Here is a 57,377-nt window from a genome sequence, read left to right on the forward strand (position 1 = left end):
TACTGGGATGAATTACTCCACCAAGAACCTGATGGAGATTCAATCCTCTACGATCTGTCGCTGATATTCAAGATGGGTTTACCGGACGCTTACCATTCAACAGCAATTGGTAGGCATCCTTCATGCCTTGACCGCCTCGAATCGTTACAATATATGATTCAAAAGAGGATGATACATGCAGCGTAACGCGGGAACAGATGGCCTGAAGATAGCATTGGCAATGATGGTGGTCGCTCTGCACGCATCGTTGTTTACCGAGACTGCCGAGTATCTTAATTACATCTTCGTGAACGGGCTGCTTCGCATTGCGGTGCCGACCTTCTTTATCATCAATGGTTTTTACTTCTATCCGTTGATAGCCCGAAATCGTTCCTTTACCAATTGGGCCAAACGCCTGGCTGTGTTGTACGGTATCTGGATGTTGCTGTATTTGCCGTTCTATTGGCCGGTACACTGGGAGCTGGCCCGTGATCAGATTGGCCTGCTGGAAAAGCTGGTATTTGGTTATCATCATTTATGGTACCTGGTGGGTACCCTTGGCGCCGGGGCGGTATTGTATGTAGTGCGCAGGCGCAGTGACAAGTACATTCTTATCTCTGCGGTAGCGTTGTTCGTTGTGGGCTATGTGTTGCAGGCACTTGGCAATTATGCGCCGATCGAAGAAGGGGTGCCGGGGTACCTGTTGAATTCCGGCTGGATTTTCCGCAACTTTCTTTTCTTTGGCTTTCCCCTGTTTGCGATCGGGTACCTGATCGCCAAACACCGCCTGCATAAACTGCCTCGGCGTGATCCGCAATTGCTGTGCGCCATATTCGCGTCAGTCATGCTGCTGGTAGCGGAAAGCTCCGTGCACTATTTTCTGCATCCTGCCAAAGCCGGTGTGGATATGTACCTTTCTCTGCTGGTGCTATGTCCGCTGCTGTTCCTTTTCTTTCACAGCCGCTCAGCAAGACTGAATACAGACTTTCTCTCCAAGCTTTCTACAGCCATTTATCTGACGCACGTATTCTTTATCAATATTTTGCTAAACACAGGCTGGATGGAGCAGGGCACGCCACTGTTTGTCATGGTGATGTTTGCCAGTACGATTGTGTCTGCACTGCTGGTCTGGTCTGATCGCAGGTGGAATATTCTGTTCTGATAGCCACCTTTCACATGGAACGCATCGCGCGTGGCAGCCTGTCGGTTGCTACGTATAGCCACAGTCCGGCAGGATAATTGCTTGCGCAGATATGGATGCACGGCAGCAGGCAGCTATTTTCTACATAGCCGCAACAAGACGCAATATAAGCGAGCAGGCAGGATTCAGAAGCGCGTGGTAATGTAGGACCGCGCCTGGCCGTTGTCGTCAATAACAGGCATCCATTTCCATTTATCGAATGTGGTGCAGGGATGAGAGATACCCAGAATAATCCTGTCACCCACAACCGGAGCAGGGCCGGCAGCGTCAAAATGTAAATAGGCGTGCTGGTCATTGAGGCCCGTGATCTGCCAGGTTGCGCCTGGCGCGCTGCGAACCCGTTCACCGACCGGCGCGTACCCTGTGACAAATGGCAGCGTCAGGTCATAGGAAATGTCCCGTTTGCCGCAGGTAAGCAGGGCCAGCCCGGGTTCCGGCACTGACTGCACCATGGTCCATACCTCCAGGGCAGGGCGCAAGCTTTCCTGCAGGTGCTCGCGCTCCTGCACTTTGGCCAGATGGCGCTGGTAGACACCATGATCGTGGGTGATATAGCATCCCGAGCGCAGTACGCCTCGTACGGGTCGGTTCAGGCTGATTTTCAGACCGGGGACGACCAGATCGAAAATGGCTGAGCCGCCAGCCGAGATAATGATTTCATCGCTATCGAACAACTGCTGTTGCTCGCAGGCCCGCGCGACCGCCTCGCAGCGGCTCATGAGTGCATCAACGGCCGGCTTGTCTTTTTCTGTATCGGTCGCCAGGTTCCCTTCATAGCATTCGATGCCGCCCAGCGCGAGTACGGGTGATTGGTGTACGCAGCGGGCCAGCGCCAGGGCCTGCTCAAATTCACGGCAGCCTGTGCGCTGGCCTGCAATACCGATTTCCAGCAGGCAGTCAAAGCGTACAGGTCGCTGCGGGTTGCTATCGCCGTAACGCTTCGCCCAGGCTTCGATATAACCGACCTGTTCCATTGAATCGACGAGAAACCACACTTGCAGGTCGGGATGCATTTGCAAAAGCGACTGTAACTGGCGCAAGTCGGCGTCGCAAATTACCTGATTGGCAATAATAATGCGCCTGGCGCCGGCCCGGATGCCGGTCTGGGCCTGAAACAGGGTAGCAAAGGTCAGGCCCCAGGCGCCGGCGGCAAGCTGCTGGTCAAACAGTTCGGGCGACATCGTGGTTTTGCCATGCGGAGCTAGGCTAACACCCTTGTCGCGGGCAAAACGCTGCATCCATTGCAAGTTATGTTCCAGCGCCGGCTGGTTCAGCACCGCCAACGGGAAGGCAAAGGCATTGTCATAAACGTTAAGCCGGGCGGCGGCAAAGGCCTCAGGTGCCGTCGTGCCAAGTTCTGCTGGAAAATGCTTTAGCGTGCACGCCTGTATTGAAAGGGGATCACTCATCTCTTTGTCCTGCTTAATGCGCTGCAACGGTTGGTGTCGATTTCTATTCTGATTTTTTGCTGTCGATATCGCCATCCGACGCTGAACCTGGTTCATTGGCAGCGTCGTCAGGTAGTTCGATCTGGCTCAGTTTTTGCCAGAGCGCGCCCATTTCATCGAAATATTGGTAAATATCAACCAGCGTGAGTTCGTCGGTTTCGAACGATCCGCCCAGCACTGGCGGTGTGGCAAGTGCAAAAACGGCATTTTCAGGTAACGGAGTTTCCAGCAACGGCGCCATCAGCAGCAGCGAAAAATAATCGGTAATGAATTCGGGATCGGCAAGCACCGTGCGAAACTCATCAAAGTCCGAGGCAATGTGCTCCAGTTCACCGTCGTTGGTGTCCAGAAACAGAATATGACCGGTTTCAGGTTCAAGCAAAAAGCAGTCTGCCGTTTTGGTGACAAGCAGCACTTCGACCTGATCTGGCAGCAGCCATTGCCAGTGATTCAGCAGCCTCGGCTGATCAAGATTGTCCGTGGCAATGGTCAGGTCGTTCAGATTCACGTGCGCTCCTTGCGTCGTTGGCGTGGCAGAAGTGTCGGGCCGCCTGCGTCCCTGCCGCGTGGTTATTATGACGATTGAATGCGCAGACGGTATTCTTCGTCATTCATGAAAATATATCTTACCGCATCGATCAGGCTCAGAAATACTGTGAGAGGCAACCAGATGAAACTGATAATCAGATACAGCAGCCCCATACCTATCTGGCCGTTATAAAAACGATGTGCGCCCAGCCAACCCAGGAAAATCGCCAGAAAAATGGCTATTTTACGGGAGCTTGCCTGGCGGGTCAGTTCTTCATCCTTGTTCTTGTATATCCAGATGCACACGATCGCCGTCACCACCAGGGCGACAAGTATCTTGACGGGATGGCGGGAGACGTATTCGGAAACGGTGTAATACAGGTCGGAAAAGTTATAGATGACCAGACCAGTGATGTCATGCAGCCACACAGCCAGCGCGGTGAACACGCCTTCGCCGAAGGTCAGGCCGATCAGGACAATGATAAAGACGATAATGGGCAGGAGAATTTTCTGGAGCATGGCAGCGGGTCTCGGTGGGCACTAAACGACCGTTTGGGATTTGCATTGCGAAATCGCATGACGGACGCGGGTTAATGAGGCAGTAAATCTGAGTCAGTAAACGTTAGATAAGCGAATGTTAGATAAGGATATATTCGCATAAAAACAAGGTTAGGCCAGGATGGTTGGGTGCATGGATGCTTCATTGCGTTTCGGGTACAAATACTGCATGCGCCCTGGACTGGCATCCTTAACCTGACTGGAACCATCACTGGCCAGCCAGCGGTATATTGCCAAGGCCATGGGCGTTCGCTGTGGCAGGCCGGGCGCCAGTGAGCACAATGGGCAGGTACATGGCCAAGTCGTTCTTTATACCGTCTGCGTCTGGCGCTTACGCATCGGCCAGTGTAAATACGTTTTTGCCAAAGGGCAGCGCCTGGCCGCGCAGCAAATGGCTGAGCACGCTTGCAGACCCCGGCGCCAGGGTAAAGCCCAGGGCTCCCTGGCCAATATTGAGCCACAGGTTACCATAACGGGTTGCATCAATAATGGGTTTGCCTTTTGGCGTAGCCGGGCGCAGCCCGGTCCAAAGCGTGGCCAGATCATAATTGCCCGCGTCGGGAAACAAATTGCGGGCTTCCTGCTTGAGCGCTTCAATACGCGAGGTATCGATGCGGCGGTTTAAGCCCACCATGTCGGCCATGCCGGCGATGCGCAGGCGCTCTCCCAGTCTTGCATAGACGACCTTGCGTTCATAATCGGTAATGCTGACCATCGGCGCGTCGGCAGCTCGCTCAATAGGCACGGTCAGGCTGTACCCTTTGAGTGGACTGACCGGTACCGCAATGCCCAGCGGTTTGAGCAGCGCTGTGCTGTCGCATGCCAGTGCCACCACAATATGATCCGGAGTCAGGTGTTCTCCGGCCGTTGTCTGCACGCTCACCTTGCGATTGCTGTCTGCCGCAAGTCGGCTGACGGTGGTATTGAACCGGAAGGTGACGCCGCGCTGCTGCAAAATATTTTTCAAGGCTACGGCAAGCTGGAAGCAGTCTGCACTTTCTTCGCTTTCGGTAAAGATGCCGCCGCTCAGGTGATCCCGCATACGCAGCAGGGCCGGCTCCAGCGATAGGCATTCTTCGACAGACATGGCGCGTTGCTCGCAGCCCAATGAACGTTGAAAGTCCAGTTGTTCGACGGCATGCTCGAAAGAATCGCGGCTGCGATGCACGACCAGCTTGCCCGCCCGCTTATGGTCAAAGGAGATGGCCTCCTGTTGCATCATTTGGTGATACAGGTCGCGGCTGAGAAATGACAGCGCAAGCAGTTCGCGCGTCGTCTGGTTACTTTGAGCCGCATTGCAGGCTTTGACGAAACGCACGTTCCAGCACAGGGTGGCAGGATCCAGGCTGGGACGAAAACGCAGGGGCGAGTTGCGATCCAGCAGCCATTTGGGTACATGACTCATGACGCCCGGACCAGCCAGTGGCGCAACATAACTGTATGACAGTTGCGCCCCGTTGGCAAAGCTGGTCTCCAGCGCAACATCGTTGTTTCTCTCAATCACAGTGACGTTAAAGCCGTCCCGGTTGAGATAGTAAGCAGTTGTCAGCCCGATGATGCCGGCCCCGAGTACCAGAACGTCCATAATTTTTCCGTCAGTATGAAAAGGCATTGGTTCTATTGCCAAGGCCCGGATCAGGCCGGCCAGTGAAGACCAATAATGCAATTATAAGGAATTCAGCCAGTCAATATCGGCCTGGGTGAATCCGGCCGCCATTCTAGCCTGGACATTAAAGGGCCCGCGAGGCTTGCCAACGCGATAGGTATCGATCAGTGCTGCATAAGCGGCAACGGGCTCCTTGTTTTGCTGCTCGCAGCAGTACAGATACCAGCGATTGCCGGTTTTGACATGGCCGATTTCATCGCGCAGGATAATATCCAGAATATCAACGCCGCGGTTGTCGTTGACGGCCCGCAACTTGTTCTGAATAGCCGGGGATACATCCAGGCCGCGCGCCTCCAGGGTGCGGGGCACCAATGCAAGCCTGGCCAGAATGTCGTCGGCGGTTTTTTCGGCCATGTCCCATAAACCATTATGGGCCGCAAAATCGCCATACTGATAGCCCGACGAGGCCAGGTGCCCCCGCACGAGTGAAAAGTGATAGGCCTCTTCCCGGGCGACCTGCAGCCAGTCGTAGTAGAAATCATCGGGCATGCCGGGAAAGCGCCAGATGATATCCAGCGCCAGGTTGATCGCATTAAATTCAATATGGGCAATGGAATGCATGAGCGCCGCTTTTCCCTGTTGCGTCTGCGTCGAGCGTATCGATACCTCGCGCGGGTCCACCAATTGCGGCCGTTGCGGACGACCCGGCAGTGGCCGCGTCGGTTGCAGGATCAGATCGGCGCACACGGGCAGGGTGGATACCAACTGGTCAACAGCGGTGATTTTTTTGCAGGGGTCGGGCTCGGCCAGGGCATCCAGTGCGGCCTGACGAAGCGATGGGTACACAGCAGACGTGACAGCAGAGCACGTGACAGGAGAGGGCATGTCGGTTTACAAACAACGGGTTTACCAAAACCTCTATTTTAGTCAATGGCAGGCAATGGTATAGTCTTGTTTTGACTTTCACAGGAAAACTCATGTCTTCTTCTGCTCGCATTGTCTTTCTGGATCGGGCCACGTTGCCCGATTTTATCGCGCTCAAGGCGTTTGAGTTCGAGCATGAAGTGACCGCCTACGACCAGACCGCGCCGGCCGACGTTGCCCAGCGGATTCGGAACGCGCAAATCGTGATTACCAACAAGGTGCCGGTTTCGGCGCAAGACGTGGCGCAGGCCAGCGAGCTCAAACTGGTGGCAGTGGCAGCCACCGGGACCAATATCGTTGACATTGAAGCATGCCGCAGCAAGGGTATTGTTGTGACCAATATTCGCAACTATGCGGTCAATACCGTGCCCGAGCATACACTCGCATTGATTTTCGCACTGCGGCGCAGTTTGCTTGCCTATCACCGTTCGGTCGGTCAGGGACGCTGGGCGCAAAGCGGCCAGTTTTGCTATTTTGATTATCCGGTCAGCGATCTGGCCGATAGCACTATCGGTATTTTCGGTTCCGGCGCGCTTGGCAGTGCGGTTGCCAGCCGTGCCCAGGCATTGGGCATGAAGGTGCTGTTTGCCGCTCGCAAGGGAGAGACAGACGTAAAGCAAACGCATACTCCCTTTGAAGAGGTAATCGCACAGGCTGATATCCTCTCCCTGCACCTGCCGCTGACCCCGGCAACCCGTCATATGATTGGCGCGGCAGAGTTGGCGAAAATGAAACCGACCGCTATTTTGATCAACACGGCCAGAGGTGGCCTGGTGGACGAAGCCGCACTGGCAGACGCCCTGGAAAACAACAGTATCGGCGGCGCGGGTTTTGATGTCGTGACCCAGGAACCCATGCCCGATACGCATCCATTCATGCGCCTGATGAACCGACCGGATTTTATCCTGACACCGCATGTCGCTTGGGCCAGCCGCCAGGCGATTCAATCGCTGGCGGACCAGTTGGTGGACAACATCAATGCGTTCGTCCGTAACGATATCCGCAATCAGGTTTGATTCGGATACATCAGTCGCGTGTGCTTACAGCTTATACCTTTAATAGGTAGAAATACGCGTTGTCATAACGCTGAATATTTTCAATAATGATCAGGATACGGAACTATCCGTACAGCAAATAATAATAAGCAGAGTGGGAGCATGGCAGAAACAACAACGCTATATGGCGACTTTGACTACATCATTGCAGGTGCCGGTTCGGCCGGCTGCCTGCTGGCCAACCGCTTGTCTGCAGACCCTTCCTGCAAAGTGCTGCTGCTGGAGGCCGGCGGTGACGATAAATGGCGCTGGTTGCATATTCCTGTCGGCTATCTCTATTGCATCGGCAACCCTAATACCGATTGGTGCTTTACCACGCATCCCGACGCCGGGCTCAACGGCCGCAGTATTGCCTATCCGCGAGGCCGCGTGCTTGGTGGCAGTTCCGCCATCAATGGCATGATCTACATGCGTGGGCAAAAAGAGGATTACGATGGCTGGCGCGACGCCGGCAACCCGGGCTGGGGCTGGGACGACGTGCTGCCGCTATTTAAAAAATTCGAACATCATTACCTGGGCGATACGGCGTTCCATGGTGGCCGGGGCGAGCTGCGTGTCGAGCAGCAGCGTTTACGCTGGGATATCCTGGATGCCTTTCGCCAGGCAGCCGAACAGGCGGGCATTGCCCAAATAGATGATTTCAATCGTGGCGATAATGAAGGCTCTTCTTATTTTCACGTTACCCAGAAAAAAGGTGTGCGTTTCAGTGCGTCCACGGCATTCCTGAAGCCGATCAAGGAGCGCAGCAACCTTACCGTTATCACAAATGCAATGATCGACCGGGTCAACTTTACAGACCGCACGGCCCAGGGCTTGCGCTTTCGCCATAACGATCATTTTTTCCATGCCAATGCCCGCCGTGAAGTCATTCTCAGCGCCGGTGCCATCGGCTCGGTGCAAATTCTCCAGCGCTCCGGTGTGGGGGCAGGCGATCTCATGAAGTCGCTGGGCATCCCGCTGGTTCATCATTTGCCGGGGGTGGGACGCAACCTGCAGGATCATCTGCAGTTGCGCATGATATACAAGGTAAACAAGGTGCGCACGCTCAATACGATGATGCAGTCACCGCTAGCCAAAGCCTACATGGGCCTGCAGTATGCCTTTATGAAAAAGGGGCCGTTGACGATGGCGCCGTCACAACTGGGTATTTTCGCGCGTTCTTCTCCCAGGCAACAACGCGCCAATGTCGAATATCATGTACAGCCGCTATCGCTGGAAAAATTCGGCGACGGCCTGCATCCGTTTCCTGCCTTTACTGCCTCTGTATGCAACATCCGGCCAACCAGCCGCGGTATGGTGAGCATTGTGTCTCCGTCGCTTGAAGACCGGCCTGATATTCTGTGCAATTATCTGAGCACCGACGAAGATGTCCAGGTTGCCCTGGAGAGCATCCGACTGACACGGCGTATCGCCGATCAGGCTGCGCTAGAAAAATATACGCCTCAGGAGTTCCGGCCGGGCCCGCTGGCCAAGACCGACGACGATCTTATAAGGGCGGCCAGCGATATCGGCACGACCATTTTTCACCCGGTGGGCACCTGCAAGATGGGCGCCGATGACATGTCTGTGGTCGACGCCAATTTGTGCGTGCATGGGGTCAACAGGCTGCGTGTGATCGATGCTTCTGTCATGCCAACCATCACTTCGGGAAATACGAACGCGCCGGCCATGCTGATTGCCGAAAAAGGCGCCCAGCTGATATTGGCCGCTCGCTGACGGCGCGTCCGTCTGGGCGGGGTGCCAAACAACCGGGTTTTGTTCAGACCGCAGCAAATCGTGGCGTCCGATAGGCGCACCTGGGTATATCAATAATCATTAATCAATAATAATTAATAATCAATAAACAGGTCCAGGTATATTGTCACTTACCGGCTATCGTCTGACTGCCTTTGTGCAGTCACTTATATTATTTGCCTATATGAACATGCCTGTCTGAAATAACAGGCACTGCCGATCCCCGACCATGCACATGCCAGGCCTTCGGGCGCAGCGGGCATGCGCGCCATCGTTACAACCACAGCACCGCTTTTGCATCCGGGTTTATATCCACGATCTATAAATAAAGACATATTTATTCGTTCTGAATCCTGAGACGAGCCGATAAGATAAAGCCTCATCGAAGTAGGCTGGCCCGCATATCGGGTGCAGCACTACACCTTGGACGGATAAATTATGGCTTTTCACTCTGCGCAAACGCAAGCATCGGTTTTTGAACGCCCGATCCTGTGGGCGCCGCCAAAGCGTGCTATTGATTCGGCTGCACTGGACGAAAAATACCGGCAGTTGCGGGAACGCCTGCTTGATATCGCGCGAACCCACCAGCACACGCGCCTGGCCTCCAGTCTGTCGGCGGAAGATATGGTTATTACAGACGTGATATTACGTGAGGCAGGACAAAGCGAACAATATCAGGATATCGCCGCGCATATCGATATATTCACACTGGAGACCGGCCGTCTGCCGGCAGAAACGCTTACGCTGCTGGACCAGATCCAGACCCGTTACGGTACACGACTGGCTATTTATACACCCGATCAATCGGCCGTGCAGGCGTATGTCGATCAGTTCGGTATGAATGGTTTTTACGAAAGTTTGCAGGCGCGTCGCCAGTGCTGTGACATTCGCAAAGTAGTGCCGCTGGCGGCTGCACTGGCCAATGCCGACGCCTGGATCACCGGCCAGCGTCGTGAACAATCAGTCACGCGCAGTGATCTGCATTTGCATGAACAGGACGAGGCCCGAGGGATCAGCAAATACAACCCACTATTTGACTGGTCCGAGCAGGAAATCTGGGCGTATGTGGAGCAATATTCGGTGCCGGTAAACGCATTGCATTACCAGGGGTATCCAAGTATCGGCTGCGATCCCTGTACCAAGGCGATCCGTGTGGGAGAAGACCCGCGTGCCGGTCGCTGGTGGTGGGAAAACCAGGACAGCCGCGAATGCGGTCTGCACGTTCACAATTGACATTGCTGCAGCGGCAATGAGACAAACACATTATCAGGGAAACACATTGGCTATGGATACATTATCCGGTTCGATCAATCATCACCCGGCTCATCTGCATACCGGGCATTTGAAGCGCCTTGAAGCCGAGTCCATTTATATTATTCGGGAAGTCTATGCGCAAAGCCGGTCACCCGCCTTGCTGTTTTCGGGCGGCAAAGACTCGGTGGTCATGCTGCACCTGGCCCGCAAGGCGTTTCGCCTCGGAAAGCGGCCTTCATCATTGCCTTTTTCGCTGGTCCATATTGATACCGGCCATAATTTTCCGGAAGTCATCCGCTTTCGGGATGAGTTGGTCGCACAGCACGGATTCACGCTGGTAGTGGGGCACGTGGAAGACTCCATTCGCAAGGGAACCGTCAAGCTGCGTCGTGTCACGGATTCGCGCAATGCCGCGCAGGCCGTGACGCTGCTCGAAACGATTGAAGCGCATGGCTTTGATGCGCTCATGGGCGGGGCGCGGCGTGACGAAGAAAAAGCCCGGGCCAAGGAACGTATTTTCTCCTTTCGCGATGAGTTCGGCCAATGGGATCCCAAGGCGCAGCGCCCGGAGTTGTGGGAACTGTATAACGCCCGTGTTCATCCAGGCGAGCAGATTCGCGTGTTCCCCATTTCGAACTGGACTGAGCTGGACATCTGGCAATACATCGAACAGGAAAATCTGGCCCTGCCCGATATTTATTACGCACACGATCGGGAGATCGTACGTCGCAATGACATGCTGGTCCCTGTTACGCCGCTGACGCCAAAGCAGGAAACCGAGCGCAGCGAAGTGGTCAGTGTCCGCTTCAGAACGGTCGGCGATATCAGTTGCACCTGCCCGGTCGCCAGCACGGCTGCTACACCGGCAGATATTATCCGGGAAACGGCCATCGCCGAGATTACCGAAAGAGGGGCTACGCGCATGGATGATCAGCTTAGCGAAGCATCCATGGAAAAACGCAAAAAAGAAGGCTATTTCTGAATAGCCAGGAATCACATATATGACAAATGAAAATACAAACGGACTGTTGCGCTTTATTACCGCAGGTTCGGTCGATGATGGGAAAAGTACGCTTATCGGACGGTTGCTGTTTGACAGCAAAGCGGTGTTAAGCGATCAGTTGCTGGCTGTGCGCAATGCCAAACACAAGCGTACGATTGGCGAGCAGATTGATTTTTCACTGCTGACCGACGGGCTGGAAGCAGAACGGGAGCAGGGTATTACGATTGATGTTGCCTATCGCTACTTTTCGACAGCAAAGCGCAAGTTCATTATTGCCGATACGCCAGGCCACGAACAATACACGCGTAATATGGTAACCGGTGCTTCGACAGCCGATGCTGCCGTGGTGCTGATTGACCCGGTGCGTGCCCTGGATGCGCAGGACAATGTGACTTTGCTGGCGCAAACCCGCCGGCACAGTGCTTTGTTGCGGTTGCTTGGCATCAGGCATATCGTGGTGGCCGTCAACAAAATGGATCTGATCGGTTTCGATCAACAACGGTTTGAGAAAATCTGTGATGCCTATGCACAATTGGCCACTCAACTTGGCCTGACTGACGTGCATTACATCCCGGTGTCGGCACTGGGAGGCGACAATGTCGTCACGCGCAGCGAAAACATGCCTTGGTATCAAGGGCAACCGCTGCTGTCGATACTGGAGTCGCTAGAGCTGGCCCAGCCAGGCGAGAGTAACCCTGCGGCTCTGCGGTTTCCGGTGCAACTGGTCGTGCGCCAGGATGGTAGCCAGGCAGATGATTTTCGCGGCTATATGGGCAAAGTTGCCGGCGGGCGGATCTCTGTCGGACAGACGCTCAGGGTGCTGCCTGGCAACCAGACGGGTATCGTCAAGGAAATACTGAGCCCGGACGGCGAAGTATCCACTGCGGTGTCGGGCGACGTTCTGACAATCAGCCTGGACCGGGATATCGATGTGTCGCGGGGTGATATCTTTGTTTCTGCTGACGCGCAGATCGAGGCGACGCGTGATATCCATGCAGATCTCTGCTGGTTTGATGCCGACCCGCTGGAACTCAAACGCAAGTACCTGTTGCGTCATACATTTGCCAGCATTCCGGTCAGGATCAACCGCATCAATAAAGTGCTGGATGTAAAAACACTGCTCAGCGAAACCGGCAGCGATCAATTGCGCCTGAACGATATTGGTGAGGTCCAGCTCACGCTGCAAAAGCCGCTGGTGAGCGACAGCTATGATGACAACGCCGTCACCGGATCCTTTATTCTGATTGACGAGGTCAGCAACAACACGGTTGCGGCCGGCATCATCAAGGCAGTGGCGGCACCGGCCTGATAGCGCTTTGGGCCGGGGTTTATCCTGCAGGGCGCATGATTAACGCATCTGCAGCGTGCATGACAGACACGCTGCCGCTCGGGTATGGTAGCACCAGTACATTGTAAAAAATGGCTTGAAAAAACCGGTTCTATTTTGAACGGCACCCCAGACGTTGGACTCAATAGTCAACCTTTGGCGGTGCTTTTTTTGCCCAGGTCCCTATTGGTCCCAGATGAGTGCTCATAAGGCGTGACAAATACTATAGCCAGTATCAAACGCGGGCGTAGCAATCTGGAATTGACCTCAGGACTCAGAGCGCATAGCTGCAAGCGGGCACCAGGGTGATAACAGTATAAAACCGCTACGAGCTTGGCCCGGCCACGGTAATGTATTCAAAGAATCTATTTTGCTTTATAAGCAAGAACACCAATTGCTCAGACCCTGCGGCGCTGTTGTCGGCTTGCCCAGGTTTGTTGTCTCAATTTGTGCCGGATTAGAGCGCGCTGCAACTGCGCTGCCGGCGCCGTCCGGGATATCACCGGATCGGATAAAGCCGCTCGAATATTCAAGCGGCAGCCGATGTTTTGTTTCGGGTAAAGACGGCCATTTTCCGCGGCTTGACATAAACGGTGTCGCCCGGGTTCAATCCGAGCAGCCGGTAACGTTCGCGCGTCATCACCACTTCAATGGGGTCGGCAGAGCCTGCGCGAGCAAGTTCCAGCCGCACAACCGGGCCGATGGCATGCACATGTTCTATCGTTCCCCGGTCCAGTGCATTGCTGGCGTCCTGGGTCAGTTCAATATCGTGCGGGCGGATGTAGGCAGTCACTTCGTCGCCGATGTTGCCTTGGATATTGCCCGGCGCCAGGGGTTGAGCATAGTCTCCCCGGGTGAATTGTTCATCCTGGATGCGACCGTGAAACAGATTGACGTCGCCCAGAAACTGGGTGACAAATGCGCTGGCCGGATGTTCATAGATCTCGTCGGGCGTACCCACTTGCTCTATCCGGCCATGGTTCATGACGACGACCCGATCAGAGACTTCCAGCGCTTCTTCCTGGTCATGCGTGACGAAGATACTGGTCAGATGGATCTCGTCATGCAATTGCCGCAGCCAGCGCCGCAGATCCTTGCGAACCCGGGCATCCAGCGCCCCAAAGGGTTCGTCCAGCAACAGCACTTGCGGTTCGACGGCCAGCGAGCGGGCAAGTGCGATCCGCTGACGCTGTCCGCCGGACAACTGACTAGGATAGGCGTCGGCCAGCCAGTCCAGTTGCACCATTTTCAGCAAACGATGCACCTTGTCGTGAATTTGTGCTTTCGATGGCCGGATACGCCGTGGCTTGACGTTCAGCCCGAAAGCAATATTATCGAATACAGTCATGTGGCGAAATAGCGCATAGTGCTGGAATACGAAGCCGATGCCGCGCTCGGTGACGTGCTTGTCGGTGGCATCGACCCCCTCGAACAGCAACTGACCTGAATCGGCTTGTTCCAGTCCGGCCACGATTTTGAGCAGCGTTGTTTTACCGCAGCCAGACGGCCCCAGCAGCGCCAGCAATTGGCCGCTGTGGATCTGCAGACTGATATCGGCCAGTGCAGTAAAGTCACCAAACGTTTTTGTGACATGACGAACTTCAATGCTCACAATAAATTCCTTGTTCTATTTGCAGGGGCGATGGTCGCCGCATTGTGAATAATCGAGCTGCAGCCGCGCTGGCCGAAACCGCTAGTGGGGCTGCTTGCCTCATGTTGCATTTATCGCGGTGGCAGCGCCGATGCGGCTATCGGCAGCCGCCTGCACCGGGTTGCCGCTGCGCCGTAGCGATTGCTGGTGAGAGCGGTGCTGACGCCATTCGATGATGGATTTGAGGATCAATGTCACGATGGCCAGCAGCGCCAGCACCGAGGCGCACACAAACGCGCCGGCGATATTGAATTCGTTATAGAGAATCTCCACGTGCAGGGGGATGGTATTGGTGACCCCTCGTATGTGTCCGGAAATAACGCTGACGGCGCCAAATTCGCCCATGGCCCGGGCGTTGGTGAGGATCACGCCGTACAGCAATCCCCATTTGATATTGGGCAACGTCACATGCCATAGCGTCTGCAGGCTGCCGGCGCCCAGCACCAATGCGGCCTGTTCTTCATCGGCGCCCTGGGCCTGCATCAGCGGAATGAGTTCGCGGGCAACAAAAGGGAAAGTGACAAAGGTGGTCGCCAGCACAATACCGGGGACGGCAAAAATAATTTTCAGATCATGCGCATCCAGCCATACGCCCAATGCAGTCTGGTTGCCAAAGAGCAGTAAATACATCAGACCGGCAACGACAGGCGACACTGAGAATGGCAGATCGATCAAAGTGATCAGAAAGCTCTTGCCGCGAAAATTGAAGCGGGCGATGGCCCATGCGGCGGCCACGCCGAAAATGACATTCAGTGGCACGGCAATGGCAGCCGTCAGTAGCGTCAGGGAAATGGCCGACAGGGCGTCCGATTCGCTCAAGGTGTCCCGGTAGAAGGCCCAGCCCCTGCTGAATGCTTCGGCAAATACCAATAACATGGGCAAGGCGATAAACAGCACAATGAAGACAAGTGCAATAGCCGTCAGCAGAATGCGTATCCAGGATTTTTCGGTCCGGCGAAAATGGGTGTTCATCTTGCAGCCTTCAGTTCATGCCGTTACGTTGATTATTCCAGCGCTGAACCAGATTGATCAGCAACAGGACCAGAAAGGAAATCATCAGCATAAGCACGGCCAACGCGGTCGCACCGGTGTAGTCCGATTGTTCCAGCTTGGCAGTAATCAGCAGCGGTGTGATTTCCGACACCATGGGAATATTGCCTGCGATAAAAATCACTGAGCCGTATTCTCCGGCAGCCCGGGCAAAGGCCATGGCGGCGCCAGTGAGCAGGGCCGGGGCAATGGCTGGGAAGATAACCTTGGCAAAGATTTGCCAGCGATTGGCGCCAAGGCAGGTGGCGGCATCTTCCAGTTCTGGCTCCAGATCCTCCAGTACCGGCTGGATGGTCCGGACAATAAACGGCAGGCTGATAAAGATCAGAGCAATGACAATACCGGTTGGCGTATAGGCAATCCGGATGCCCAGCGAGGCGAACAGGCTGCCCAGCAGGCCGTTGGGCGCATATAGGGTCGTTAGTGCAATGCCGGCTACAGCAGTGGGTAGAGCAAAGGGCAGGTCGATAAACGCATCGATGATCTTTTTTCCTGGGAAAGTGTATCTGACCAATACCCAGGCGGTGACCAGGCCGAAGACGATATTGATCAGAACCGCAATCAACGACGTGCCGAAGGTCACATATAGTGAGTGAATCACACGTTCGTTCAAAATGGTTTTTAGAAAGCCTTCGACCCCGGATTGGGCCGCCCAGCCAAACAGGACGGCAAACGGAATCAGCACAATCAGGCTGAGCCAGAAAAGGGTGATGCCCAGCGTTACTCCAAAGCCGGGCAATACCGAATATTGTTTTTTAAGCAGCGTCATTGCAGCACGTTAATAGAAAAAGACATTATTTCTTCAGATAGATCTGGTCGAAAATAGCGCCGTCGGCAAAATGTTTTTGGTTGGCTGCATCCCAGCCGCCCAGGTCAGCAATGGAGACGGTTTTCAGCGGCGGAAACAGCTTGCCTGCTTCTGCGGCCAGGCTCGGATCGGTGGGGCGGTAGAAATTTTTGATGGCGATGCGCTGCGCTTCGGGCGTATACAGGAAATTCAAATACGCGCTGGCCACTTCACGGGTGCCGCGCTTGTCGACCACCTTGTCGACAACGGCCACCGGCGGCTCGGCCAGTACCGACAGAGAAGGCACGACGATATCAAACTGCCCCTTGCCCAATTCCTTTTGGGCCAGAAAGGCCTCGTTTTCCCAGGCCAGCAGCACGTCACCGATCTGGCGCTGCACGAAAGTCAGGGTTGAGCCGCGTGCGCCCGAGTCCAGCACAGGCACGTGGCTGTACAGGTCTTTCAGGTATTGTTTCGCCGATTCTTCAGTACCCCCTGGCTGCGCCTTGGCCCAGGCATACGCTGCCAGATAGTTCCAGCGCGCGCCGCCCGATGTCTTGGGATTGGGGGTGATCACTTGCACGTCCGGTTTGATCAGGTCGCCCCAGTCGCGGATGCCCTTTGGGTTACCTTTGCGCACCAGAAACACAATCGTGGAGGTGAAGGGCGTGCTGTTGTGCGGGAATTTGGTCTCCCAGTCTGCGTTGATACGCTTGCTTTTGCGCGCGATATTGTTAATGTCGATTGCCAGCGCCAGGGTGACCACATCGGCATCCAGGCCGTTGTCAACGGAACGGGCCTGGGAGCCCGAGCCGCCGTGAGATTGCTTGATGGTCAGCTTGTCGCCGGTTTTCTCCTGCCATTGCTTGGCGAAAATGCCATCAATTTCCTGATACAGTTCGCGGGTGGGATCGTAAGAGACGTTCAGTAAGGTGAGGTCCTTGGCCTGCGCCGCAGACAAAAGGGCGGAGAGCGAGACGGCAGCAATTGAGACGCTGCGAATAAGGGTGGAAAGGGTAGTCATGTGCGGCCTGTGTCTGTCAAAATCGGAAGGAAGCAATAATGCAAGTGAGTTCAGTGTAGAGAAGCCGGCCGCCGACACGAACGATTAAATTCTGATAATGATATGCATCTGAACAATATAAAAGCGCGTTCGGTAAAGCTGCAGATATATACCTTTGCCCGCAAGATCTGCGCCACGCTTGGATTTATTTCGTTTGTGATCAGAAGAAAGGAATGAAAAAATAAAGCCCGCGATTGCGGGCTTGGAAAATCAGGTAATAAGTTTATAAACCAATGTACTAGTTGTCAGGGGCGCACGGACCTGGCCGTGCGCTATATCGCGTGCTATATGTCCAGCAACTCTTCGGGGTTTTTTTCACGATGCTGTTCGACGCTAACCTGGCCAATACGACGACCGTCCAGGGCCACGACCTTGAAGACGGTTTTGATCTGGCCATGTTCCAGTTCGAATACATCGCCCGGCTCGGCCAGCCGATCAAACTGTCGCAGCAGGTAGCCGGCAAGCGTGGCGGTTTCTTCGTTGTCGTCGTACAGTCCGTCGATGTTCAGGATCTGCTCCAGGTGACGCAGATCGGCGGCGCCATCGATCATCCAGCGTCCTTCGCCCAGCTCCACAATGTCGGGGGTTTCGTCTTCGTCCGGGAATTCACCGGCGATTGCTTCGAACACGTCCATCGGGGTAACCAGGCCTTCGATCGCGCCGAATTCGTCGGTGATTACGACCAACTGGCCACGACTTTCCTTGAGTGTTTGGATCAGCGTCAGGATGTTGATGGACTCGGGCACCACCAGCGGTTTGCGCAGTTTTTTGACATTGATCCGGCCTTCGGTAAGAATATCTGCAATCAGATCACGTGCCCGACCGACGCCGATTATTTCATCCAGCGCACCGCGGCAGATCGGAAAGAAGGTATGGGGCGTGTTGATGATTTCATCGCGGATCTTGTTGATGTCATCCTCTATGTTGATCCATGAAATATCCGCACGCGGCGTCATGATCGAATGGATGCTGCGGTCGGCAAGCGTAAGCACGCCGCTGACCATATACCGTTCTTCGTCTTCGAAAACAACGGGTTGTTCGGCTTCCTGGTTAGGGTTTTCCATATGCGCTTCATCGGGCGGGCGTTTGCCCAGCATGCGCAAAATCCCTTCGGCCGTACGCTCGCGCATGGGGCGGGTGGCTTCGGTGCGCTTGATGCTATGGCGCGCGATCTGGTTGAAGATTTCAATCATGACAGAGAAGCCGATGGCCGCATACAGATAGCCCTTGGGCACTTTGAAGCCGAAACCTTCGGCCAGCAGCGAGAAGCCGATCATAAGCAGGAAACCCAGGCACAGCACAACAACGGTCGGATGCTGGTTGACAAAGTTGGTCAAGGGCTTGGATGCAACCAGCATGACCGCCATGGCGATGATCACAGCGGCAAACATGACCGGCAGATGATCGACCATACCAACCGCGGTGATAATCGAGTCCAGGGAAAAGATGGCATCCAGGGCGATGATCTGTGTGACAATCACGCCAAAGCTGGCATAGACGCGCGGGCCGCTAGAGGCTCTGGTCTTGCCTTCAAGTCGCTCGTGCAATTCGAGGGTACCCTTGAATAGCAGAAAAAAACCACCGGAGATCAGGATCAGGTCCCGGCCCGAGAATGACAGCGCGTAAATGGAAAACAACGGCGCGGTCAGTTTGATCAGCCAGGACATGACCGACAGCAGCATGAGCCGCATGATCAGGGCCAGGGCAAGTCCGGTAATGCGAGCTTTGTCACGCTGCTTGGGGGGAAGTTTATCGACGAGAATGGCAATAAAGACAAGGTTGTCTATGCCCAGCACCAACTCCAGAACAATCAGTGTAATCAAGCCTACCCATATATTTGGGTCAAGCAACAGCTCCATCAAGGGACTCCAGTTATTTAGATCATCAAATAGTAGCAGATAAATCCTCGGGTTTTCAGGTCCTTGCGAGCGCAATAATTATTACATTTATGCACGCAGTGATTGACAGAATCCCCGCCAGTTAAGGTAAAGTGACTCTTTTTTGCGGAATGCTGCGTCCGATGGTCGCGCAGTGCAGTGCACAAATCAGGTACAGGAGTGTGAATGGACTGGGGTCAGGAATTAAAGGATAGTGCCTTCTGGCTTATACAGGCCTATGTGATTTCATTTGTCGCTATCGTGGCCACCGGGTGGCTGCTGACCCGCTATACCCACTGGGGGCGGCAATTCTGGAAGCTGGCCGGCGACTATTTCAATCCCCGGCGCTCAGTGCGTCCCATCGCGATGTTCAGCGTCATTCTGCTGCTCAGCCTGTCAGGCGTACGCGTCAGTGTGCTGTTTTCCAACTGGTACAACAGCATGTATACGGCGCTGCAAAAACTGGATGAGACCAGTTTCTGGATACAGATGGGCGTGTTTACCATTCTGGCCGGTATCCACATTATCCGCTCCCTGGTTACGTTCTATCTGCAGCAAGCCTTTACGATCAACTGGCGCGAATCGCTCAATGGCGTTTTCCTGAACAAATGGCTGTCGCACACCAGCTATTACCGTTCCCACTACCTCAGTACCCCGGCAGATAACCCGGATCAAAGGATTCAGCAGGATATCTCCAGCTTTGTGACGGTGTCGCTGGACCTGTGTCTGGGGGTGGTCAGTTCCCTGGTTTCGGCGGTTGCCTTTACCATTATCCTGTGGACCTTGTCCGGCGACATCACGCTGGCAGGGGTCACCATTCCGCGAGGCATGGTTTTTGCCCTGTTTATTTACATCCTGATCGCCACGGTATTTGCCTTCCGGATCGGCCGGCCCTTGATTCTGCTCAATTTCCTGGATGAAAAATTCAATGCGGACTATCGGTATTCCCTGGTCCGCGTGCGCGAATATGCCGAAAGTATCGCTTTTTACAAAGGCGAAAAAATCGAAATGGGCAAGCTGATGAGCCGTTTCAAGCAGATTATCAGCAATGTCTGGGCCATTGTGCATCGAAGCGTCAAGTTCCAGGGGTTCAACTTTTTTGTCTCGCAGACTGCGGTCATTTTTCCGTTTATTATTCAGGCGCCGCGTTTTTTCTCCGAGCAAATTACGCTGGGCGCCATGACCCAGAGTGCCCAGGCGTTTGGCACGCTGCATGACAATTTGTCGTTCTTCCGTAACGCGTACGATACCTTTGCCGGCTACAGGGCCACGTTGAATCGTCTGCACGGATTTCTCACCAATATTGAAAATGCCGACGCCTTGCCATTGCCCGATGTCCGGCAGGACGGCGACAAGGTTCTGCTTGAGGATGTGAGTATTCGCACGCCGCTGGGCCAGGAGCTGGTTAACGACCTGTCCCTGCGCGTGGAAAAAGGCCAGTCCTGGCTGCTGCAAGGCCCTTCCGGTTCGGGCAAGACAACCATACTGCGTGCCGTGGCCGGTCTGTGGCCATACTCCAGCGGCATGATCGTGCGTCCCGAGGACGATATTTTGTTCCTGTCGCAGAAGCCGTATGTGCCGGAAGGATCGCTGCTAGAGGCCCTTTATTACCCGCATGCGGTGCCGGCCGACGGCCTGGAAAAAGGGCAGCAGGCCCTGCTTGATGTTCACCTGGCTCATCTGCAATCGCGGATCGAGGAAACCGTCAGCTGGTCGCACACCTTGTCGCTGGGCGAGCAACAGCGGGTTGCCTTTGCCCGCTTGCTCCTGGCAGCGCCGTCTGCCGCCTTCATTGACGAGGCAACATCGGCAATGGACGAAGGCCTGGAAGACGCCATGTACCGTCTGGTTCACCAGCGCCTGCCAGATCTGAAACTGATCAGCGTCGGCCACCGCAGCACATTGATCCCGCAACACACGCATCTGTTGCATTTGAACGGTGACGGGACCTGGTACTCGCGCCCTATAGAGACGCCGCCGGCACCGGCGCAGGCCTGATTGCCGGGGAGATGATAATGGAACACGAACAGCCCGATATGCCCGACAACGCGAACAATACCCCAGCGGCGCAGCTGCGCGTGGACAACTGGGACGCGCTCAAAGACCACGCATCAACGGTGCGGCACGAAGTGTTCGTGATTGAACAACAGGTGCCGCCGGAACTGGAATTGGACGAGATGGATGCGCAATGCATTCATGCGGTCGCCTATGACGCGCAGCGCCGGCCGATAGCGACCGGACGGCTGTTGCCTGACGGCCATATCGGCCGCATGGCGGTGCGCAAGGTCGCAAGAGGCACGGGCATTGGTGGGCTGGTATTGCAACGCCTGATTCAGGCAGCGCGGGCGCGCGGCGATGCCGAGGTGGTGCTCAGCGCCCAGGTTCATGCCATGGGATTTTATGCGCGTTACGGATTCGTGGCCGAGGGTGATGTCTATATGGATGCCGGTATTGCCCATCGCACGATGAGCCTGCAACTGGCCTGACCGGGTTTTTTGACCGGCAGTGTGGCTACAAACTCAGCAATAGGCAAGGAACCGGGAGACTGCTCGCTTATGCACCCAGCATGGGGCTTAGCCATGACCACGGGCTGTGGGCGATAGCGGCGCCCATGATATAGATGAACGTGAGCACTGCAAGCACGGCAAACAGGACTTTTTGTCCGCGAGTGCGGGCCCGCTTGATCGCCATGGTGCCCAGGCCGATATAGAGCACCAGCCCGATCAGCTTGGCCACAATGAATGCCTGCATGCCGATGAAAGCCAGCAGATAGAGGCCACAGACCAACAATAGCGTGTCAATCACATGGGGCGCGATACGTACAAACGGCCGCGTCAGCAGCGCTGATCCCGAGATCGACCACCCGGCGCGCAAAATAAAAAACAGCAGACTCAGAATGGCGAGGGTCATGTGAGAATGTTTGACCATCAAATAACCGGACATACGGCAGCTTCCTGGTAAATACCTGACTTGCGGCAGATATATTGAGAGTAAAAGGTCGGCCTGGTGATCAATTGAGCGAACCCCAGGCTTTCCCGTGAATATGGCTGCGCCCATTTTACCTTGGATGAACGTAAATTCCGGTATAGTTGCAGCGCTGGCCTGTTCGTCTTCTATCCCGTCAGGCTGGTGTGACCGAACGGGGTAGCAGGTGCTCAAGGTAGCAGGTGTTCAACATGGAAGTAGAACTGGGCTGGAATGTTTTTCTCATTCTGTTTTTTGTGGCCATGCTGGCCGGTTTTGTGGATGCATTGGCCGGCGGCGGCGGGCTTATTGTCATTCCGGTCATGATGCTTATGGGCTTTCCGGTGCTCAATGTGCTGGCCACCAATAAACTGCAGGGTAGTGTCGGTACGCTTGCCTCATCACTGACCATGATGCGCCGCGGCGTCATCAATTTTCGTCAATTGCGCGTGCCCGCCCTGATGTCTTTTACGGGGGCGTGTCTGGGCACGGTGCTGATCCAGATGATCGATCCGAGTGTGCTCGACTTCCTGATTCCTCTTGTTCTGCTGGCCATTGGGCTGTATTTTCTGCTGACCCCCTCGGCGGGGCAGACCGAAAGGGCCGCACGCATCGGTTCCAAGCCCTTTGAGTTCGGCGTGGTGCCGGCCATTGGTTTTTATGACGGTTTTTTCGGGCCGGGCGCAGGTTCATTCTTTTCCCTGGCCAATATCACACTTCGCGGCATGCATATCGTCAAGGCGTCGGGGGCGGCACGCTTGTTCAACTTTGCCAGTAATGTCGCCTCGGTCGCGGTGTTTATTGTTGGCGGTCAGGTGCTGTGGCTCGTTGGCGCGGTCATGATCTGCGGCCAGATTATCGGATCGGTATCGGGCTCGGTGGTGGCGGTCAATCATGGGGCTCGCCTGATCCGACCGCTGATCGTGGTGGTTTGTTTTGCCATGGTTATTCGGTTTCTGCTGCAGCGGTTCTGGGGTTGAGCCAGCAGCAGGCAGGGGCGCCATGATTGTTTTGTCTTATCGGGCAGTGGCCTGTATTTGGACAAAGATGGCCGATTAATGTAATAGAATGGTGATAACCTAAAGCCCAGAGGCCCAGCGCGGGCCGGTGAGCAACTTATCCAATTTTAAAGAAATTACGCATGGCAACGAGAAAAAAATCAGCTAATACCCAGCAGTCGTCGCTGCCGCTGCCCGAACCCGGCCACGATTACGATCCGGATGTCCCTTCACGGGAAAATATACTCAGTTTGCTGCGTGGCGCAGACAAACCGCAACCCTTGCAGCAGCTTATCAATCACTTCAATCTGACCCGGCAGGGGGGCGTAGACGGCCTGGAAAAACGCCTGGCCGCCATGCAGCGTGACGGTCAACTGGACAATACGCCACTGGGCTGGCAGGTCACGGCAAAGCCCAAAGATTATGTGATTGGGCGTGTACAGGGACATCGCGATGGTTTTGGCTTTCTGATTCCTGAAGATGGCAGCCAGGATCTGTTCCTGTCTCCACGCGAAATGCTCAAGGTATTGCATGGCGACCGGGTACAGGTCAAACCCACCGGAGAATATCGCGGCAAGCCCGAAGGCACCATTGTTGAAGTGCTGGAACGCAGCACCAACCGGCTGGTAGGCCGTCTGCTGCAGGAGCAGGGCATATACGTGGTGGCGCCCGAAGACCAGCGCATTAAGCATGACATTCTGGTGCCCGCATCGGATGTAGGCGGCGCCCAGCATGGCCAGGTGGTCACGGTTGAAATCGTGCAACAGCCTACCCGCCATACTCAGCCGCTCGGACGCATTATCGAAGTGCTCGGAGAAATTGACGATCCGGGCATGGAAATTGAGATTGCGGTTCGCAAGTTTGATGTGCCTGTCGGCTTTTCCGAGGCGGCGCTGGCGCAGGCAGATGCACTGCCGGAAACCGTGATGCAGCGGGATCTGAATGGTCGCGTTGATCTGCGCGACGTGCCTTTTATTACGATTGACGGCGAGGACGCCCGCGACTTTGATGACGCGGTCTACTGCGAACCGGTCAATATCGGTACAGAACAACGGCGGCGCAAGGGATGGCGCCTGCTGGTGGCCATTGCCGATGTCAGTCATTATGTGCGTCCTGAAGACGCCATTGACACCGATGCACTGGCCCGCGGCACCAGCGTTTACTTTCCGCGGCGAGTTATCCCCATGCTGCCCGAGAAGCTGTCCAATGGACTCTGTTCGCTCAATCCGCAGGTAGATCGCCTGGTGCTGGTGTGCGATATGGTGATCCCGGCCACCGGCGCCAAGGCCGGCACGGTTGCTGCCTATCAATTCTATAATGCGGTCATCCATTCGCATGAACGCACTACTTATACTCAGATCTGGACAGCGCTGCAACAAATTGACGGGCCTACTGCCCGTGCTTTAAAACATGTGTTGCCGCATATCCAGGACTTGTATACGCTTTATCAACTGCTCGATGGCACCCGCAAGCAGCGCGGCGCGATGGATTTTGACACCATTGAAACCAAGATTATCAGCAACGAACTGGGCAAGATCGAGCAGATCGTCCCGCATGTGCGCAACGATGCACATAAGCTCATCGAAGAATGCATGCTGGCCGCCAATACCTGCGCGGCCGAGTTTGTCAAGGCCAACAAGCGCCTGAGTCTGTATCGTGTGCATGAAGGGCCGACACCGGAAAAACTGAAAAATCTGCGCGAGTATCTGCGCACGCTGGGCCTGTCCCTGGCCGGGGGCGACGAACCCAGCGGCAAGGATTACGCCGCGTTGCTCGACGCAGCACGGGCCCGCCCCGATTTTCAAATCATCCAGACTATGGCGCTGCGCTCCATGCAGCAGGCGATCTATAGTCCTGATGATGCCGGGCACTTCGGCCTGGCCTATCCCAGCTATACGCATTTTACGTCGCCGATCCGGCGCTACCCGGATCTGCTGACCCATCGTGTCATCAAGGCCATTTTGGCCAAGCGCGCTTATGTTCCGGAAACTGCCGGCGTGGCGTGGGTTGAAGGCGAGTCACGCCAGCAGCATGAACACGCTCTGTGGGAGAAGCTGGGGATTGTCCTGTCGGCTTACGAACGCCGGGCCGACGATGCCTCGCGCGATGTTGAAGCGTGGCTCAAATGCTGGTTCGTACGCGAGCATGTGGGTGAAGTATTCAGCGGCAAGGTCACCGGTGTCACCTCGTTTGGCCTGTTCATCACGCTCGATACGCTTTATGTCGAAGGGCTGGTGCACGTGTCAGAGTTGGGAACCGATTACTTCCAGTTCAATGAAAGCCTGAACGAATTGCGCGGCGAGCGCACGGGCAAGAAATACCGGCTGACAGACAGTGTGCAGGTGCAGGTGACACGCGTGGATCTGGAAGCGCGCCGCATCGAGTTTGCCCTGGTCAAAGGCATTACCTACGATTCTCTGCGCAAGGAAGCCCAGCGCCAGGATACACCGCCGCGACAACCCAAGCGGGCAGCCAAGCCCAAGCCGGCCGGCATCAAAAGCCGCGGACAGCAGGCGCTTGAGCGTCGGACCGCGGCAAAAAAAGCCGGCAAAAAGGCTGCACAGCCCGCCGGCAAGAAAGCATCCCGCCGTCGCTGATCAAGCACGATATCAGCGATCAGGCCATCAGGAGCCCGATGCGTGTATCCTCTCTGGATCAGCGCATCGGGTGGTAAATATATTGAGTTCAGGAACCTATTATGTCTAGCCGTCAGATACTGGCAGGATTTCATGCCGTGACTGCAAGAATGCGTCATGCAGCCGATTCCATCCGGGAAATTTATATAGAAGCGTCGCGCAGCGACAAACGCATGCAGAGCCTGGTTGACCTGGCCAAACAACACGAAATCAAGGTCATTCCCGTGTCGCCGGACCGGCTAGAAGGCCTGGCCAAAGGCGTGCGTCATCAGGGCGTGGTAGCGGTGGCGGATCCCAAACAGCTGGCAGTCAACGTCGACGATGTGCTCGATGTCATCACCGAGCCGGCGCATTTGCTGATTCTGGACGGCGTGACTGATCCGCACAATCTGGGCGCCTGTCTGCGTACTGCAGATGCGGCTGGCGTGCATGCGGTGATCGCACCGAAGGATCGGGCGGTCGGGCTGAACGCAACCGTGCAGCGGGTTGCCTGCGGCGCTGCCGATACCGTGCCCTATATCATGGTCACCAATCTGGCCAGAACGATGCGGGCGCTCAAGGACCGGGATATCTGGCTTGTCGGTACCGATGATGAGGCCTCCAGCGATATGCATGCGGTTGACGCCCGAAGCGCGGTGGCCTGGGTCATGGGCGCCGAGGGCGAGGGCCTGCGGAGACTGACACGGGAAACCTGTGACCAACTGGTCCGGATCCCGATGCTGGGGTCTGTCGAAAGCCTGAATGTAAGCGTTGCCAGTGCGGTGTGTCTGTTTGAGACTGTCCGTCAGAGAAAGTAATTTTTATCAGAGATGCAATATGAAGGAAAAACAGCTGACAACAACTGTGTTGCACGCCGATCGGCGTGATCGTATAGAGCATGGGGCCATTCATAAGCCCATCCATGTGTCGACCGAGTACGCCTATGCTGATGCGCGTGAACTGGCGGCGGTATTTCAGGGTAAGCCTGGATACACCTACGCCCGCCAGGGCACACCGACCACGGCGGCGCTTGAAAACAAAATTACCCTGCTGGAGCAGGGCAAAGGAACCGTCACTTTTGCCACTGGCATGGCTGCGCTAAGCGCTATCTTCCTGACGCTGCTGCGCAAGGGCGATCACCTTATTTCCAGCAGTTACATTTTCGGCAATACGAACAGCCTGCTGGGTACGTTGACGCAGTTCGGCATCGATATCACGTTTGTGGATCCGTCCGACGCGGCCAGCATCGGCTCGGCGATCCGGCCCGAAACCCGCATGGTGTTTGTTGAAACTATTGCCAATCCGGGAACCCAGATTGCCGATCTGGAGAATATTGGCTTGCTGTGTCGCGACCATAATTTGGTGTACGTCGTAGACAATACGCTGACATCGCCGTATCTGCTCAAGGGCCGCGATGTGCACGCGGCGCTGGTCATGAACTCGCTGTCAAAATATATTTGCGGCCATGGCAACGCCCTGGGCGGTTCCGTTACCAACACCGGGCTGTATGACTGGTCTACATATGCAAATATTTACGATGATTATAAAAAAGGCAGTTCTGACAGCTGGGGATTGACCCAGATTAAAAAGAAAGGGCTGCGTGATATGGGCGGGACCTTGTCAGCTGAGGCCGCGCATAAAATTGCAGTGGGCGCCGAAACGCTTGCCTTGCGTATGAATCAGGCTTGCTCCAATGCATTTGCGCTGGCCAGGTTTTTGCAATCCCATCCGGCAATTGCGAGCGTGCGTTATCCAGGGCTGGCCGATCACCCACAACATGAGTTGGCTACAAGGCTTTTTGGCGGCCGCTATGGCGCGCTACTGGGCGTAGAATTGATTGACGACATTGACTGTTTTGATTTTCTCAATGCGCTGGACGTTGTTATACTGGCAACGCATTTGGGCGATTCGCGGACCCTGTCGCTGCCGGTGGCGCATACCATTTATTATGAAATGGGTGCACAGCGGCGGGCGCAAATGGGGATCGGCGATAACCTGTTGCGAATCTCTGTGGGCATTGAAGATGAAGTTGATCTGATCAATGATTTTACTCAGGCGCTTGATCGCTGCATGGGGAAATAGACAAGGCAAAATTTGATTTTTGCACAGTGCCGGGGTGTATGAAAAAAAACACAATATTTCGTTTTTGATTGAAATTTGTTAAAAAGCTAATAAATATGCGGCTGTTGCCAGGTTTTTTTCTTGACAGCCATTCATTTAGAGGCGATTATATTCCGGATGAATTAACCATCATAATTTACTAACTTGGGGTTGTCTGAATGAACAAAACAGAACTCGTTGAATACATCGCTACCAAAGCAGATATCTCTAAAGCTGCTGCTGGCCGCTCTCTTGATGCCGTTATCGCTGCTGTTAAACAACAGCTGAAAAAAGGCGGTACCGTAACACTGGTTGGCTTCGGCACTTTTGCCGTTTCTACCCGCGCTGCTCGCACTGGCCGTAACCCACGCACTGGTGAAGCCATCAAAATCAAGAAAGCTAAAGTGCCTAAGTTCCGTCCAGGTAAAGCACTGAAAGACGCTGTCAACTAATTCAGCGTTGAGAGTGGGCCGCCGCTGCACAAGGCAGCGGGCTGGCCGCACACAAACAAAAAGCCGGTTGCTTGAAAAAGCAGTCGGCTTTTTGTTTGGTCGTTGTAGCGCCTTGTCGTTATTGGGCAAGCCAGATGTTTGAAACAATGTTTCGATTGCCGGATCGCCGTGCCCGATACCCATGTTCATATTGGCGTTTGCCGGAAAACGATTGTTTGCAAAGAAAAGTCTTTATTATTTTCGCCAGACTCAAGTATTATTTTGGCTAGCGTTAAGTTGTTGCATTGCCACGAGTCGGCCGTTGTCGATATCCGACATCTACAAATACTTAAATGGGGAACATTATGGCTGCAGGAAGCCTACTGGCGTTACTGGACGATATTGCAAGTGTGCTAGATGACGTGGCGCTGATGAGCAAGACCGCTGTCAAGGGATCGGCCGCGACATTCGACGATGTCGCCGTATTGGGCAAGACCGCCATGAAAAAAACGTCGGGCGTGTTGGGTGATGATCTGGCGCTGAATGCACAGCAGGTCACGGGAGTCAACCCTGATCGGGAACTGCCGGTTGTCTGGGCCGTGGCCAAAGGGTCGCTGCTCAATAAAGTGATTCTGGTGCCGGCTGCCTTGCTGATCAGCTATTTTGTTCCGTGGCTGATCCTGCCGCTGCTGATGCTCGGTGGTGCGTTCCTGTCATTCGAGGGAGCCGAGAAGGTCATTCATACGTTCTTTCACAAGGACAAAGAAAAGCAGGCAGGACAGGCGGTGCCGCAGGATGAAAAAACGAAAATCAGCGGAGCCGTCCGTACCGACTTCATTCTCTCTGCCGAAATTATCGTTATTTCGCTGGGCGTGGTGTCCAGTGAACCCATCATGACCCAGGTCATTATTCTGAGCGTGATTGCGCTGCTGATTACGGTCTTTGTCTATGGGCTGGTCGCCGGTATCGTCAAACTGGACGACCTTGGGCTGTACCTATCCGGTCTGCGCAGCAGTATCGCCCAAAAGGTGGGGCAGGGCATTCTCTGGCTTGCTCCCTATCTGATGAAATTGCTGTCCATTGTTGGAACCATTGCAATGTTCCTGGTTGGCGGCAGCATCATTTTGCACGGCATTCCCGGGGCCGAACATTGGCTCGAGTCGGTCTTGCCGTCAAATGGGGCCGGCATGCTGGGCGCTATCCTCACTTTACTGGTGCATTTTGTGATCGGCCTGATCGTGGGTCTGCTGATTGTTGCAGTAGTGTCACTTTTTCACAAAAAAGAGCATGCAGCGTAAAAAATGCTTGCATTGTCTTGGCGACCTCCTTATAATTTAATGCTTAGTTGATCGACGGGTGCTTAGCTCAGTTGGTAGAGCGGCGCCCTTACAAGGCGTAGGTCACAGGTTCGACCCCTGTAGCACCCACCAATCCGAAGGTCAATTACCAATACGAATTAAGGGTTTGCGAGTTTATCGTAAGCCCTTTTTTGTTTTGTGGCGTTGCTACATGACGTCGTTGTGCCGCCGCTACTACCAGAGGCATGTGGGGTGGAGTGTTCTGTGTGTTTTAGGAGAACGGCTTGGCCTACTATTACCGCCGCAACAGACGCTGCTCAGCACCGATAGCCATCGCGTGTGCCCAAGCCTATTTGGTGAACTTTTTTAAACTAAGAACACGTCCGCGCCCCGGCTGATAAAACGGTATAGAAACGGCTTGATCAGATCCATACGGCAACGCGGCGATCATAAATCCGGGCCATGAGTAAAAGTCATGAGTAAAGGCTATGAGACTTTCGCATCTTCTTGAGACGGTGTGCTCTGATGGTTTTTTCGCTTAACTTATTATCTCTTTTGCGCGCAGCAGGGCATGTTGCCCTGCGTTTCTGATCATCTGTTTCGCCTGCCCGGTCTTGCATCGGCCTTACCGTCCATCCCGGGCTGAGTGCAGGATCAACTGCCTCAGACTTGGTCGAACCAGCTTTTGAGCAGTTGCACCGATTCGGCGTCACCGCTTTGCGTATCGGGTCCCTGAATATCCATGACAGCATTCTGATCTACTGCGAACGATTGGTTGGCAATTTCTTCGGCACGGACCATAAACGCGTCACGGGCAGTGCCGGCTTTGGCGACAGCATCCAGGAAGGTGCTGAGCGATTCGCGGCCATGTTCATTCAACTTGTACATAGGTCAATCCTTCTGATAGGTGCAATAAGGTATATGCAGTCTAACATTAACCGGGATTGGATTAATCTGGTGTTACGTTCTTTTGCAGGACGGTCAGTAGCGAGGCGGCAACGTTCTTCAGATCGCGGTTCAGTGGTGTCACTTGCAGTTCGAAGCAGCCGGCCTTGCGCAGATGCCGGCGCAACTGTTGCAAAAATTCGATATCAAAGATGTAGGCACTGGAGCCCGGGCTGTACTGTACGGCGCAATCCTCAGGATTGACATAGCAGTTGCCGGTGGAGTCGATATGCGTGGCCTGATTGCTATCCACAATGATTTTGACAGCATTGCTGGCAGTGGATACGGAAGAGAATGGGGATGGGGCAGAAATACTCATTGAGCGCTCCTGTTTAGCTGGTTTGACCGAATGTCGGGGCAGCAAGTTGGACTAAATTCCCCCATACACGCCTTTGTTAGAAGGCGGTAATGAATTTATATTATTGCAGGCGGTATCCGGCTGTCAACCCATTGGGCTGCAATCGCTAAAATTTGTAGCGTACAAATGCAGGGATGATAACGGGTCACTGACAGGATAAGATAGAGTCTGACGGCTTCGCTTGCCCTGAACAAATCAGGCTTTGGCGCAGCGCCAGGCTGGCAGTCCCGGTCATTTTTTTCTTCTTTTGCGTTGTTGTGCTTCATGAAATTTATCCATACTTCCGACTGGCACCTGGGTCGATCACTCTGCAATCATCCGTTGCTGGATGACCAGGCCCATGTTCTGCGGCAAATTGCAGACTATGCCCAGCAGCATCAGGCAGATGCGCTGGTGATTGCTGGGGACGTATACGATCGTGCGGTCCCGCCTGCAGGCGCGGTGCGGCTGCTGAATGATTTTCTGAATCGCATGCATGAACTGAATATTCCAGTTGTGATTATTCCCGGGAACCATGATAGCGCCGACCGGCTGGGTTTTGCCGCGATTCCATTGAATACATCCGGTGTTCATATCATTGCCGATTACGAACAAATGCTGCAGCCGGTTATCGTCAAGACGCAAGCGGGGCTGCTGTATTTTCATGGCATTCCCTATACTGATCCGATACAGGCGCGAGTGTTTGCTCAGGAACCTATAGACAGCTATGAGCAGGCGCATCGGTATCTGATTGAGCGAATTGCCCGAAACAAACCTGCTCAGGGTGTTCATGTCCTGATCAGCCACTGCTTTCTGGCCGGCAGCCAGGAAAGCGAATCCGAACGTCCGCTGGCTGTCGGCGGTGCCGACCAGGTTCCCGCCGCGTTGTTCGAGGGTTTCTCCTACGTGGCGCTGGGCCATCTGCACGGGCCGCAGGCCTTTCGACAGGGGCGCATACGTTACAGCGGCTCACCGCTCAAGTACAGCTTTTCCGAAGAAAAACACAAAAAAGGCGTGTTGCTGGTTGATATCGATCAGGACGGCGTCGCCGCGGCGACGGCGTTGCCGCTGTATCCACTCCATGATGTGCGCACAATCGAAGGCAAGCTGGACGAGCTGGTTCGCGCTGCGCAGACCGATGCACACTGCGACGACTATCTGCTTGCCCGGCTAACCGATGATCACGCGATTCTTGATCCCATGGGAAAGCTGCGGGCGGTCTATCCGAATTTGCTGCAAATGGAAAAACCCCAGCTTTACCAGGACGATACTGCGCCGCTGATGTCTGCTGCCAGGCTACGGCGCGACGAGTTTTCCCTCTTCAGCGACTTTTTTGAACAGGTCAGCGGGCAGCCCATGACGCAGGCGCAACGCGCCGCCATGCAGGATGTAGTCGATAACGTATTGAAAAGGGAAGCATAAATGGTTCCTTTGTATTTGCATCTGCAGGCCTTCGGCCCATTTGCCGGTGAGCAGAAGCTCGATTTTACTCAGCTGGGTCCTAATCCGCTATTTCTGATCAACGGCCCGACCGGAGCCGGCAAAAGCACCTTGCTCGATGCCATCTGTTTTGCCCTGTACGGCGAGACCACGGGCGATGAGAAAGACCCCCGTTCGCTGCGTTCGGACCTGGCCGATCCGGCGACAGTGGCGCGCGTGGTGTTCGGCTTCCGGCTTGGGGGCAAGGTATATGAAATTCAGCGCCAGCCCGCGCAGCGGGTGCCCAAGACCCGAGGCAGCGGCCTGCGGGAGATTGGCACCGAAGGCGTCATGCTTGATCTGACCGATGCCACGCCCAAGGTGCTTGTTGCAAAAAAGGCCGGACAAATTACCGACTATGTAGAAAGCATTACGGGCTTGAAAGCAGAGCAGTTTCGCAAGGTGATGGTATTGCCGCAGGGCAAGTTTCGCGAACTGCTGCTGGAAACCTCGCTCAAGCGCGAAGCCCTGTTTGCGCAGTTGTTCCAGACCGACATCTTCCGGCAGATCGAACAGCAACTGCAGGAACGCGCCAAAGATATCCGCACCCGCCGCGAGGCCAATGAGCTGCAGATTGCCGGATTGCTTGAACAGGCCGATATTGCAGAGGAGAAGCAGCTTACCGTCGATATTGCGGAACTGACCGGCGCTGAAGCGCTGGCAAAATCCCGCCGCACCGACGCCGTCGATCTGCATATGCGCGCACAGCGCAAGATCGAAGAGGCCCGGCGGATACGCGCGCAGTTTGAGCAACGCGATGCGCTGGCCGCGCAACTGGCTCAGCTGGAGCAGCGCCAGGTCGCTGTTGCCGGGCAGGAAGGGGCGTTACGTCAGGCCCGGGCTGCGGCACAGTTGCGGCAATTGCATGACGGCGCCGATCAAATCAGTCAGCGTCTGACACAGACCCAGACGCGCCTGGCCGATAGCCAGTTGCGACTTGAGGCGCTCACTCAGCAACTGGCACAGGAGAAAGCGGACCTGGCAACCCATGCCGTCGCCTACGAACAGACCGCTGCACTCAATGTCGAACGCAGCCGCTTGCAGGCGCTCTTTCCTAAAGCGCAGGAGTGGCGCCGCCAGCAGCAGCGACTGGTTACGCTGAATGCAGATCTGACCCAGGCGCGCCTTGCGCTACAGGCCCAGACAGCAGAGCAGCAAGCCAGGCTTGAGCGTATGGCGAACATGAAGCATGAGCAAAAGGCATGGCAAGAGATGGTGGCGGCACTGCCAGACCAGAGCGTGGCGGTGGCGCACAACAAGGCGCGCCTGAGCGAGCGGCTGGCCTGTGACGCGCTCGCCGGGCGTGTGAAGGCGCTGCGCGACGAACAGGCTGCGGCGGCGAACGAGCAGGGTCTTCTGCAAGATGCCTTGCGGTCAGCGCAGCGCGAACAGGATCGCCTGGAACTGGCCTGGCATCAGAGTCAGGCCAGTCGGCTGGCCGCGCGCCTGCAGCAGGGGCTACCGTGCCCGGTATGTGGCAGTGTGTCTCATCCGGCACCAGCGCCTTCGGATGGACACCAGATCAGCGACCAGATGTTGCGCCAGGCCAGGCAGCACGTACAGGCGGCAGGCCAGCGACTTGCTGCTCACGAGGCCCGGATGACGCAACTGGCGCGTCAGTGCGACCAGGTGCAGACCGAACTGGATCAGCGCCGGCAAGCATTGGGACAGGATGCACACTCGGACCTGGCACAATTGCAAATCAGATTTGATGAGCAGGAAAAACAACTGCAGGCGAGCCAGACCGCGCGCCAAAAGCTGGAGGTTGGGCTGCAGCAGCTGGCGACGCTGGAACAGGACCAGCATACGCAGGAACAGACCGTGGCGCAGCTTCGCATCCAGCTTCAGACATTGAGCGTGACGCATGGCGGCCAGCAGGCGACGTTGCGCATGCTCGAGCAGGAATTGCCAGAGCACAGTCGCGCCGAAGACCAACTGCGTGTGCAGATTGACGGGTTGACGCGGCAAATTGAGGAGTTGACCCAGGCATGGCGTCAGGCCGAGAACGCGGTTCGACAGCGGCAGGATCAGATTCTGGGATTGCAGTCTACGATCGCTGCGCTGCGGGAACAACTGGCGCAGGACAAGCAGCTTCATATAGCCGCGATGCAGAAGTACGAAGACGCCTTGGCGCGCAGCGACTTTGCTGAAACCGGGAGTTGGCAGACTGCACAACGGGATGAGGCGCAATGTGCGGCGCTGCAAAGTGCAATAGACAGCTATTACGAAGCGCTGCATCAGACGCGGGGGCGATACGCCGAACTGGGCAAGGCGCTCGATGGTCTGGTTCAGCCCGATCTTGATCAATGTCTGCGCGAAGAACAGGCTGCCGCTACGGTGGCCCAGCAAGCCGAGCAGGCCTGGCAGCAGATCCGTGATCGCCTGTTGGCACTCACGACCTTGCAGGACAGGTTGGTAAAAATCAGAGCAAGTAGTGTGGCACTGGATGAAGAATATGCGGTGTACGGCACGCTCAGCGACGTTGCTTCCGGACGTCAGGGCAGCAAAGTCAGCCTGCAGCGTTTCGTGTTGAGTGTGCTGCTGGATGATGTGCTGATCGGCGCATCGCTGCGCCTGCGTAAAATGAGTCGCGGGCGCTATCAATTGATTCGCCGTGAGCAGGCCGGTCGTGGTGCCTCGGGCCTGGATCTGGATGTCATGGATGAGTACACCGGTCAGCAGCGCGCCGTTGCAACCCTGTCCGGCGGCGAATCTTTCATGGCTGCACTGGCGCTGGCCCTGGGCTTATCCGATGTGGTGCAAGCCTATGCCGGTGGTATCCGTCTTGATACCCTGTTTATTGACGAGGGATTCGGCAGTCTGGATGCCGAGTCGCTGGAGCTTGCCATACGAACGCTCATTGATCTGCAGGCAGCAGGCAGGACCATCGGCATTATCTCTCACGTCAGTGAGCTCAAAGAGCAGATGTCATTGCGTGTGGACGTTATTCCACATGTGTCGGGCAGCCGGATCCGCGTACAGGCGCCCGGGATTGTCGATACACAATTGTTGCACAGCAGCTGAACGGTCGTATCCGGCGATACTGCTCAGACCTGGGTGCGCAGCCGGTACGATACTACCCTCTATAGGCAGCAGGGGTCGGGCCAGGCGTATCGAGGGCCAGGTCCGTCGGCGGTCCACTTGCGCAGGTGCACAAAAAAATCAAAAGCAGCCGGGCGAAATTGAGTAGAATAATGGTCTGGTCTCAATTTAAGTGATTGAAATTTCAGCTTTTTGTCAGAAATATGGATAGAGCAGACCATTAAACTACAGGCAGAATCAATATGCGAATTTTAGTAATCGAAGATGACAATATTCTGGGCTCGGCCCTGCAAGAGTTTCTGCGCGAACAGGGATATGCTGTTGATTGGGTCTCCAACGGGAGCCAGGTTTTTGGTGCGGTGTCTGGCCAGGTGTACCAATTGCTTCTCCTTGACCTGAATTTACCGGATATGAACGGGCTGGAGGTTCTCAAGCAATTGCGGGCGCAGGGGCACCAGGAGCCAACGCTGATTCTGACCGCCCGTGATGATGTCGAAGACCGGGTTGCCGGGCTTGACGCAGGCGCCGATGATTACGTGACCAAGCCGTTCGAGCTGTCCGAGCTTGCAGCCCGGGTGCGTACCTTTGCGCGGCGTCAGTCCGGTCAGTCCAGTCCGGTCATAGAGGTGGGGCCGCTGCAGTTTGATACAGTAGGCCGGGAAGTACGCGTCCATGGGGAGCGACTGAACCTGTCGGTGCGTGAGTTGTCGGTGCTCGAAATGCTGATGGCCCGTCCCGGAAGAGTGGTAACCAAGCGACAGATCGTCAATTCGCTTTCCGCCTGGGATGCCGATTTCAGCGAAAATGCGGTCGAAGTCTATGTATACCGGCTGCGCAAGCGCCTGGAGGGCACCGGCACATCAATCCAGACCGTACGCGGGTTTGGTTATCTTCTTGAAATCGACGATGCGGCTGGCGCTACGGATTGAGAAAACATTGAACCTGCCCGGGCGATGCTCTAGAATCGGCGGCAGGACTTCCTTTTCTCTTATTCCATGACCAATCCCAAACGTGGCAGTGCCCGGCGCAGCGGTTCTTTTCTTCAGAAAGGTTCCCTGTTTCGTCACTTGATCATCCGCCTGATCCCGGCACTGCTGGTTCTCATTATTCTGGATTTCAGCGCAACATTGTTGATTATGCAGGATGCGCTTGACTGGGTGGTCAAGGATATCTTCATTGTGATCATCATTGGGCAGTTGCTGCTGGTGGCGCTATTTGCCTGGCTGGTGTTCTATGGGGTGCGCTCGGGGCTGCGATCGGTCAATATGCTGGCCGGAGAAATTTCCCAACGCTCAGAAGAGGATCTGCAGCCCATTGAATTGCATAACGTGCCCACCGAGCTGCTGCCTTTGCTGGATCGGCTGAACGATTTGTTGCGCAAGCTGGATGAGTCCCTGGTGGCCCAGCGTCGCTTTATCGGCCACGCGGCGCATCAGTTTCGTACGCCTTTGGCCGGCCTGCGCCTCGAATCGGAGCTGATGCTGGCGCGCACACTGCCTGATGATGTCCGAGAGCGTGCCGAGAGAATCAAAACCATCAGCAACCGTCTTATCCACCTGGGGCAGCAGTTACTGGTGCTGGCCAGGGCAGATCCCGGCATTCGTCCCCAGGATGTTTTTACAAAAATCAATTTATGCGAATGGGTACAGAACGCCGGTCTGGAATGGGTGCCCAAGACGCGGCAGCATGGGGTTGATCTTGTTCTGGATGCCCCAGACACTGCGGTGTGGATAGACGGGGATGTATTGCTGCTGGAAGAGTTGCTGGGCAACCTGATCGACAATGCGCTCAAGTACGCCCAGGGGGCAAATAATATTACGCTGACTGTGGGATCCAACCCGCCATCGCTCACTGTGCGTGACGATGGTTGCGGCATTGATCCCGAGGATGCCGCGCAGATTTTCGATGCTTTTTACCGGTCACCCAAGGCAGGTGCCACAGGAACCGGACTGGGCCTGACAATCGTGCGCGAAATTACCCGTGCCCATGGCGCCTGGTGGAGCCTGCTGAGCCGCCCGCAAATCCACGGTACCCAGATTACCGTAATTTTTCCCGGACCACGTATCGGCACCCGGCTTACCCGTTCTAAGGTTGATAAATAATGCAACAGGATTCAAAGAAATCTCCTGGCGCCGGCATGCTGCTTGGCGCCCTGGGAGTGGTCTATGGCGATATCGGTACCAGTCCGTTATATACCATCCAGGCCAGCCTGAACGGTGCTGGCGTTGGCGTGGGTCAGGAAGCGGTACTGGGTATCCTGTCCATCCTGTTCTGGCTGGTCATGATCGTGGTCTCAGTCAAATATGTCATTCTTGTGCTGCGTGCAGACAATAAAGGCGAGGGCGGCGTGCTGGCGCTTATGGAGCTGGCAATTCGCAACATCAAACCCGGGTATCGGCCTATCCTGTTGGTGCTCGGCATATTCGGCGCCTGCCTGTTTTATGGTGACAGTGTGATCACCCCGGCCATTTCGGTGCTGTCGGCGCTGGAGGGCATCAGTGTCATTTCGGACCGGTTCGACCACTGGATTCTGCCGCTGTCGGTCGTCATCATGATCGGCTTGTTCATGATCCAGTCTCACGGTACGGGGCTGGTCGGCCGTCTGTTCGGGCCTATCATGTTTGTCTGGTTTCTGACGCTGGGATTGCTGGGTATCTGGAATATCATCGACAATCCGGTGGTGTTGCTGGCGCTGGAGCCGATATATGCCTTGCGCTTTATCATGAATGACCCGCTGCACAGTTTTCTGCTGCTTGGGTATGTTGTGCTGGCGCTGACCGGTGCCGAGGCGCTCTATGCCGATATGGGCCATTTCGGGCGGCCGGCCATCAGCCGGGCCTGGTTCTGGTTTGTGTTGCCTGCCTTGCTGCTTTGTTACTTCGGCCAGGGCGCCATGGTCATTCAGAACCCCGCCGCTGCGAAGAATCCGTTTTTCATGTCCGTGCCGGTCTGGGGACAAATTCCCATGGTCATTCTGGCGACCATGGCAACCATTATTGCCTCTCAGGCTGTCATTTCGGGTGCGTTTTCGGTCACGCGACAGGCGGTGCAGATTGGTCTGTGGCCGCGCATGGAAATCCTGCATACCTCCAGTGAGGCAGAAGGGCAGATTTACATGCCGCGCGTCAATGGGCTACTCTGTGTTGCGGTAATTGTTCTGGTGCTGGTCTTTCAGAGCTCTGAGAAACTTGCTCATGCATACGGCTTTGCCGTGACAGGTACGATGTTGATTACATCGATTCTGGCCTTCAGTGTAATGCCCGGAATGTATAAGGGGTTTCGTCGTACCTTTATTTACGTACTGCTTTGCATTTTTCTGATTATCGACGTACTGCTGTTTTCGGCCAATGCCATCAAGATCGAAGAGGGTGGCTGGCTGCCGTTGCTTATTGCATTGGGCCTGTTTACCCTGATGATGACCTGGCGCAAGGGACGGGAAAGGCTCGACAGAATTGATATTGACGAGGCGCAGCAGCTCAAGCCGTTTCTGAACATGCTGTTGCACGATACCGTGCCTCGCGTTCCGGGCACTGCGGTATTCATGCATTCGAATCCGCAGCGCGTGCCGTCAGCCCTGTTGCATAACCTGAAGCATAACAAGGTGTTGCATGAGCAATTGGTATTTTTGTCAGTGAAAAGTGCCGATGTGCCTTTTATCTCGCAGGCGGACCGGTTCGTGATTTCCGAGGTCGATGTTAATGCCTGGCAGGTCACGGCGACCTATGGGTTCAAACAGGAGCCCAATGTACCTGAAGTGCTCGAGCAGGTTCATGCGGCTCATCCGCAGATTGATCTGTCGCCGATGGTGGTGTCCTATTTCATGTCGCGCCAGACCATCATGGTGTCAAACCGTGCGCCATTGATCAAGCGCTATCGCCGCAGGCTGTTTGCCTTCATGTCTCGCAATGCAGCGCGCAGCACGCGCTTTTACAAGATTCCCCCCAACCGCGTGATCGAAATGGGAATACAGGTCGAACTGTAGCCCGGCGTGTCCGTTCTCTAGCTATTGAGGTGCTTGCGGCAAAGCTGGCAGGCGCAGGCAGTAAGGCAGTAAGGCAGTAAGGCAGCAATGACGCGGCAAGGTAGTAACTACCTTGCCAGGCAGATTGATCACATGCCAAAGTAGTAATGGTGGGGCAAGGCTGCAACAACGAGCATGGCATTTAACGACGTCGCACGGCACCCAGGGGGGGAGCGCATGCCGCTCAAGCTAGCACGGCGGCAGCTCCTTCGGTGCTTATGCAGCGCCTATGGGGGCGATGGGCTGGCAATTTCGAGCATTCGCGCAGATAAAACAAAACCGCCGGTTATGCCGGCGGTCTGTTTATGGCAGTGCGCAAAAATTTATTTACGACCGGCCGTGGTTTCAATGCGCATACGCAGTGCGTTCAGCTTGATGAATCCACCCGCATCTGCCTGATTGTATGCACCACCATCATCGTCGAAGGTCGCAATGGTTTTGTCAAACAAGGTGTCTTTCGAATCACGGGCGACTGTGTAGACATTGCCTTTGTACAGTTTCAGGCGTACCCAACCATTGACGAACTGTTGTGAGTGATCAATCAGCACCTGCAACGCCTTGCGTTCCGGAGACCACCAGTATCCGTTATAGACCAAAGCCGCATAGCGTGGCATCAGGTCGTCTTTCAGGTGGGCGACTTCGCGGTCAAGGGTAATGGACTCGATGGCGCGATGTCCGCGCAGCATGATGGTGCCGCCCGGTGTTTCGTAGCATCCGCGGGATTTCATGCCGACATAGCGGTTTTCGACCAGATCAAGACGGCCGATACCGTGCTTGCCACCCAGTTCGTTCAGTTTGGTCAGCACCTGGGCAGGCGTGAGTTTTTCGCCGTTGATGCCGATGATGTCGCCACCTTCGTATTCCAGATCGACATATTCCGGCGTATCGGGAGCCTGTTCGGGAGACACCGTCCAGCGCCACATGCTTTCTTCGGCTTCGGCCTTGGGATCTTCCAGGTGACGGCCCTCGAAGCTGATATGCAGCAGATTGGCGTCCATGGAATAGGGGGCGCCCCCATTCTTGTGCTTCATGTCAATTTCGATGCCTGCTTTTTCAGCATAGGACAGCAGTTTTTCACGCGACAGCAGGTCCCACTCGCGCCATGGCGCAATAACCTTGATAGACGGATTCAGCGCGTAATAGCCCAGTTCGAAACGAACCTGGTCGTTGCCTTTGCCGGTTGCGCCGTGTGATACGGAATCGGCGCCGACCTGACTGGCAATTTCAATCTGGCGTTTGGCGATCAGCGGACGGGCAATAGAGGTGCCCAGCAGGTATTCGCCTTCGTATACTGCATTGGCGCGAAACATGGGGAAAACGAAATCACGCACGAATTCTTCGCGTAAATCGTCAATGAAAATGTTCTCGGGCTTGATGCCGAATTTTTCAGCCTTGCGGCGTGCCGGCTCGAGCTCCTCGCCCTGTCCGATATCGGCGGTAAATGTAATGACTTCACACTGATAGGTGTCTTGCAGCCACTTCAGAATGACTGAGGTATCAAGACCGCCGGAGTAGGCGAGAACAACTTTTTTGACTTCGCTCATTAGGAACTCGTATATTTAGCAGGTTGTGAGAAATAGCAGTGTTGTCGGTCTGAGGCGGGCCGCCGGATGTCCGGCAGCGCGTGACGCTGCATCAGGGGTTTGTGGCAGCTATTGCCATGAAACCGTTGCTGCAGCGCGTGTCAGATGCGACGCATAGACGGTATTTTAACGCGTTTCATGATTGCTGACAGTTTCAGGCTTGTACGTCGGGCAATCGCCCGAGCAGCAGGAATTCCATCAAGGCTTTTTGTGCATGCAGACGGTTTTCTGCTTCGTCCCAGACAACACTTTGCGGACCGTCAATCACCTCGCCGGTGACTTCTTCGCCACGGTGCGCAGGCAGGCAATGCATGAACAACGCATCCGATTGCGCAGCCTGCATGACCTGGTTGTTGACCTGCCAGTTTTTGAATGCGCGTTTGCGCTTTTCGTTTTCTTCTTCGTAGCCCATGCTGGTCCACACGTCGGTGGTAACCAGACTGGCGCCGCGGCATGCTGCGGCCGGGTCGTCAAACTGTTCCAGCACATCGCTGGACACCCCGGCAATCCGGTCTTCTTCGAGGCGGTAACCTTTGGGGGCAGAGACATGCATCTTGAATCCCAGCAATTGGGCCGCCTGAATCCAGGTGTAGGCCATATTGTTGGCGTCACCAATCCAGGCAACGGTTTTGCCCTTGATGGCGCCGCGATGCTCCATATAAGTCAGGATATCGGCCAGAATCTGGCAGGGATGAAATTCGTTGGTCAGCCCGTTGATGACCGGTACCCGTGAGTGGGCGGCAAAGCGCTCAATACGTGTCTGTTCAAAGGTGCGGATCATGATGATATCAACCATTCGCGAGATCACTCTTGCGGTATCTTCTATCGGTTCGGCGCGGCCCAGCTGCGAATCGGTGGTGGTCAGGTGAATGACCGAACCGCCCATTTGGTACATGCCGGCCTCAAACGATACACGGGTGCGGGTGCTGGCTTTTTCAAACACCATGGCCAGCGTACGATCGTGCAGCGGCATATGCGGTTCGTATCGCTTGAATTTGCTTTTGATGATCAGCGCGCGATTGAGCACGTAGAGGAGTTCGTCAGAAGTAAAGTCTTTGATCTGCAGGAAATGCCGCATCGGGCCGGTCGATTGCAAGGTTGTCATGGCAGGATGATTCAGTCGCTAACGTAAACAAATAAACAGGTAAAAAAATAAAACAGAAAACCCGTAGTAGACAGGAAAAAGAAAAAATACGACTCCCGGCGGCACCCTATGGGGGAGACGTCAGGCGCTTGTCTTGAGAGGGAATGGGCGTGTTCCGGTGCCGGGATATATCTGTTGTTTCTTTCATATAACCCGGCAAATTGCCGATGCCGCCAGACGCTATCATATACAATTCTGTCTTTAGTATATCTTTGTTCTCTGACGGTTTTTATCGCAAGAGACTTTTTCTTGAAGATAATTGAAGTGCAACAATTAATTATCCACGGAGTTACCGAAGAAGGCCAGCGCTTTCGCCCGAGCGACTGGGCGGAACGGCTCGCCGGCGTGATGTCGCACTTTCGACCCGGCGGCAATGTTGGTCCGGGAAATCACATTACCTATTCGCCCTATGTTGTGCCCAATATCATTGATGGCGTCAAATGTGTGATTGTTGACTTTCGCCTGCGCGAACTCGAACCTCTGGCCTGGAAATTTGTCGCTGACTTTGCTAAAGACAACAAACTCAAAACGTCCGAACGGACACGCTGATTTTTCTTTGGCCTTTCCCTTTTATCCCAGGCTTTTCCGACTCGTCCTTATTTCACCATCTGACCTTGTAAATCAGGGTGTGGACGCGCGTGCGTAGCTTGCGGGCGGTCGGATGTGACCGACGCGGTTGCAGTGATGTATTGCGGGATCGTCAGGCGCAAATAAACTGTCGCGGCGGCCGTTGGCCAGAAAGCGCGACTCCGACTAGTAGGGGAGGGACTGCATGGTGGGGCGTATATCGGTATATGGCCGAAAGCCGACAAAGCATAAAGCGCGGCCCAAAGCCACGCTTTATGATTACCATTGACGCAAACCGTGAAGCTTGCCGGTATTTGGTGCGATGCGGCTTGGCGCGCGCTATCGCTTATCCTGCCCCGGCAAGGTACTGCCAGAGATGCAGATCAGGCGCTGATTGAGCGGATTGCAGCAGACAGGCGGCTTTTGTGACGAGCAGCTTTGTTTTTATGGATGATTTTTTTGTCGGCTATGCGATCAATAACGCTGGTTGTCTTGGCAAACACTTCGTTTGCGGCAGCCTGGTCGCCGGCATCAATTGCCTGACGTACGCGTTTGACAGACGTGCGCAGCAGTGAGCGCAGGCTGGAGTTGTGTTTGTTACGAGCAACGGATTGACGTGCACGTTTGCGTGCTTGTGCAGTATTGGCCATGGTAGTTCTTTAATTAAGTTAATTCAGCAAAGTCTGGTAGTTTAGCATATCCTTCGTTTTATGCAAGAAATCTGTGCAAAAACACTGGTTTACGCCGTATTTTTACAGATTTGTGCGCTCAGGGCAACACCAATCCCGCCCGGGCGGCCCCAGATCCGGCATTCCGTTGTCGGCGCGGGCTTCGGTGTGTCAGCGACGCCGCGTGAAATCGGCTGGCCGAAACCCTGCCATGAACAGCGCAGCAAAGTACACCAGCCCGCAGGAGGCCAGCAGGACCATTAACGCCAGCAGGCGCGACAGGGTAAAGGCCACATGTGCGGGCAAGAGCTGCGCCAGTTCACCGTTGATCCATGCGTTGATGGTGCCCGGAGTCAGGGCGGTCCAGCTCATATATTGCTGCAGAAACAGAATCCACAAGGCCAATGCAACCACGGCGGGCGTCAGTCTTGCGAAAAACGCCAGCCACCCGGCGCGAGGCTGGTAAATGTTCTTGCGGCGCAGTCCGACCAGCAGGCACAATGCGTTCACTGTTGCGCCCAGTCCGATGGACAGCGCCAGGCCGGCGTGGTGGATGAACGGGACAAAAATGAGATTCATGATTTGGGTAAAAATAAGTACGCCAATGGCAATTTTCACCGGTGTGCGAATGTCCTGTTTGGCGTAGAAACCAGGCGCCAGGATCTTGACGGCCAGAATGCCGATCAGCCCGACCGCGTATGCCATGACCGATAGGCGGGTTTGCTGTACGTCGGCGGCATTGAAGGCGCCGTAATTGAACAGGGTGGCAACCAGCGCGTCCGACGCCAGCGCCAGCCCCAGGGCGGCGGGCAATCCGAATAGCAGCACCAGTTTCAGGCCCCAATCGAGCAGATGGCTATAGGCCTGAGTATCCTGTTTGCTATGTGCAGCCGACAGGCTGGGCAATAGCACTGTCCCCAGCGCAACCCCCAACAGGGCTGTAGGAAATTCCATCAGCCGGTCGGCAAACGATAGCCAGGTGACGCTGCCGGCGGGCAACCAGGTGGCAATGTTGGTGTTGATCAGAATAGAGATCTGGGCGACCGACACACCCAATGTCGCCGGTCCCATCTGGCGGATGATCCTGCGCACCAGCGGATCGGCCCAGGCGGTTTTGACATTCAAAGAAACCCGGGGTGTCAGCCCCAGTCTTGCCAGGGCTATCCATTGCATGATCAGTTGGGCGACACCGCCAAGCATGACACCTACGGCCAGGGCGTAAACGGGGGTCGCAAACATGTCCGTAAACAGCACGCAGGCCAGGATCATCGACAGATTCAGCAGGATGGGCGTGAACGCCGGGATAGCAAACCGGCTCCAGGTGTTGAGCACCGCAGAGGCAAAGGCGACCAGTGACATGCACAGGATATATGGGAACATCACCCGGGTCATCCACACAGCCGATTCAAACGCGGTATCAGTGGATGCGTGAGACATCCCGGTGGCCATCGCGGTAACAACCCACGGCGCAGCAATAATGCCCAGGACGGTGATCAGCATCAGCGCATAAAGCAGTACGATAAATACGTGATCCAGCAGCACCTTGACCTTGTCCTGGTCGTGTCGGTTACGTGCTTCGCCAAGAATCGGCACGAACGCTTGCGAGAAAGCGCCTTCCGCGAACAGGCGGCGCAACAGGTTGGGAATCCGGAATGCAACCCAGAACGCGTCGGTCAGTGGGCTGGCGCCGAAGGTTCGGGCAACCAGGATATCGCGGGCCAGGCCCGAAATGCGCGACAGCAGGGTGAGGCCGCTGATGGTGGCGGCAGACCGTAAAAGGCTCATGGATTTGTCATAAAAAAACAAGGCACGTGAATATTACGCCTTTGGCGAACTCACGTGCCTGTGATTGGGATGACAGTAAAAATTATTTTGGCGCAAGCCGGATGGCGCCATCAAGCCGAATGGTCTCGCCGTTGATCATTTCGTTGGTGATGATGCTATAGACCAGTTTGGCGTAATCCTGTGGTGTGCCCAGGCGGGAGGGGAAGGGAATATTTGCCGCCAGTGAATCCTGAACTTCCTGGGGCATGCCAAAAATCATGGGCGTGCCGAAAATGCCGGGAGCAATGGTATTGCAGCGGATGCCGGAGCGGGCCAGATCGCGCGCAACGGGCAATGTCATGCCGACGACACCGGCTTTTGAAGCCGAATAGGCAGCCTGGCCAATCTGCCCTTCGTAGGCAGCCACCGATGCTGTGTTGATGATGACGCCGCGTTCCCCTGTGGATTCCGGTTCGTTGTTGCTCATGGCGCTTGCGGCCAGACGCAACATATTGAATGAACCAATCAGGTTCACGGAGATGACTTTTTGGAAAAGATCAAGAGGGTGCGCCCCGGTTTTGCCAACCGTACGCGAAGCAGGGGCGATGCCGGCGCAATTGACCAGGCCAACCAGTTTTCCGGCAGCCGTGGCGGCGTTCACGACGGCGCTGGCGTCTTCTTCACGGGTGACGTCACAGTGCACATATTGCTGGTTCAGTTCGCTGGCAAGCTGCTGGCCCGGCTCATCCTGAACATCGGCAATAATAACTCGTGCACCCTGTTCGACCAGCATTCTTGCCGTGCCGGCGCCAAGGCCCGATGCACCACCGGTGACGATAAAAACTTTATCCCTGATTTCCATTTACTTTCCTCGCGACGTTAGGATTGGCTTAACGCTTGTTCGATACGGTGGGTAATTTCCTCTACCTTGCCGACGCCTGAAATATGGACGTATTGCGGCGCCTTGGAGTCATTCTGTGCGGCCCAGTCGGAATAGTACTTGACCAGGGGCCGAGTCTGATTGCGATAGACTTCCAGGCGCTTTCTGACGGTTTCTTCCTGATCGTCATCGCGCTGCACCAGTGTTTCGCCGGTCAGGTCGTCCTTGCCTTGCACTTTGGGCGGGTTGAACCGCAGATGATAGGTACGTCCGCTGGCAGGGTGTACACGACGCCCGCTCATGCGCTCAATGATATCCTCTTCGGGAACATCGATTTCAATGACGTAATCCAGGCCGATATCGGCATTTTTCAAAGCATCTGCTTGTGGAATGGTGCGTGGAAAACCATCAAACAGGTAACCCTTTTTGCAGTCATCTTCAAGCAGGCGGTCTTTGACCAGCCGGATAATAATGTCGTCGGACACCAGTCCGCCATTATCCATCACTTGTTTCGCTTCCAGGCCGACAGGAGTTTGGGCTTTGACCGCTGCACGCAACATGTCGCCCGTGGAAATTTGCGGAATACCGTATTTCCGGGTGATAAAAGTTGCCTGAGTGCCTTTGCCTGCGCCTGGTGGCCCTAACAAAATGAGACGCATGGATCCCTCCTGAATGTTGTTATGTGTTACTAACGGAATGCTATTTTATATGATGCATTGCAAAATTAAACCGAGTTGCGGTAAAAACCGCGAACTCGTTCAAGATCTTCCTGAGTATCAATGCCTGGCATGGGGGCGTTGGCCGTTACCAGCACGTGAATGCGGAAGCCGTGCTCCAGTGCCCGGAGCTGTTCGAGTGACTCGAAGGTTTCCAGCGCTCCCTGAGTGAGGGACGGAAAAATTTTCAGGAACCCGCTACGATAAGCGTATAACCCAATATGATGCAATGCGGGAAAACCTGTAGGCAGTGCGGATGGTTCGGTCCCGGAATCGGTGTTATCGGCAGCAAAATGGTTGCGCGCCCACGGAATGGGCGCACGGGAAAAATACAGCGCGTATTGGTCAGACGAGCAAACGACCTTGACAATATTCGGATTGAAAAAGTCTTGCCGATCAGCCAGCGGATAGGCGCAGGTTGATATGGCTGCAGCGCTGTGGGCCAGCAGATCTGCTGCCGTCAAATTGATGATATCCGGTTCGATCATAGGCTCATCGCCCTGAACGTTAACGATGACCTGGTCATCCGGCAGTGCCAACTGAGCAACCACTTCGGCCAGCCTGTCGGTGCCCGACGGATGGTCTGCACGGGTGAGCAAAGGCGTATAGCCATGGTGGCGTACAACGTCGGCAATGTGCTGGTCATCTGTGGCGATATAAACCTGACTGGCCGCAGAGCGCGCTGCCTGCTGGGCGGTGCGCACGACCATGGGAAGACCGCCGATATCGGCCAGCATTTTGCCGGGCAGCCGGGTAGAGGCGGCGCGCGCCGGCACGATAACGATAAAGCCCGTCATCTTAGTGTGTGGTGCCGGGCGTGGCGGATCCCGATGGGGACCCGGTTGTCTTGCTGTCAGTCTGCTTTTGCGTCGGTTCTGCGGCAGACTCGTTCGGGTCCTGGGGACGAGCCGTTGCTGCCGATGCGCCGTGATTCTGGCTGAGCGCGCGCGCTTCTTCCTTAAGCATAGTGGGTATGCCGTTTCTGATAGGGTAGGCCAGTTGGTCGTACTGACAGATCAGTTCCTGCTCACTCTGGTCATGACGCAGGGGGCTGTTGCATAGCGGGCAGACGAGGAGCTTGAGAAAATGCGTGTCCATAGTAAGTGTGATGTAATCGGTTGAATGGGTCAGTATACCGGTAATGATTTGAGTTGTTCCGTGATTCGGTCAAAAAAAACTGCATCGGAAAACCGCGGGGCAACCTCCATGCTCCACAGGCGCTCGTCCTGCATGGCCCCGCATTTGGCTGCGTCCTTGGCCGTCATCAGAACAACGTCGGCATCAATGGCATAAATCTCGGTCTCTGAATAGGCGTGGTGATCGGGAAAGGCAATGGTCTGATCCACGACAATACCAGCATGCGCCAGCGTCCTGAAAAATCGTGGCGGATGACCGATGCCGGCAATGGCAGCAATGCGCTGTCCCTGGTGTGCCGTCGCCCATTGCGCTGGCGACATGCTGTAGCCGGAGCGCAAATGAACCATACGAGTCGGGTGCAATTGCATGGTCACCTGTCGCGGCTTGTGCTGCCCGCTACGGTCGGCTTTGTCTTGTAGCATTGCAACGGGTTCGTCCGCAGGGACATTAATGACCAAATAATCGACCGATGCCAGTCTTGTGGCCGGTTCGCGCAGGGGTCCCGCAGGCAGCAGGCGACCATTGCCGATGCCGCGGCTATCCTGCACCGCAATCTCGATGTCGCGCCCGAGGGCCAGGTGCTGGAGGCCATCGTCGGCGATGATCACCGTGGTATCCGGATACTGTTGCAGCAGGCAACGCGCCGCCCGCGTCCGGTCCGGGTGTATCGCGACGGGCGCGACGCGTGCAAGCATGGCGGGTTCATCGCCCAGGTAGGCCGCATCGACCTGGGCGCCGTGCCCATGGCGAGGCTCGGGACCGGGGTTGATGCCGTAGCCGCGGCTGACTACGCCAGGCTGCCAGCCGCGTTGTCGCAACGCAGCGATCAGGCTCAGAACAAATGGCGTTTTGCCGGTGCCGCCAACGAAAATATTGCCTACTACGATCACCGGGACCGGCAGGCGATTCGGTTTTTTCAAGCCGTGCCTGTACAGGCCTGTCCGGACGGCAACGGCCAGGCGCGTGACCCATGACAGCGGTAGCAGCATGTTCGATAGCGGCCCGCCATTTTGCCATTGGTGCAGCACAGTGTCGGTCAGGGAAGATTTTTTTTTCAGTACCATGGTCGAGTTTGAGACTGGCGTCCGGTAAAATCGGCAACGGCCAGTGTACTTGTTTTCTAGTGCCGGAAAAGGGCTTGGCGAGTTCGTAATGCAACGATGGTGATTCGGACCGATTACGGCCCATTGTCATCAATGAGGCAGGATATCATGAACATTATCGCATCAAAACCAGACCGGGCTTTTTGAGCGAGTCGGCGTTTGCGCCGATGGTCGATTGCACAAATCGCCGGTCTTGACAGGAACGGCCAGATCATGCAATGCACAAAATAGGCAGTTGGCGATGGTGTCAAAATTGGCAAATGTAACTACTCACATTTTCTGTGGATAATTCTGTGAATAAGATGCTGTAATGGCGTATCTACACAAGTGCGGGGCTTGTTTGCTTAATCATTGTGCAATTTAATTGAAATATTTAATTTTGTTTAAATTCAATAGGTTAAAAGATATTTCTCACAAATCAAATCAGGAAGCCATTGTAATGCGCCGAAAAAAAGCCCAGGCTCTTGATTTTTAATTTTTGTGGACAGTTTGGAATTGGAATTTTGGAAAATCAGGAAAATTACGACGCCTTGTCAAGCGAAAAAATGTTATCGGTCGCGCAACTGAACCGGCGCGTTGGCCGGCTGCTTGAAGAGGGCGTGCCCACGCTGTGGGTTACGGGCGAAATCTCCAATTTTGTCCGCGCCTCGTCCGGCCATTGGTATTTCACTCTCAAAGACGATCGCGCGTCGGTGCGTGCCGTCATGTTTCGCGGCAAGACCGCACAGCTTGATTTTGTGCCTGCTTCGGGAGATCGGATCGACGTACGTGCCCGCGTCTCGTTGTATGAACCTCGCGGCGACTACCAGTTGCAGGTGGAGTCGCTACGTCGGGCGGGTCAGGGCAATCTGTATGAACAATTTCTGGCCATTCGCGCCCGCCTTCAGGAAGAAGGCCTGCTGGATGCGTCTCGCAAACGTCCATTGCCGGCATTTGCCCGTCGCGTTGGCGTCATCACCTCGCTGGGGGCTGCCGCCTTGCAGGATGTGCTCAGCGCGCTCACGCGCCGGGCGCCGCATGTGAGTATCGTGATCTACCCGACCACGGTACAGGGCAGGGATGCCGCCACCGAAATCATGAGCGCCCTGGCGCAGGCCCAGATGCGCAATGAAGTAGACGTCTTGCTGCTGGTTCGTGGCGGCGGCAGTATGGAAGATCTTTGGAGTTTCAACGATGAATCGCTGGCGCGACTGATTGCGGCCAGCCGGATTCCGGTGGTGTCGGGTGTAGGGCACGAAACAGACTTTACGATCGCCGACTTTGTCGCAGACCTGCGCGCGCCCACCCCCACGGCTGCCGCAGAGTTGGTTTGCCGGCCCCGGCAGGATATTCTGAATGATATTGCCGGCTTGACGGGCAGGCTGTCGCGGCACCAGCAGCGTATGCTGGAACATTACAGTTTGCGGCTGGATCGCCTGACGGGGCGGCTGGTGTCGCCGGCGCAGAAGATCCGTGCCGATCGGGTGCGAGTCGTGCATGCGGTCAGGCAGCTGGATGGCGGTTTGCGAACCGGCTTGACTCATAAAAGGAATCGGGTTGCCCTGCTGACCCAGGCGCTGGAACACACTGCGCCCCAGGTAACGCACGCGCGCAACCGGGTTGCAACCCTGCTGGCGCGCCTGGATCGCGCGACAGACCGCGTCATCAGCCAAACCCAGCGCCGTTTCGAGCGTGCGCAAACACAATTTGAAACCATCAATCCGCGTGCCGTGCTGGGACGCGGTTACGCCATCGTCTATGATGAAGCAGGGCACGTGCAGCGTGACCCCGGCGCACTGCATGATGGACAGACCCTGAAGGTGGAACTGGAGAAAGGTACGCAGCAAGTCAGGGTCATTCCCAATCGCAGCTAGAATTTAAGGTATCATCAGAGAACCTTTTTCACTTTGACAAGGAGATCTACATGGCACACAGCTTACCTCCACTTCCCTTTGAAATGGATGCACTTGCTCCCACAATTTCTAAAGAAACGCTCGAATACCACTATGGCAAACACCATAAGGCCTACGTTGACAAGCTGAACGAACTGATCCCTGGTACAGAATTTGAAAATGCCAGCCTGGAAGAGATCGTAAAAAAATCCGATGGCGTCATGTTCAATCAGGCAGCGCAGATCTGGAACCACACTTTCTACTGGAACAGCCTGACTCCCGGTGGCAGTGAACCGGCGGGTGCCGTACTTGAGGGCATCAACAAAAAATGGGGCAGTGTTGACAAATTCAAGGAAGAGTTCAACAAAGCAGCGGCAGGTAACTTTGGTTCAGGCTGGACCTGGCTGGTGAAAAAAACGGACGGTTCACTCGATATCGTCAATACCAGCAATGCCAAAACACCGCTGACGACAGACGACGTTCCACTGCTAACCTGTGACGTCTGGGAGCACGCTTACTATATTGACTATCGTAACGCGCGCCCCAAATATCTGGAGTCTTTCTGGAAACTGGCCAACTGGGATTTTGCCAGCAAAAATCTGGGTTGATAACGCCAGGCAGGGATTGGTCCTTGCATGAAAAAACCGCCAGTGCAGTTCATGCCTGGCGGTTTCTTTTTGACTGCGGCGCATTGCGCATCAGCGCATACACTGCTCGACAATCGTCACGATATCTGCCGGCGTGCCTTGCGCCACCCGCAAGGTCACACGCGACCCGGCATTGGCATCAAGAGAGCGTGGCGTGACGCTGATTTTTGCTTTGGGCGCATCCGGTCCTGGAATGCCACCAAAATAATAGTCGGCATCGGACTCAGTCAAATTGGCGGCAGGATAGGGGCCTTTCCAGCCATTGATGATGCAGTTGGCCAGTTGTTTGGGCTGAACGTCGGAGTTTCGTTCAATGGCCGGTCTTTGATATTCGGGCAGGGTAATACCTGAGCATCCAGCCAGCAAGCTTATGCAGCCTCCCAGCAGGGCGATCCTGATTCCTTTCATATATAACCTTTACTGTAGTGTTGCCGGCACGCCATCTTTTGCAGCGGGCAGGGTGTCCGGTATGACAGCCTTGATATTATCACCGACGCGGATGCGATGGCTACCAAACCAGTCCCGATTCATTTCCAGTGCGTAGCGGGCGTTTGCGCCGGAGCAGTGAGGCGCCTCGCTAAGCGGCTGCATTTCATCGAGGGCGACAATGGTGCCGTGGCTGTCCATGAAGGCAATGGAAAGGGGGATCAGGGTGTTTTTCATCCAGAAACAGCGGGGCTGGTCGTCGGCAAACACAAAAAGCATTCCGTGGTCACGTGCCAGCGTCTTGCGGTGCATCAACCCTTGGGCGCGCAGTGGCTCGGTGTCGGCCACTTCAGCCGTGATCTTGTTGTTGTTGATCTGCAAAGAGACGTTTGCGGCGGAAATATCGGGAACAGAAGCGCCGGAAACGGAAACGCGGGCTACAGCAATCCGTGGGGCCAGCAATAGGCCTGCCAGGATGGTGCAGCCCGCAATAAGCGCTAACCGCAAGAACCTTGATGCGGGCAGGGATATGGACATAGTCTGTAATTATACAGGCTATGCTGCCATTATATTAAGTGCCTGTTGCCCTTTTGGGCCTTGTGCAATCTCGAAAGTAACGCGTTGACCTTCTTTGAGTGTTTTGAACCCATTCATCTGTATGGAGGAAAAGTGGGCAAAAAGGTCTTCGCCACCGCCATCGGGTGTAATGAAACCGAACCCTTTGGCATCGTTAAACCATTTGACGGTCCCGGTCTGTTTGTTGCCGCCTTCTTCCGGGACTGATGTTTCTGTTGTTTCTGACATTCTTACAGCCTCTGCTCAAGATTTTACCAACCCATGGCAAATGACCGGTGACGCGCCATCTACCGAAAAGATACTGAAACAGCTTTGTGGATACTATTTTTCAGTATAAATAAATGATGCGGATTAAAATTATGTGAGTCAATAGTGGAAATTACCGATAATTCTGGGGTTCATAAACAACACCACTTGAAATATCGTATAAAGTATCAATATAAAGACTTTCTTAAGCAGGTTTGGTATGGCTCAGCAGTCAGGCATTGTCACTGAAGCGCAAAAGGCAAAATTGGCGCCCCCACCCATGTATCAGGTGTTACTGCTAAACGACGATTACACCCCGATGGACTTCGTGGTTTCGGTTTTACAAAAGATTTTTTCGAAAACCGAAGAAGAAGCCACGGTGATCATGTTAAAAGTACATCATGATGGTAAGGGAGTGTGTGGCGTCTATACCAGAGATATTGCCGCCACCAAGGTGGCAACGGTTGCGCAGTACGCGCGTTCCCATCAGCACCCATTGCAGTGCGTGATGGAACCCGTGGATTTGTAATGGTCCTGGCATTTCCAGGGCAGATGTTTAGACGGAGGAAATTGTGATTTCTCAAGAACTCGAAGTGACACTTCATATGGCATTTGTGGATGCGCGTTCGGCACGCCACGAATTTATTACCGTCGAACACCTGTTGCTGGTATTGCTGGATAATGCGGCTGCCAGGGAGGTGTTGACCGCGTGCGAGGCCGATATTGAACAGCTGCGCAGCAAACTGCGCGCTTTTATCGACGCCAATACGCCTATCGTAGGCGGCTCCGATGAAGTAGACACGCAGCCAACCCTGGGCTTTCAGCGTGTCATCCAGCGGGCCATCATGCATGTCTCCTCCAATGGCAATGCGAAAAGCCCGGCCACCGGCGCCAATGTGCTGGTCGCCATTTTCAGTGAAAAAGATTCACATGCCGTGTTCTATCTGCAAGAGCAGAACGTGACACGCCTGGATGTGGTCAACTATATTTCCCACGGCATCACCAAGTCTGCGGCGCCGTCGCCAGACGAAAGTGCTGCGCCTGCCGAGCCGCAGGCCGGCGAGCCCGAAGAGAACAAGTCGCCGCTTGCGCTGTATGCTTCTGATTTGAATGCGCTGGCCAAGGCCGGCAAAATTGATCCGCTGATCGGGCGGGACAGTGAAATTGAGCGCGTGGTGCAAATCCTGTGCCGGCGCCGCAAGAATAACCCCTTGCTGGTCGGTGAGGCCGGCGTGGGCAAAACCGCGATCGCCGAAGGTCTTGCGCTACGTATCTCCACAGGCAATGTGCCCGATATTCTGTCCAAGGCCCGCGTCTATGCATTGGACATGGGTTCATTGCTGGCCGGTACCAAGTATCGAGGCGACTTCGAACAGCGTCTGAAGGCCGTGCTCAAACAGCTGGCCAGCCAGCCTGATGCGGTGTTGTTTATCGACGAAATTCACACGCTGATTGGCGCCGGCTCTGCCTCAGGCGGCACCATGGACGCCTCCAATCTGCTTAAACCGGCGTTGTCCTCGGGCGCGCTGCGTTGCATGGGGGCGACCACCTACAAGGAATATCGCGGTATTTTCGAAAAAGATCACGCGCTGTCACGTCGTTTCCAGAAAATCGACGTCAGCGAGCCGACGGTTGAGCAGACGATCCTCATTTTGCGCGGGCTCAAGTCCAAATTCGAAGAGCACCACCACGTACGCTATTCGGCGGCCGCCATTACTGCGGCAGCCGAGCTGTCGGCCAAACATATCAATGACCGACATTTGCCTGACAAAGCCATAGATGTATTGGACGAGAGCGGCGCCGCCCAGCGGTTGCTGCCCAAGTCACGGCAGAAAAAGGTCATTGGCAAGGCCGAAATTGAAAACGTCGTGTCCAAAATGGCACGAATTCCGCCGCAATCGGTCAGCACAGACGATCGCAACAAGCTGGCGACGCTGGATCGCGATCTGAAAACAGTGGTTTTTGGCCAGGAGGCCGCCATTACGGCACTGGCCTCTGCGATCAAGATGTCGCGCTCAGGTCTGGGCAAACCTGACAAACCTATCGGCTCATTCCTGTTTTCCGGTCCTACCGGGGTGGGCAAGACCGAGGTTGCCAAACAACTGGCCTTTATTCTGGGCGTCGAGCTGATTCGCTTCGATATGTCCGAATATATGGAGCGCCACGCGGTATCGCGCCTGATCGGTGCGCCTCCGGGCTATGTTGGTTTTGACCAGGGTGGCTTGCTGACCGAGGCGGTCAACAAGCAGCCGCACAGCGTGTTGCTGCTGGACGAGATTGAAAAGGCCCATCCGGATATTTTCAATATCCTGCTGCAGGTCATGGATCACGGCGTACTTACCGATAACAACGGTCGCAAGTCGGATTTTCGCAACGTCGTTGTCATCATGACCACCAATGCCGGGGCTGAGTTGCTCAACCGTCGTTCCATCGGTTTTGCTGACAGCCGCCAGAGCGGCGATGAAATGGCCGAAATCAAACGCATGTTCTCGCCCGAGTTTCGTAATCGGCTGGATGCCATCATTCCGTTTGCTTCGTTGTCCGAAGACATTATCATGCGCGTAGTCGACAAATTCCTGATCGAGCTTGAGCACCAGTTGCAGGCCAAACGGGTAGAGGCGACCTTTACCGATAGTCTGCGTCAGCATCTGGCCAAAAAAGGCTTTGACCCGCTGATGGGGGCCCGCCCCATGCAACGGCTGATCCAGGATGTGATTCGCCGCGCCCTGGCCGACGAGCTACTGTTTGGCCGTCTGGCAAACGGTGGATCGGTCTATGTCGATATCGATGACAAGGACGAAGTCACACTCACTTTCAATGATTCCGATCCGAAGGAAAAAAAGGATTCTGAGGAAGAAGCGCTGGTTTCCTGAGCATGACGGGCAATTACATCGCCTGCCATCATTGCGGGCAACTGCATGAACGAAGCGCGCTGGTCTCGGGCCAGCGCGCTTCTTGCGTTCGTTGCGGCACTGTCTTGTGGTCGCAGGGCGTGCTCAACAGTTCGGCCTGGCTGGCGATTGTCCTGACCTCGCTGATCGCGTTTATTATTGCCAGCTTTATGCCGGTGGGCACCATCACGGCAGTCGGACTCAAAAGCAGCTCCACTTTCCTGGAAGCGGTCGCGGCGACCTGGCGCGCCGGCTATCCCAGTGTAGCCATCATGTGCTTTGCCACCGGCTTTCTAATGCCGTTGCTGGATGCCCTGATCCTGGCCTGGCTTCTGGCGTTTTCGCGCAAGGGGCAGCGCGCGCCGGGGCTCAATCAGTTAAGCCGCTGGCTGCATTGGGTACGGCCGTGGGCGATGGTGCCGGTATTTATGCTTGGCGCACTGGTGGCCATTGTGAAACTGGCCGACATGGCCTCGCTCACGCCTGGGGCCGGCTTGTGGGCTTATGCCGCACTCACATTTCTGCTTACCGGGCTGAGCAAGCTCAATTCTGAACGGGTCTGGCTGCTGGCCGAACAGGATGGCGCCGTAAAGAACATACCGGTGACGATCGACCCGCAGCAGTTGCCACTGGACTGCGAGATATGTGGCCAGATCACCATGAGCACGGAACCAGAGGCGCAGTGTCAGCGCTGCCATAATCATGTGCACTTTCGCAAGCCGGGACACAGGACGCGTACGCTGGCTATTTTGCTTACCGCCATTATTCTGTACTTTCCGGCCAATCTCTATCCCGTCATGATCAACACCACGGTGCTGGGTGGCACCGCTTCGCATACCATTCTGGGCGGTATTCTGGAATTGTGGAATCTGGGGTCCTGGGACCTGGCGCTGATTGTCTTTATCGCCAGTTTTGTGGTGCCGCTGACAAAAATTGTCATTCTGGGTATTTTGATCGGTCGTCCGGCGCAGGGCCGTCGTGATACGATGATGCGGTACACGCGCATGTATCAGACAGTCGAACTGATCGGCCAATGGTCCATGCTGGATGTCTTCGTGGTCATTCTGCTGACGTCACTGGTCAATTTCGGTTCTCTGATGTCGGTCAGGCCCGATGTCGGCGCTGCTGCCTTTGGTATGGTTGTGGTCGTTACGATGTTAGCGACCATGAATTTCGACATCCGCAAGGGCTGGGATCAGGTCGATGATGATATCGAGCAGCCCGACTATCAGCCAGCAGCCACTGCGCCCACTTTTTCTTAGTGGTTTTATTGGCGAACAAACAGAAACGGATCCTCGTTTATTCTATAGAATGCATAGTTTACTGAACCAGTTGTCGGCAGGAGCATCATATGTCTGAAAAAGATCTGCCACCATCGGACTCCAATGAGCGCCCCTCGCAAAGCGGGGCAGCGCCGGCAGACCGCCAAGCACCCACTTCCGCGGGAGCAGCAGATGCCGCGGCACAAGGCCATGGCGGGTCAGCTCAGGATAATTCGCAGGCAGGCACCCAGAGTGCGTCATCCAATCAGCCTAATCCGGTGATCGCCAAGGCGCCGGTCATTACGCAAAAGAAAAATAAAAATATTTCGTGGATCTGGCTGGTACCTCTCATTGCTGCGATCATCGGATTGTCTCTGCTGGTGCGTGACTACATGCAGCAGGGACCGGTCGCGACCGTCACCTTCAAAACGGCAGAGGGCCTGGAAATTGACAAGACCCAGGTACGCTACAAGGATGTGGTGGTAGGTACTGTCACCGACATTACCCTGACCGATGATCACAACTCGGTGCTCGTGAAGGTATCGTTCAAGCAGAATGCCGAGTTTCTGATGCGCGAAGGGGCCCGGTTCTGGGTGGTCAAGCCGCGCCTGGCAGCCAGTG

Annotated in this window: 54 protein-coding genes and 1 tRNA gene (1 of these 55 running past the window's edge); 28 read left to right on the forward strand and 27 right to left on the reverse strand. The window is 55.2% G+C overall.

Going from position 1 to position 57,377, the window contains the following annotated elements; genetic code table 11:
* Both EV681_RS22650 and EV681_RS18960 read left to right on the forward strand, forming a co-directional pair.
* A partial coding sequence (locus tag EV681_RS22650) for a hypothetical protein (protein ID WP_207227111.1) occupies window positions 1–186 on the forward strand: 186 nt, incomplete at its 5' end.
* Entirely contained in the window at window positions 176–1,141 is a 966-nt protein-coding gene (locus tag EV681_RS18960) for an acyltransferase family protein (RefSeq protein ID WP_130304870.1), read from the forward strand. The genes EV681_RS22650 and EV681_RS18960, both read left to right, overlap by 11 nt.
* Window positions 1,142–1,305: 164 nt before the next feature.
* Here EV681_RS18960 and EV681_RS18965 read toward each other — a convergent pair whose 3' ends face one another.
* The 6 genes from EV681_RS18965 to EV681_RS18985 form a co-directional block, all read right to left on the reverse strand.
* Window positions 1,306–2,589, reverse strand: a complete 1,284-nt coding sequence (locus tag EV681_RS18965; RefSeq protein WP_130304871.1) for an amino acid deaminase — start codon at window positions 2,587–2,589, stop codon at window positions 1,306–1,308.
* Window positions 2,590–2,632: 43 nt separating this feature from the next.
* Window positions 2,633–3,136, reverse strand: a complete 504-nt coding sequence (locus EV681_RS18970) for a T6SS immunity protein Tdi1 domain-containing protein (protein ID WP_128396785.1) — start codon at window positions 3,134–3,136, stop codon at window positions 2,633–2,635.
* 65 nt (window positions 3,137–3,201) lie between these two features.
* Window positions 3,202–3,675, reverse strand: a complete 474-nt coding sequence (locus EV681_RS18975; RefSeq protein ID WP_014751170.1) for a TM2 domain-containing protein — start codon at window positions 3,673–3,675, stop codon at window positions 3,202–3,204.
* Window positions 3,676–3,825: 150 nt separating this feature from the next.
* Window positions 3,826–3,957: a hypothetical protein gene (locus EV681_RS22785; RefSeq protein WP_278044096.1), complete on the reverse strand. Its 132-nt coding sequence runs from the start codon at window positions 3,955–3,957 to the stop codon at window positions 3,826–3,828.
* 88 nt (window positions 3,958–4,045) lie between these two features.
* Window positions 4,046–5,299: a D-amino acid dehydrogenase gene (locus tag EV681_RS18980; RefSeq protein ID WP_130304872.1), complete on the reverse strand. Its 1,254-nt coding sequence runs from the start codon at window positions 5,297–5,299 to the stop codon at window positions 4,046–4,048.
* Window positions 5,300–5,380: 81 nt separating this feature from the next.
* Entirely contained in the window at window positions 5,381–6,205 is an 825-nt protein-coding gene (locus tag EV681_RS18985) for a ferritin-like domain-containing protein (RefSeq protein WP_130304873.1), read from the reverse strand.
* Window positions 6,206–6,297: 92 nt separating this feature from the next.
* Between EV681_RS18985 and EV681_RS18990 the strand changes: the two genes are divergently transcribed.
* The 5 genes from EV681_RS18990 to EV681_RS19010 all read left to right on the forward strand — a co-directional run bounded on the left by EV681_RS18990 (window position 6,298) and on the right by EV681_RS19010 (window position 12,599).
* Window positions 6,298–7,260: a D-2-hydroxyacid dehydrogenase gene (locus EV681_RS18990; protein WP_128396788.1), complete on the forward strand. Its 963-nt coding sequence runs from the start codon at window positions 6,298–6,300 to the stop codon at window positions 7,258–7,260.
* Between the two features lie 141 nt (window positions 7,261–7,401).
* Window positions 7,402–9,015, forward strand: a complete 1,614-nt coding sequence (locus EV681_RS18995; RefSeq protein WP_130304874.1) for a GMC family oxidoreductase — start codon at window positions 7,402–7,404, stop codon at window positions 9,013–9,015.
* A 456-nt stretch (window positions 9,016–9,471) separates the two neighbouring features.
* Window positions 9,472–10,266, forward strand: a complete 795-nt coding sequence (locus EV681_RS19000) for a phosphoadenylyl-sulfate reductase (protein ID WP_130304875.1) — start codon at window positions 9,472–9,474, stop codon at window positions 10,264–10,266.
* A gap of 52 nt (window positions 10,267–10,318) precedes the next feature.
* Window positions 10,319–11,269 (forward strand): sulfate adenylyltransferase subunit CysD, encoded by a 951-nt coding sequence (cysD, locus tag EV681_RS19005; protein ID WP_128396791.1) that lies wholly within the window; start codon window positions 10,319–10,321, stop codon window positions 11,267–11,269.
* A gap of 19 nt (window positions 11,270–11,288) precedes the next feature.
* The gene (locus EV681_RS19010; RefSeq protein ID WP_128396792.1) at window positions 11,289–12,599 is read left to right on the forward strand and encodes a sulfate adenylyltransferase subunit 1; all 1,311 of its coding nucleotides are present in this window, start codon (window positions 11,289–11,291) and stop codon (window positions 12,597–12,599) included.
* A gap of 547 nt (window positions 12,600–13,146) precedes the next feature.
* Here the strand turns inward: EV681_RS19010 and EV681_RS19015 are convergent.
* The 5 genes from EV681_RS19015 to EV681_RS19035 all read right to left on the reverse strand — a co-directional run bounded on the left by EV681_RS19015 (window position 13,147) and on the right by EV681_RS19035 (window position 19,027).
* On the reverse strand, window positions 13,147–14,229 hold the full coding sequence (locus EV681_RS19015) for a sulfate/molybdate ABC transporter ATP-binding protein (RefSeq protein WP_128396793.1): 1,083 nt from the start codon (window positions 14,227–14,229) through the stop codon (window positions 13,147–13,149).
* Between the two features lie 99 nt (window positions 14,230–14,328).
* Window positions 14,329–15,240 (reverse strand): sulfate ABC transporter permease subunit CysW, encoded by a 912-nt coding sequence (gene cysW, locus EV681_RS19020; RefSeq protein ID WP_130304876.1) that lies wholly within the window; start codon window positions 15,238–15,240, stop codon window positions 14,329–14,331.
* A gap of 10 nt (window positions 15,241–15,250) precedes the next feature.
* The gene (gene cysT / locus EV681_RS19025; protein ID WP_128396795.1) at window positions 15,251–16,087 is read right to left on the reverse strand and encodes a sulfate ABC transporter permease subunit CysT; all 837 of its coding nucleotides are present in this window, start codon (window positions 16,085–16,087) and stop codon (window positions 15,251–15,253) included.
* A 25-nt stretch (window positions 16,088–16,112) separates the two neighbouring features.
* Window positions 16,113–17,129 (reverse strand): sulfate ABC transporter substrate-binding protein, encoded by a 1,017-nt coding sequence (locus EV681_RS19030; RefSeq protein ID WP_128396796.1) that lies wholly within the window; start codon window positions 17,127–17,129, stop codon window positions 16,113–16,115.
* Between the two features lie 323 nt (window positions 17,130–17,452).
* Window positions 17,453–19,027: a TerC family protein gene (locus EV681_RS19035; protein ID WP_130304877.1), complete on the reverse strand. Its 1,575-nt coding sequence runs from the start codon at window positions 19,025–19,027 to the stop codon at window positions 17,453–17,455.
* A 204-nt stretch (window positions 19,028–19,231) separates the two neighbouring features.
* On the opposite strand from EV681_RS19035, the gene EV681_RS19040 reads away from it, so the two are divergent.
* Window positions 19,232–21,043, forward strand: a complete 1,812-nt coding sequence (locus EV681_RS19040) for an ABC transporter ATP-binding protein/permease (RefSeq protein WP_128396798.1) — start codon at window positions 19,232–19,234, stop codon at window positions 21,041–21,043.
* A gap of 17 nt (window positions 21,044–21,060) precedes the next feature.
* Window positions 21,061–21,531, forward strand: a complete 471-nt coding sequence (locus EV681_RS19045) for a GNAT family N-acetyltransferase (RefSeq protein ID WP_242612324.1) — start codon at window positions 21,061–21,063, stop codon at window positions 21,529–21,531.
* A 67-nt stretch (window positions 21,532–21,598) separates the two neighbouring features.
* Here the strand turns inward: EV681_RS19045 and EV681_RS19050 are convergent, their stop codons facing one another.
* The gene (locus EV681_RS19050; RefSeq protein ID WP_130304878.1) at window positions 21,599–21,988 is read right to left on the reverse strand and encodes a SirB2 family protein; all 390 of its coding nucleotides are present in this window, start codon (window positions 21,986–21,988) and stop codon (window positions 21,599–21,601) included.
* 233 nt (window positions 21,989–22,221) lie between these two features.
* On the opposite strand from EV681_RS19050, the gene EV681_RS19055 reads away from it, so the two are divergent.
* From EV681_RS19055 to EV681_RS19085, 7 genes are all read left to right on the forward strand, one after another.
* Window positions 22,222–22,989 carry a TSUP family transporter gene (locus EV681_RS19055; RefSeq protein WP_130304879.1) on the forward strand — a complete coding sequence of 256 codons (768 nt, stop codon included), beginning with the start codon at window positions 22,222–22,224 and terminating at the stop codon, window positions 22,987–22,989.
* 161 nt (window positions 22,990–23,150) lie between these two features.
* Window positions 23,151–25,604 carry a ribonuclease R gene (gene rnr / locus EV681_RS19060; RefSeq protein ID WP_128396801.1) on the forward strand — a complete coding sequence of 818 codons (2,454 nt, stop codon included), beginning with the start codon at window positions 23,151–23,153 and terminating at the stop codon, window positions 25,602–25,604.
* A gap of 101 nt (window positions 25,605–25,705) precedes the next feature.
* The gene (rlmB, locus tag EV681_RS19065; RefSeq protein ID WP_128396802.1) at window positions 25,706–26,440 is read left to right on the forward strand and encodes a 23S rRNA (guanosine(2251)-2'-O)-methyltransferase RlmB; all 735 of its coding nucleotides are present in this window, start codon (window positions 25,706–25,708) and stop codon (window positions 26,438–26,440) included.
* A 19-nt stretch (window positions 26,441–26,459) separates the two neighbouring features.
* A complete protein-coding gene (locus tag EV681_RS19070) occupies window positions 26,460–27,704 on the forward strand; it encodes a cystathionine gamma-synthase family protein (protein ID WP_128396803.1) in 1,245 nt (414 codons plus the stop codon).
* Between the two features lie 197 nt (window positions 27,705–27,901).
* Complete coding sequence (locus tag EV681_RS19075; RefSeq protein WP_014751147.1) at window positions 27,902–28,174, forward strand: HU family DNA-binding protein; 273 nt, start codon at window positions 27,902–27,904, stop codon at window positions 28,172–28,174.
* A gap of 344 nt (window positions 28,175–28,518) precedes the next feature.
* Window positions 28,519–29,451: a DUF808 domain-containing protein gene (locus EV681_RS19080; protein ID WP_128396804.1), complete on the forward strand. Its 933-nt coding sequence runs from the start codon at window positions 28,519–28,521 to the stop codon at window positions 29,449–29,451.
* Window positions 29,452–29,507: 56 nt separating this feature from the next.
* Window positions 29,508–29,583, forward strand: a tRNA-Val gene (locus EV681_RS19085).
* 531 nt (window positions 29,584–30,114) lie between these two features.
* Here the strand turns inward: EV681_RS19085 and EV681_RS19090 are convergent.
* From EV681_RS19090 to EV681_RS19100, 3 genes are all read right to left on the reverse strand, one after another.
* Entirely contained in the window at window positions 30,115–30,339 is a 225-nt protein-coding gene (locus EV681_RS19090) for a hypothetical protein (RefSeq protein ID WP_128396805.1), read from the reverse strand.
* Window positions 30,340–30,400: 61 nt separating this feature from the next.
* Window positions 30,401–30,715, reverse strand: a complete 315-nt coding sequence (locus EV681_RS19095; RefSeq protein WP_128396806.1) for a hypothetical protein — start codon at window positions 30,713–30,715, stop codon at window positions 30,401–30,403.
* 95 nt (window positions 30,716–30,810) lie between these two features.
* A complete protein-coding gene (locus tag EV681_RS19100; RefSeq protein WP_128396807.1) occupies window positions 30,811–31,020 on the reverse strand; it encodes a hypothetical protein in 210 nt (69 codons plus the stop codon).
* On the opposite strand from EV681_RS19100, the gene EV681_RS19105 reads away from it, so the two are divergent.
* From EV681_RS19105 to EV681_RS19125, 5 genes are all read left to right on the forward strand, one after another.
* Window positions 31,019–32,155 (forward strand): exonuclease SbcCD subunit D, encoded by a 1,137-nt coding sequence (locus EV681_RS19105; protein ID WP_128396808.1) that lies wholly within the window; start codon window positions 31,019–31,021, stop codon window positions 32,153–32,155. The genes EV681_RS19100 and EV681_RS19105 overlap by 2 nt on opposite strands.
* Entirely contained in the window at window positions 32,156–35,236 is a 3,081-nt protein-coding gene (locus EV681_RS19110; RefSeq protein ID WP_130304880.1) for an AAA family ATPase, read from the forward strand.
* Window positions 35,237–35,496: 260 nt separating this feature from the next.
* Window positions 35,497–36,183 carry a response regulator gene (locus EV681_RS19115; RefSeq protein WP_128396810.1) on the forward strand — a complete coding sequence of 229 codons (687 nt, stop codon included), beginning with the start codon at window positions 35,497–35,499 and terminating at the stop codon, window positions 36,181–36,183.
* A gap of 66 nt (window positions 36,184–36,249) precedes the next feature.
* The gene (locus EV681_RS19120; RefSeq protein WP_128396811.1) at window positions 36,250–37,356 is read left to right on the forward strand and encodes a sensor histidine kinase; all 1,107 of its coding nucleotides are present in this window, start codon (window positions 36,250–36,252) and stop codon (window positions 37,354–37,356) included.
* Window positions 37,356–39,236 (forward strand): potassium transporter Kup, encoded by a 1,881-nt coding sequence (locus EV681_RS19125; protein ID WP_128396812.1) that lies wholly within the window; start codon window positions 37,356–37,358, stop codon window positions 39,234–39,236. The genes EV681_RS19120 and EV681_RS19125 overlap by 1 nt, the downstream gene beginning before the upstream one ends.
* 362 nt (window positions 39,237–39,598) lie before the next feature.
* Here the strand turns inward: EV681_RS19125 and EV681_RS19130 are convergent, their stop codons facing one another.
* Window positions 39,599–40,819: an argininosuccinate synthase gene (locus tag EV681_RS19130; protein WP_130304881.1), complete on the reverse strand. Its 1,221-nt coding sequence runs from the start codon at window positions 40,817–40,819 to the stop codon at window positions 39,599–39,601.
* 193 nt (window positions 40,820–41,012) lie between these two features.
* Complete coding sequence (gene argF, locus EV681_RS19135) at window positions 41,013–41,963, reverse strand: ornithine carbamoyltransferase (RefSeq protein WP_128396814.1); 951 nt, start codon at window positions 41,961–41,963, stop codon at window positions 41,013–41,015.
* A gap of 288 nt (window positions 41,964–42,251) precedes the next feature.
* Between argF and EV681_RS22735 the strand changes: the two genes are divergently transcribed.
* Window positions 42,252–42,551 (forward strand): DUF3579 domain-containing protein, encoded by a 300-nt coding sequence (locus EV681_RS22735; RefSeq protein ID WP_014751133.1) that lies wholly within the window; start codon window positions 42,252–42,254, stop codon window positions 42,549–42,551.
* Between the two features lie 401 nt (window positions 42,552–42,952).
* Here the strand turns inward: EV681_RS22735 and rpsT are convergent, their stop codons facing one another.
* From rpsT to lpxK, 7 genes are all read right to left on the reverse strand, one after another.
* Complete coding sequence (rpsT, locus tag EV681_RS19145) at window positions 42,953–43,219, reverse strand: 30S ribosomal protein S20 (protein WP_128396816.1); 267 nt, start codon at window positions 43,217–43,219, stop codon at window positions 42,953–42,955.
* A gap of 189 nt (window positions 43,220–43,408) precedes the next feature.
* Window positions 43,409–45,022 (reverse strand): murein biosynthesis integral membrane protein MurJ, encoded by a 1,614-nt coding sequence (murJ, locus tag EV681_RS19150; RefSeq protein ID WP_130304882.1) that lies wholly within the window; start codon window positions 45,020–45,022, stop codon window positions 43,409–43,411.
* A gap of 82 nt (window positions 45,023–45,104) precedes the next feature.
* Entirely contained in the window at window positions 45,105–45,863 is a 759-nt protein-coding gene (locus EV681_RS19155; RefSeq protein WP_128396818.1) for a 3-hydroxyacyl-CoA dehydrogenase, read from the reverse strand.
* A gap of 17 nt (window positions 45,864–45,880) precedes the next feature.
* Entirely contained in the window at window positions 45,881–46,540 is a 660-nt protein-coding gene (gene adk, locus EV681_RS19160) for an adenylate kinase (RefSeq protein WP_128396819.1), read from the reverse strand.
* Window positions 46,541–46,605: 65 nt separating this feature from the next.
* Window positions 46,606–47,394: a 3-deoxy-manno-octulosonate cytidylyltransferase gene (kdsB, locus tag EV681_RS19165; protein WP_128396820.1), complete on the reverse strand. Its 789-nt coding sequence runs from the start codon at window positions 47,392–47,394 to the stop codon at window positions 46,606–46,608.
* Window position 47,395: 1 nt separating this feature from the next.
* Window positions 47,396–47,695, reverse strand: coding sequence for a Trm112 family protein (locus EV681_RS22800; protein ID WP_130304883.1), 300 nt, complete (start codon window positions 47,693–47,695; stop codon window positions 47,396–47,398).
* A gap of 29 nt (window positions 47,696–47,724) precedes the next feature.
* Complete coding sequence (lpxK, locus tag EV681_RS19175; protein WP_128396822.1) at window positions 47,725–48,798, reverse strand: tetraacyldisaccharide 4'-kinase; 1,074 nt, start codon at window positions 48,796–48,798, stop codon at window positions 47,725–47,727.
* A 584-nt stretch (window positions 48,799–49,382) separates the two neighbouring features.
* On the opposite strand from lpxK, the gene xseA reads away from it, so the two are divergent.
* Both xseA and EV681_RS19185 read left to right on the forward strand, forming a co-directional pair.
* Window positions 49,383–50,690 carry an exodeoxyribonuclease VII large subunit gene (gene xseA / locus EV681_RS19180; RefSeq protein WP_165393157.1) on the forward strand — a complete coding sequence of 436 codons (1,308 nt, stop codon included), beginning with the start codon at window positions 49,383–49,385 and terminating at the stop codon, window positions 50,688–50,690.
* Window positions 50,691–50,740: 50 nt separating this feature from the next.
* Window positions 50,741–51,316 carry a superoxide dismutase gene (locus EV681_RS19185; RefSeq protein WP_128396823.1) on the forward strand — a complete coding sequence of 192 codons (576 nt, stop codon included), beginning with the start codon at window positions 50,741–50,743 and terminating at the stop codon, window positions 51,314–51,316.
* Between the two features lie 90 nt (window positions 51,317–51,406).
* On the opposite strand, the gene EV681_RS19190 is transcribed toward EV681_RS19185, so the two are convergent.
* Genes EV681_RS19190 through EV681_RS19200 form a run of 3 tightly spaced genes read right to left on the reverse strand, consistent with a single transcriptional unit; the run spans window position 51,407 to window position 52,585 of the window.
* Window positions 51,407–51,763: a hypothetical protein gene (locus EV681_RS19190; RefSeq protein WP_130304885.1), complete on the reverse strand. Its 357-nt coding sequence runs from the start codon at window positions 51,761–51,763 to the stop codon at window positions 51,407–51,409.
* A 9-nt stretch (window positions 51,764–51,772) separates the two neighbouring features.
* Window positions 51,773–52,288, reverse strand: coding sequence for a DUF192 domain-containing protein (locus tag EV681_RS19195; RefSeq protein ID WP_165393144.1), 516 nt, complete (start codon window positions 52,286–52,288; stop codon window positions 51,773–51,775).
* A gap of 48 nt (window positions 52,289–52,336) precedes the next feature.
* Complete coding sequence (locus EV681_RS19200; protein ID WP_014751120.1) at window positions 52,337–52,585, reverse strand: cold-shock protein; 249 nt, start codon at window positions 52,583–52,585, stop codon at window positions 52,337–52,339.
* A 238-nt stretch (window positions 52,586–52,823) separates the two neighbouring features.
* Here EV681_RS19200 and clpS point away from each other — a divergent pair, with 238 nt between their 5' ends.
* The 4 genes from clpS to EV681_RS19220 all read left to right on the forward strand — a co-directional run.
* Window positions 52,824–53,132: an ATP-dependent Clp protease adapter ClpS gene (gene clpS / locus EV681_RS19205; RefSeq protein ID WP_014751119.1), complete on the forward strand. Its 309-nt coding sequence runs from the start codon at window positions 52,824–52,826 to the stop codon at window positions 53,130–53,132.
* 43 nt (window positions 53,133–53,175) lie between these two features.
* Entirely contained in the window at window positions 53,176–55,476 is a 2,301-nt protein-coding gene (gene clpA, locus EV681_RS19210) for an ATP-dependent Clp protease ATP-binding subunit ClpA (RefSeq protein WP_130304886.1), read from the forward strand.
* A gap of 2 nt (window positions 55,477–55,478) precedes the next feature.
* The gene (locus EV681_RS19215; protein ID WP_128396827.1) at window positions 55,479–56,756 is read left to right on the forward strand and encodes a paraquat-inducible protein A; all 1,278 of its coding nucleotides are present in this window, start codon (window positions 55,479–55,481) and stop codon (window positions 56,754–56,756) included.
* A gap of 89 nt (window positions 56,757–56,845) precedes the next feature.
* Window positions 56,846–57,377 carry the start of a PqiB family protein gene (locus EV681_RS19220; protein ID WP_130304887.1) on the forward strand. 1,316 nt of this gene lie beyond the right edge of the window, so 532 of the gene's 1,848 nt are visible here — the first part of the coding sequence; it begins with the start codon at window positions 56,846–56,848; its stop codon lies beyond the right edge, outside the window.

This window comes from Advenella incenata, from assembly GCF_004217095.1.
Taxonomy (GTDB): Bacteria; Pseudomonadota; Gammaproteobacteria; order Burkholderiales; family Burkholderiaceae_B; genus Advenella; species Advenella incenata.

Excerpts from the sequence above, each read along its gene's own strand:
- rnr (WP_128396801.1), top strand. The coding sequence starts at position 23,151 with ATGGCAACGAGAAAAAAATCAGCTAATACCCAGCAGTCGTCGCTGCCG.
- EV681_RS18975 (WP_014751170.1), bottom strand. The coding sequence starts at position 3,675 with ATGCTCCAGAAAATTCTCCTGCCCATTATCGTCTTTATCATTGTCCTG.
- EV681_RS19130 (WP_130304881.1), bottom strand. The coding sequence starts at position 40,819 with ATGAGCGAAGTCAAAAAAGTTGTTCTCGCCTACTCCGGCGGTCTTGAT.
- EV681_RS19030 (WP_128396796.1), bottom strand. The coding sequence starts at position 17,129 with ATGACTACCCTTTCCACCCTTATTCGCAGCGTCTCAATTGCTGCCGTC.
- argF (WP_128396814.1), bottom strand. The coding sequence starts at position 41,963 with ATGACAACCTTGCAATCGACCGGCCCGATGCGGCATTTCCTGCAGATC.
- EV681_RS18965 (WP_130304871.1), bottom strand. The coding sequence starts at position 2,589 with ATGAGTGATCCCCTTTCAATACAGGCGTGCACGCTAAAGCATTTTCCA.
- EV681_RS19050 (WP_130304878.1), bottom strand. The coding sequence starts at position 21,988 with ATGTCCGGTTATTTGATGGTCAAACATTCTCACATGACCCTCGCCATT.
- EV681_RS19045 (WP_242612324.1), top strand. The coding sequence starts at position 21,061 with ATGGAACACGAACAGCCCGATATGCCCGACAACGCGAACAATACCCCA.
- EV681_RS18990 (WP_128396788.1), top strand. The coding sequence starts at position 6,298 with ATGTCTTCTTCTGCTCGCATTGTCTTTCTGGATCGGGCCACGTTGCCC.
- EV681_RS19200 (WP_014751120.1), bottom strand. The coding sequence starts at position 52,585 with ATGTCAGAAACAACAGAAACATCAGTCCCGGAAGAAGGCGGCAACAAA.
- EV681_RS19010 (WP_128396792.1), top strand. The coding sequence starts at position 11,289 with ATGACAAATGAAAATACAAACGGACTGTTGCGCTTTATTACCGCAGGT.
- rlmB (WP_128396802.1), top strand. The coding sequence starts at position 25,706 with ATGTCTAGCCGTCAGATACTGGCAGGATTTCATGCCGTGACTGCAAGA.
- EV681_RS19190 (WP_130304885.1), bottom strand. The coding sequence starts at position 51,763 with ATGAAAGGAATCAGGATCGCCCTGCTGGGAGGCTGCATAAGCTTGCTG.
- EV681_RS19040 (WP_128396798.1), top strand. The coding sequence starts at position 19,232 with ATGGACTGGGGTCAGGAATTAAAGGATAGTGCCTTCTGGCTTATACAG.
- EV681_RS19095 (WP_128396806.1), bottom strand. The coding sequence starts at position 30,715 with ATGAGTATTTCTGCCCCATCCCCATTCTCTTCCGTATCCACTGCCAGC.
- EV681_RS19125 (WP_128396812.1), top strand. The coding sequence starts at position 37,356 with ATGCAACAGGATTCAAAGAAATCTCCTGGCGCCGGCATGCTGCTTGGC.
- clpS (WP_014751119.1), top strand. The coding sequence starts at position 52,824 with ATGGCTCAGCAGTCAGGCATTGTCACTGAAGCGCAAAAGGCAAAATTG.
- EV681_RS19185 (WP_128396823.1), top strand. The coding sequence starts at position 50,741 with ATGGCACACAGCTTACCTCCACTTCCCTTTGAAATGGATGCACTTGCT.
- EV681_RS18960 (WP_130304870.1), top strand. The coding sequence starts at position 176 with ATGCAGCGTAACGCGGGAACAGATGGCCTGAAGATAGCATTGGCAATG.
- rpsT (WP_128396816.1), bottom strand. The coding sequence starts at position 43,219 with ATGGCCAATACTGCACAAGCACGCAAACGTGCACGTCAATCCGTTGCT.
- EV681_RS19105 (WP_128396808.1), top strand. The coding sequence starts at position 31,019 with ATGAAATTTATCCATACTTCCGACTGGCACCTGGGTCGATCACTCTGC.
- murJ (WP_130304882.1), bottom strand. The coding sequence starts at position 45,022 with ATGAGCCTTTTACGGTCTGCCGCCACCATCAGCGGCCTCACCCTGCTG.
- EV681_RS19090 (WP_128396805.1), bottom strand. The coding sequence starts at position 30,339 with ATGTACAAGTTGAATGAACATGGCCGCGAATCGCTCAGCACCTTCCTG.
- EV681_RS18980 (WP_130304872.1), bottom strand. The coding sequence starts at position 5,299 with ATGGACGTTCTGGTACTCGGGGCCGGCATCATCGGGCTGACAACTGCT.
- adk (WP_128396819.1), bottom strand. The coding sequence starts at position 46,540 with ATGCGTCTCATTTTGTTAGGGCCACCAGGCGCAGGCAAAGGCACTCAG.
- cysD (WP_128396791.1), top strand. The coding sequence starts at position 10,319 with ATGGATACATTATCCGGTTCGATCAATCATCACCCGGCTCATCTGCAT.
- EV681_RS19055 (WP_130304879.1), top strand. The coding sequence starts at position 22,222 with ATGGAAGTAGAACTGGGCTGGAATGTTTTTCTCATTCTGTTTTTTGTG.
- cysW (WP_130304876.1), bottom strand. The coding sequence starts at position 15,240 with ATGAACACCCATTTTCGCCGGACCGAAAAATCCTGGATACGCATTCTG.
- cysT (WP_128396795.1), bottom strand. The coding sequence starts at position 16,087 with ATGACGCTGCTTAAAAAACAATATTCGGTATTGCCCGGCTTTGGAGTA.
- EV681_RS19100 (WP_128396807.1), bottom strand. The coding sequence starts at position 31,020 with ATGAAGCACAACAACGCAAAAGAAGAAAAAAATGACCGGGACTGCCAG.
- EV681_RS19115 (WP_128396810.1), top strand. The coding sequence starts at position 35,497 with ATGCGAATTTTAGTAATCGAAGATGACAATATTCTGGGCTCGGCCCTG.
- EV681_RS19075 (WP_014751147.1), top strand. The coding sequence starts at position 27,902 with ATGAACAAAACAGAACTCGTTGAATACATCGCTACCAAAGCAGATATC.
- EV681_RS18985 (WP_130304873.1), bottom strand. The coding sequence starts at position 6,205 with ATGCCCTCTCCTGTCACGTGCTCTGCTGTCACGTCTGCTGTGTACCCA.
- EV681_RS22785 (WP_278044096.1), bottom strand. The coding sequence starts at position 3,957 with ATGGCCTTGGCAATATACCGCTGGCTGGCCAGTGATGGTTCCAGTCAG.
- EV681_RS22800 (WP_130304883.1), bottom strand. The coding sequence starts at position 47,695 with ATGGACACGCATTTTCTCAAGCTCCTCGTCTGCCCGCTATGCAACAGC.
- EV681_RS18995 (WP_130304874.1), top strand. The coding sequence starts at position 7,402 with ATGGCAGAAACAACAACGCTATATGGCGACTTTGACTACATCATTGCA.
- EV681_RS19035 (WP_130304877.1), bottom strand. The coding sequence starts at position 19,027 with ATGGAGCTGTTGCTTGACCCAAATATATGGGTAGGCTTGATTACACTG.
- EV681_RS19070 (WP_128396803.1), top strand. The coding sequence starts at position 26,460 with ATGAAGGAAAAACAGCTGACAACAACTGTGTTGCACGCCGATCGGCGT.
- EV681_RS19120 (WP_128396811.1), top strand. The coding sequence starts at position 36,250 with ATGACCAATCCCAAACGTGGCAGTGCCCGGCGCAGCGGTTCTTTTCTT.
- EV681_RS19110 (WP_130304880.1), top strand. The coding sequence starts at position 32,156 with ATGGTTCCTTTGTATTTGCATCTGCAGGCCTTCGGCCCATTTGCCGGT.
- EV681_RS19000 (WP_130304875.1), top strand. The coding sequence starts at position 9,472 with ATGGCTTTTCACTCTGCGCAAACGCAAGCATCGGTTTTTGAACGCCCG.
- EV681_RS19155 (WP_128396818.1), bottom strand. The coding sequence starts at position 45,863 with ATGGAAATCAGGGATAAAGTTTTTATCGTCACCGGTGGTGCATCGGGC.
- lpxK (WP_128396822.1), bottom strand. The coding sequence starts at position 48,798 with ATGGTACTGAAAAAAAAATCTTCCCTGACCGACACTGTGCTGCACCAA.
- kdsB (WP_128396820.1), bottom strand. The coding sequence starts at position 47,394 with ATGACGGGCTTTATCGTTATCGTGCCGGCGCGCGCCGCCTCTACCCGG.
- EV681_RS19215 (WP_128396827.1), top strand. The coding sequence starts at position 55,479 with ATGACGGGCAATTACATCGCCTGCCATCATTGCGGGCAACTGCATGAA.
- xseA (WP_165393157.1), top strand. The coding sequence starts at position 49,383 with ATGTTATCGGTCGCGCAACTGAACCGGCGCGTTGGCCGGCTGCTTGAA.
- EV681_RS19080 (WP_128396804.1), top strand. The coding sequence starts at position 28,519 with ATGGCTGCAGGAAGCCTACTGGCGTTACTGGACGATATTGCAAGTGTG.